The following is a 55,881-nucleotide window of genomic DNA, read 5'->3' as shown; positions in this document are numbered from 1 at the left end:
GCCGGACAGGGGCCGAAGGTCGCGGGGCGTGATTCGGCAGTGAGCCGCATCCGGCGGGACAGGAGCCGGTGTGGCTTGGTGGAGCAATTGTTGCCAGGTGGGATCGGTCGTCGACAAGACCCCCTTGCTACGATCCGCCGTCGTATTCAGGGGGCGTCGGCGTTGATCCGCAGGGTGGGCTGCGCGGCCGCGCTGACGTTGCTGAGCTGCGTAGATGTTGCGGTCGGGGGTCGCGGGAGGCGCTGGGGCCCGGCCACTATCGCCCGTCGTGGACCCGTTTTCCGTGTGAGCGGGCTCACGGTTTATGTCCGCTTTTGTCCCATTTGCCCACTGCTGACCGGATTGCCGCCGTCGCTTTGGGTGCAGGCGATCTGCCCGGGTTGAGACCCGCGTCACACGCGGATACCTGCCCCGCACGCACTGTCGGCGCGATCAGGGCCCGAGACCATCGCCGAGCCGGCGGTTCCACCGGGTGCGGGCGGCGAGCCGCTCCGCCTCCGGCGCCGCCGGCAGCCCGCCGGGGGCCGGCGCCCGGTGACCCGGCCAAGCCGGGCCGCCGACGAGCTGGTCGCCGCCCCGGAGGGCCCGGCCCCGCCGGAGCCCCGATGCCGACGGTCCCCGGCGCGGTCCAAGAGCGCGCGTCGGCGCTGCCTCCGCCGTACACCGGCCCTTACGACCGGCGCCCCGGCGGCAGCCGGCTCGTCAGACGTGTACCTGTCGGCCGCAGGACGGTGGTGCACCGGCTTCCCCCCGGCCCGTGCACCCGCCCGGCGGCCTCCGCTCGGCGCGCCCGCCCGGACGACGACATGCCGGGGCCATGGCACCGACGCCTACCAGAACGCCGCCACCCGCGCCTTCACCCGCCTCACCCACGACCTCGTGCGCACCCGCGGGCGTGGCTCGGCGGCGTCGGCGCTGCCGAACTCGCGCACGCCCCTGCTGTACCCGGTACGCCGGGTGCAGCAGGGGCGTGGCCACCGTCATGCGGCGGTTGACGCTGTGGGTGTGGGCGGTCAGAAGTGAGTTGCCACGAACTCGGCCACCTGAGTGCCGAGTTGCTGGCCCGCGCGGTTGTCGATGGAGGTGTGCTGGCCGGACCAGATCCGGCTGAGCCACGCCTCGGTGGCGGCATCCTGGAAGCCGGCGAAGGTTCGGGTGACGCCCTTCGAGGTCACCGTGAGCTGGTGCTGCGCACCGTAGAATCCGGCGAGCGTCGTTGCCGCCGCCTGGCTGAGAGCGCCGTGAGCGCCGGGGTAGGACGGGTCCGGGGCGGTCGGCAGCAGGGGGGTCCAGTTGGGATCGCCGACGATGCCCGGGTTGTAGTGCGTGTCGCCGAGCCGAATGGCGGTGACGGGCCGCCACACGTGGTAGGCGTACTTGGCGTCGTACATCGCGATCGCGGTGTCGGCGAGGGACAGGTCAAGCCGGGCGAAGACCTTCACCGCCTGCTCCAGGCTGGTGTTCTGGGAGGTGACAAGGTCCTGCGCCACCTGGTTCCAGACGTTCCAGACGGGTGCTGCCGCCCAGAAATTCGCGGCGGCGGTCTGATCGGCGGTGCGGGTGGTACTGGTCTTGCTCCCCAGGCTCTTGACCTCGTTCAAGGCGGCGGCGTACTCGGCGGTGCCCACGGCCGGCGGCGCTGCCGGGCGGAACTGGCTTCCGCTCGTCAGCACGAACGGCTTGACCGAGCCCCAGTTGGTGAACACCGGTGCGGGGAAGTCGGGCGGTGTGGGCCGGTAGTCGCCGGCCGCGGTGCCCGGGCTGAACGGCGGTGGCGTGACCGAAGACCCGTCGTCGGACCGCAGGCTGATCAGTCGGCCGGCGACCGCGGCTCCCACACCGGTGCCCGCCTGTTTGCCGGGGCCGTCGGGGATCGCGGACAGCTGGCCGCTCAGCTGCTGGTCCACGCCGGCGCGCTCGGCCGGGTACAGGGCGACCAGCACATCGTGGGCCGCCTGGTCCGCTGCGGCATCCGCACTGGCGCCTTGCGGCGCCGGCACCGAGAACAGGTAGGCGGGGTCGGTCCGGGTGACCGATGCCACCGCGTCGTACTCGGCGGCCTGGAGGAGCGCGAAGCTGCGCGTGGGGTGGACGGTGGACGGCTGGGCTTTCGGATCGCTCAGGATGGTGATGAGCTCGCGGTTCCACTCCACGACCGACGTCCCGGACCCCGGGGCGGCGGCGACCAGGGCCGGCGAGTGAGCGCCGGTGGCGGCGGTGGACCCGAAGGCCGGGCTGGTGAGTCCGGCCGCCAGGGTGGTCCCGATCAGTACGGTGAGTGTCTTCTGTTTCACACCCATGGTCTGTGGCTCCTTATCGTTGCCGGTGGGCTGTGGTCACCGGTGGTCGTAACCGTTCGACCGCTCGGGCCACTGCGGACCAGACGGTCAACGGACACCACGCATCGAGTGGGGAGTCCGCAGCGCGTGCCACGAGGACGTGCTCCGGACAACCGCTCCGGAGTTCGACGGGGATTGCGAAGCCACTTCCCTTCCACTGCCTTCTCCCTGACTCCTGTGCTGGGGCCGTTCGTTGGAGAATCGCGACTGGACTCGCCAGGACACCGGTCCATGAGGCGGCACGCATCACCCACACCGACATTTCGGAGAGTTGACCGAGTGGGAATGGTCCTGCGACCTGATCACCTCGTTGCGTCATCGAGGCCGCTCACCAGCTACAGCCTGCGGGTGCCCCATCCACGTCGCAACTCCGGCCATGTGGTCATCGGCCTGCCGTCGAATGCGACGGTCGCGGGTGAGAATTGTGCCCCTGCGTACTGGACTTGGCATGTTGTCACCGGGGCCCACGGCGGAGGCGTCCAGGACGAGGTGTTCGGCGCAGGCGTCGGCCGGTGGGTCGAGACGGTCGCGCAGGCCGATGACACGGGGGGCACCGATCGTGAGGAGTCCCGTGATGGTGATGCGGCCCGAGACCGACCGCCGGGTCGCGGCCGCGGGGCAGGCGTACGCTGAAGACACGGCCCAGGCCGGCCCGATCTCCCGCGAGGAGGCACGCCAAGTCGACTACCGTTCGTCGGGCGTTGGTCACCTCACCGTCATCGTCACGCCCTTACGGGCCTCGGCCGCTGTGGTGTCGCCGCCTGTGATCACGTGCCCGCACGCGAGGGAACGGACTGATAAACCCGCCCCAAACCTGGCGTACCAGCCGAGTTCGGGCGATACCTTGCCCAGCTAACGCCCAGCTAACGCCCAGCTAACGCTCAAGTCGCCAGCTGAAGCGCTCGGTCACACTGCCGCCCGAGGCGGCCGGTGTCGGTGGGGCGGCGTCCGTGGCGGCGCCGGGCGTGGGGTGACCGCGCGGCGCTCTCCGCTTTCGCCACCGCGCTGTCGGGGTCAGGAGATGGCACGCAGGCGGGCCGGGGCCGGGTGGGTGAGGCGGTCGAGGTGGGCGGCGGTTTCGGGGTCGGCGGGGAGCAGGACGAGGAGTTGCTGGGCGTCGGCGGTGAGGTCGAGGGTTTCGCGCAGGAGGCGGAGTTCGGGGCCGGCCGGGTGGTGGAGGCGGAGCGGGCCGCGGCGGGGGACGAGATGGTTGCCCAGCCGGCGGGTGAAGTCGGGGCCGGCGACGGGGGCGAGTTCGGTACTGAGCCACTCGGAGTTCTCGACGGAGGGGCCGAGCCAGAGGTCGAAGGCCTGCTCGTCGGCGATGCCGTCCCAGTCGGCGAAGAAGGTGCGGGCGCGGGGGTCGGTGAAGACGTAGCGGGTGAGGTTCGGGGCGGGGTCGTCGAGCAGGCCTGCCGCGCCGAGGACGGCGGCGTAGCCGCTGGTGTGGGCGAGGATGTCGCCGAGGCGGTTGGTGACGGCGGCGATGCCCGGTTCGAGGAGGCACAGGGTCTCGCGGACCGCGGGACGGACATCGCGCGGCGGCGGCGTCGGCCGGGTGTGGTTCGGGCAGGCACCGCCGGTGATCTTCGCGAGGTAGCGCAGGTGGTTGCGCTCGGCGGGGTCGAGGCTGAGGGCGTCGGCGAGTGCGTTGACGACGGCGGTGGAGGGGTTGCGGTCGCGGCCCTGTTCCAGCCGGGTCAGGTACTCGACGCTGATGCCGGCGCGCATGGCCAGGTCGGCGCGGCGCAGGCCGGGGGAGCGGCGGCGGCCATGGTCGGGCAGGCCCAGCGTCTGCGGCTGGATGCTGTCGCGCTTGGCCCGGACGAAGTCCCCCAGTGGTGTGCCCATGGGGGGAGCGTACGGCGCGTGGCCGCCCGGAGGGTGGCCCTGCGGGGGCCAGCCTGGGCACGGTCTGGCTGCGGCCGGCGGGTGGGCCGAGGGTGGTGGGCATGGAGAAGAACACGCACAAGCTGGTGATCGTCGTCGGTAGCGTCCGGGAGGGGCGGTTCGGCCCGGTGGTGTCCTCGTGGGTGGCCGAACAGGCCGCCGCGCACGGCGGGTTCGAGGTGGAGGTGGTCGACCTGGCCGAGGTGGACCTCCCGCTGGCGCTGCCCGCCGCCTCACCGAAGTTCGCGGGCGCCGACTACCCCCGCCCGGCCGGGATGGCGAAGCTGACCGAGGCCCTGGAGGGCGCGGACGCCTTCATCGTCGTCACGCCGGAGTACAACCACAGCTACCCCGCCTCGCTGAAGGCCGCCGTCGACTGGCACTTCACCCAGTGGACGGCCAAGCCGGTCGCCTTCGTGAGCTACGGCGGCGCGGCCGGAGGCCGGCACGCCGTCCTGCACCTGGAGAACGTGCTGACCGAGCTGCACGCGGTGACGGTCCGGGACGGCCTGGCCTTCCCCAACTACTTCACCGCCTGGACGGACGGACGGCCGGACGACCCGCAGGCCCCGGGCTACGCCAAGGTCCTGCTCGACCAACTGTCCTGGTGGGCAGGCGCGTTGAAGGCCGCGCGGACGGCCGCCCCGTACCCGGCGTGAAAGGGGGGGCGATGGAGAAAGGAGGAGCGATGGAGAACGGGGGAACGATGGAGAACGGGGGAACGATGGAGTACGTCACGCTCGGCGGCACCGACCTGGAGGTCAGCCGGATCGCGCTCGGCTGCATGGGCTTCGGCGGTTCGGGCCGCGGGCACAACCCCTGGGCCCTGGACGAGCAGGCCGCGGCGCGGGTCTTCCAACGGGCCGTGGAACTCGGCATCACCTTCTGGGACACCGCCAACGTGTACGGCGCCGGCGCCTCGGAGGAACTGGTCGGCCGCGCCGTGCGGCGCTTCACCCGGCGCGAGGACGTCGTCCTCGCCACCAAGGTGGGTCTGCCGATGCACGACGGCCCGGGCGGCTTCGGGCTGTCCCGGAAGACGATCCTGGAACAGGTCGACGGCTCGCTGACCCGCCTCGGCACGGATTACATTGACCTCTACCAGCTGCACCGCCTCGACCCGGCGACCCCGCTCGAGGAGACCGTGACGGCCCTGCGGGACGTGGTGGCGGCCGGGAAGGTCCGGTACGTCGGCGCCTCCTCGATGTGGGCGTGGCAGTTCGCCAAGCTGCAGCACACCGCGGCCCGGGACGGCGGCCCGGCCTTCGTGTCGATGCAGCACCAGTACAGCCTGGTGCAGCGCGAGGAGGAACGGGAGATGTTCCCGCTGCTCGCCGACCAGGGGGTGGGCAGCCTGGTGTGGTGCCCGCTCGCATCGGGCCGGCTGGCCCGCCCGTACGGGCAGGCGACGGCCCGCTCGGCCGGGGACCCGGTCGCCCGGCGGTTCTTCGCGGACGTCGACCGGCCGATCATCGACGCCGTGCAGGACGTCGCGGACGCCCGCGGCATTCCGATGGCGCAGGTCGCGCTCGCCTGGGTGCTGGGCAACCCCGTCGTCGCTGCCCCCGTCGTCGGCGCGACCCGCCCGGGCCACCTCGACGACGCCGCGGCCGCCCTCCGGGTCCGGCTGACCGACGCCGAGACCGCGGCCCTGCAGCGCCCGTACACACCCCGCTCGCCCACCGGGTTCTGACCCGTCGGGCCCGGTGGGCTCGGTTGAAGCGCACCTCGCCGACGGTGAACGTGGCATCGGTGAAGTCCACGACGCTGCGGGTGAACCCGGCGTCGATGAAGCTGTCGCCGTCGAACACGGCGTTGGCGGCCTACTCTACGAACGGGCATGCCGCGTGCTTGCAATGGCCGTTTGAGAAGGAGTCCTGTGTCATCGTCCTGTGACCCCCAGTACGCTCCCGTCGGTGATGTGAGCACAGCGCTCATGGTGATCGACTCCCGGCTCAAGGCCGTCTACGACGGCAGGACCGAGACGGACCCCGAACAGCAGCAGATGGTCGACCAGTTCGCCGCATCCTTGGGCCCTGCGGAGTTCAATGCGCTGCTGGACGGCACATGCACGCTCATCTACATGTTCATGAACTGGCTGCGGACGGCCTGCGAGGCCCACGACAAGGACGTCATCGAGTACGTGGTGCCCACCCTCGTGGCCACGATGCGCATGATGCCCAGGACCTTCCGCCCCGAAGTCATCCCCACCATGGCCGGCCTGCTCATCGCCGCGGGCAGCGGCCTGAGCCCCAATCTGTGGCGCGCGCAGTACGGACCCTGGACCGATGCCGAGATGAATCCCCTGGAAGCCACGGCTGTCCTCCTCGGGGAGCACATCAACCGGATGTCCGGCAACGACCACAACTTCGCGACTCGCCTGATCACCGAGGCTCTGTCCAGTCTGGACCAGGGCTGATGTGCATCGCCTCGCGCGGGCGCGGGCCAACCGCAGGCCGCCGCCGGCCCGCTGCTATCGCGTGAGCTCCTGGCGGACCGTCGCGACGACCTCGGGGTAGCAGTTGTTGCCGGACTTGACGGTCGGGTCGTTCCGCATGACGGTGAGCCGGCGCCGGAGTGACGGCCTGCCCGGACCCCGCCTCCGGTCAGCCTGCGAGGTGAGCCAGGAGCAGCGGCACGATCCGGTCGGCGTCGGCCTCCGGCAGCCAGTGGGTGGCGCCCTCCAGGGCCACGAACCGGTACGGGGCGCTGACGTGCTTGGCCGTCAGCTCGGCGGCGTCGCGGCCCAGGGCGATGTCGTCGGTGCCCCAGACGAAGAGCGTACGGACGGTGATCTCGCCGGCCGGCACCCGGAGTTCCTCGTTGACCGCCCGGTACCAGTTGATCCCGGCGGTCAGCGCGCCCGGCTCGGCCAGCCGCCGGACGTTGGACTCGACCAGCTCCGCCGCCGGCGCGCCCCGGTAGAGCGCGCGCAGCCTGGCCGCGCCGTCGGCCAGCAGCGCCTGCTCGGCGACCTGGCCCGGCAGCCGGAAGTACCGCACGTACTGAGAGCGTTCCCGCTGGTCGCTGCCGTTGTTCATGGCCTCGTGGAGCGCCTCGGGGTGCGGGGTGGCGAGCACGGCCAGGCTGTGCAGCCGCTCCGGGTGGGCGGTGGCCAGCGCCCAGGCGACCAGGCCGCCCCAGTCGTGGGCGACCAGGTGGAAGCGCGGCGCGCCCAGCGTGTCGGCGAAGCCGAGGACGTCCGCGACCAGCAGCTCGACGGCGTACTCGGTGACGTTCTCGGGGCGGGCGTCGGGGGAGTAGCCGCGCTGGTCCACCGCGACCGCGCGGTAGCCGGCCGCGGCCAGCGCCGTCAGCTCGGCGGTCCAGCAGTCCGCGAACTCGGGGAACCCGTGCAGCAGCAGGACGAGTTCACCGTCGGCCGGCCCGGCGGCCAGCGCGTCGAAGGTGTGCGGGCCGACGGTCAGTCGGACGGCGGTGGGCGTGGGCATGGGGTCAGCTCCTGTTGGTGGTACGTCAACAGCACGATCAGACCACAGGGCTGACCCGGCGACGGCGGCAGGTGACGCTGCTCACTGCTCCGCGGGCAATGCGGCCGGCAGGCGGCTCCCAGCGCCCCCGCAGAGGCCAGGGGCCGCGCGGGTTACCACGCGCTTCATCGGGATGTCATCGACCGCTGCCACTGTCGTCCGGTGACCTTGGCCGACCGCGTACCGCATCGGAGAAGCAGACGCGTAGGCCAACTGCGTGGGGAGAATTGAATGCGAGCACGAAGGATCGCGGCCGCGTCAGCCGGACTCCTGCTGACGGTCGGGCTTACAGCGGCACAGGGGGCCACGGCACAGGGGGCCACCGCACGAGTGGCTGCTCCGTGCGAGGGCACCTACACGATCGTTGTCGGGGGCACCGGCAGCTCATGGAACAACGACGGTTTCTACGGCAACATCCAGCAGCACGTCGGGTACCCCACCCAGATTCCCAACGGTGCGAGCGCGCGGGCAGGCGTCAATGAGCTGAACCGGCTGGTCCGCGACCAGCGCGCCGCGTGCCCGGGCCAGCACGTCAAGATGGCCGGGTACTCCTTGGGAGCCGGGGTGGTGCACACCTGGGTCACCGAGAACTGGCAGACGTTCGACAACGTCAACGCCATCCTGATCGCGGACCCCAAGCGCCAGGGTCCTCCCGGTGCCAATGGCGGAGCCGTGCCGTTCGGCGGCATCGTCGGCGCTCCGCTCGCCGGTGCTGACAGGTTCTTCGGCAACGTGCCCGTCAAGACGATCTGCCACTGGGACTACGTCTGCGACGAGTCCGCCGGTATCTGGACCTACCCGAACAACCACGTCAAGAACTACCCCGAAGACTTCAACATGGATCACCACAACGACAGCGCCAGCGAGCAGTGGTACAACGGCGCCTGGTATCCCTGGTAACCACGGAACGCTCGTCGGCCGAGTCCGTAGCCGGATTCCTTCACGACCTGTCAGTCACCACCTGTCAATGGCCGGGAACATCCAGCCACTGACAGGTGGTGATCTGTTCGTGCCGCTCGGGGATGGCGTGAGAGCGCGTCCCGGACGGACACCCGTCCGGCAGATCGCCAGGCGGCTCCGGCGCCCCGGGGTGCGGCCTCTTCATCGGGATGTCATCGGTCCTCCCTAGTGTGGCCGTGTCCAGACAAACGCCCGGACCACAGGGGAAGGACGGCTCGATGGCACGGAGGAGACTCAAAGCGAGGCTGCCGATGGCGGTCATGGCCGCGGTGGCGTTGATCAGCACGATGGCGGCCACCGGGTCACCGGCCACCGGGTCACCGGCCGCCGGACAGGAGTCGGACAAGCCGACGATCCGTTACACCGAATACGGGATCCCGCACATCATCGCCTCGAACTGGGAGGGGCTGGGAGCGGGTTACGGATACGCCGCGGCCAAGGACAACATCTGCACCCTGGCCGACACCTATCTGATGGTCAATGCCCAGCGGTCCCGTTATCTGGGGGCCGATGGCAAGGCGAGCCCTGGCGAGAACCAGAACACCACCACCAATCTCAACAGCGACCTGTACTTCCAGCGGATCAACGACAACCGGGTGGTGGAGCGGCTGATCGACCAGCCCGCCCCCACCGGGCCGGAGCCGGAGGTCAAAGAGGCCATCCGCGGCTATGTCCAGGGGTACAACAGGTACCTGGCCGAGACCGGCGTGAACAACATCTCCGACCCGGCCTGCCGCGGTGCGGCCTGGGTGCGGCCGATCACGGAGCTGGACGTCTACCGGCACGCGCACGCCGAGATCATCATGGGCAGCGCCGATCCGCTGCTGGACGGCGAGGTGAACGCCGCACCCCCGGGGGCGTCGGCCGCGTCGCCGCCGGCTGCCTCGCCGCCGGCGGTCTCAGCCGAGGAGACCGCGACGAAGATCCGCGACGCGATGGCCGCCAGCCGTCAGCAGGGCAGCATGGGCAGCAACGCGCTGGCGGTCGGTTCGCAGGGCGTGTCCGCGGGCACCGGCACCGGCATGTTGCTGGCCAACCCGCACTTTCCGTGGCAGGGCAAGAACCGGATGTGGCAGAGCCAGCTGACGATCCCGGGAAAGATCAATGTCTCCGGAGCCAGCCTGCTCGGACTCCCCGCGGTGAACATCGGGCACACCGACGACGTCGCCTGGAGCCACACGGTCGCCACGGTGTCCCCGTTCGGGCTGTTCGACGTGCAGGTGGACCCGCTGCACCCGACCAACTACCTGGTTGACGGCACCTGGCAGCAGATGACCTCGCAGCAGGTCGGTGTCGACGTGCTGAACCCGGACGGCTCCATCGGCAAGGTCACCAGGACGTTGTGGTCCACCCGCTACGGCCCGATCACCACATCGATGCAGGGCGTCCCGCTGCCCTGGACGGTGAGCGCGCACGCGGTACGCGACGCGAACATGGACAACCTGCGGGCGCTGAACACCTGGTTCCACCTCGACCGGGCCAAGGACGTCAACGACGTGGTGAACACCCTGGAGACCACGGAGGGTGTCCCCTTCTTCAACACCGTCGCCTCCGACCGCAAGGGCAACGCGCTGTACGCGGACATCCAGGCCACCCCGAACATCACCGACGCGCACGCGCAGTCGTGCCTCACCCTGACCGGCCAACTGCTGTTCAACCAGGGGCTGCGGCTGCCCAACGTGCCGCCGATCTCCATCTTCGACGGCAAGCGCAGCGAGTGCGACTGGCCCGATGACCCGAACGCGGTCGCCCCAGGACTGCTGGACCCGCACAAGCAGCCACGCCTGATCCGGCCCGACTTCGTGGGCAACGCCAACGACAGCGCCTGGCTGGCCAACCCCGAGCAGCCGCTGTCCTACCCCAGGGTGATGGGCGACACGGCGGCGCCCCGGTCGCTGCGCACCCAGGAGCTGATCCTGACCGCGCAGAACCGGATCAACGGCACCGATGGCCTGCCGGGCAAGGGTTTCACACCGGAGAGCATGCAGCAGTTGCTGTTCGCCGACAACAGCAGGGCGGCCGACCTGGCCCTCAACGCCACGGTGAGCATGTGCCAGAGCCTCCCCTTCGGGCTCATCCTGGTGGACGGCAACCTGGTCAACGTGAGCGAGGCATGCCCGATCCTGGCCGCCTGGAAGGACCACAAGTACACAGCGGACAGCCGGGGGTCCTGGCTGTTCGAGAACTACTGGGCCTTCCTGACCGGTGGACAGGCGATCGAGAAACTGCCGTGGCGGGTTCCTTTCGACCCCAAGGACCCGGTGCACACGCCCAACTCGCTGGACTCCGGAAGCTCCGCCGTCCGCGACGCGTTCGGCCGGGCGGTTCTCGCGCTGCGCAACGCGGGCATTGCGCTGAACGCGCCACTGTCGGACATCCAGAAGATCACCCGCAACGGTGAACAGATCCCGATCCACGGCTCGATCCACGAACTGGGCGTGCTGAACGTGGTCACTCCCGGCATGGTCGACGGCAAACCGGACATCGTCTTCGGATCCAGTTTCATCCAGCAGGTGCGGTTCACCGCCGACGGCCCGCCACAGGCCTCCTCGGTGCTGGCCTACTCCCAGTCGGCCAACCCGAACTCGCCGCACTACGCCGATCAGACCAAGCTGTTCTCGGCGGGCCAGTGGGTGACCGAACGGTTCACCGAGGATCAGATCGCTGCCTCACCGGCGTTGGAGGTCAAGGTCCTGGACTGAGGCTGACATGTGGGCACGCCGGAACTCCAACAACGGTCTCCGGCGTGCTCCTTCATCGGAACTCACGGCCTCCCGATGGGTTTCGCGCCGCGCAACGACAAGGCTGACGAGGGGGAACACTGTGACGAGGACATTGAGTCGGTGGCGAATAATGGTGGCCATGGTGGCCATGGTGGCCGCCATCGTGGGAATGGCCACGACAGCGGGTCCGGCACGGGCCGCCGGCGGCACCGGGTCGCCGCCACCGATGGCGGACGGGTTCGGGCTGACCCAGGTCGACACGGCCATGGGTGGTCCCACCAACTTCTACATCACCGTGACCACACCCGAGGTCACGGGCAAGCACCACATCAAGATCATTCTGCCGAGCGGCTACTACGACGACCCGGCCAGGCGCTACCCGGTGCTGTACTTCCTGCACGGCTCACCCGACGACCCCATCCAGCAGACCTACCCGGCACTGACCACCTCGAACTCGATGATCACCGTCATCCCGGACGGCGGCGCTCGGGGCTGGTATGCCAACTGGCTCAACCAGAACACTCAGCTCGGCGCCCAGAACTGGGAGAACTTCCACCTCAAGCAGGTGATCCCGTTCATCGACGCGAACCTGCGGACCATCGCCACCAAGAAGGCCAGGGCCATCGCCGGTGTCTCCATGGGCGGCTTCGGGGCCTTCCACTACGCCCAGGACCATCCCGAACTGTTCAGCCAGACCGCGTCCCTGTCGGGAGACATCGATCTGTCGGCCGACTCCATGGACCTGCGGCTGGCCGTCGTCGCCTCCCTCATCGACGCGCAGGGCGTGATCTGCGGCTCGTCATCCGGTGCCTGCGACCCCACGAACGACCCCTACAAGCCCGGCGTGGACAGTGACGCCCTGTTCGGCACGCCCTACCCGGTGTTCAACGCGGACTGGCGGTGGAACGAGGCCGACCCGTCACAGCACATGGACAAACTCGCCGGAGTCGGGGTCTCCATCTACGTGGGCAACGGACGCGGCGTGGTCACCGACGCGGAGTTCTGGCTCGAAGGCGCGTCCAAACACGTCAAGGACCGCATGGACGCCCTGGGCATGTCCTACTACTACGTCGACTACGGCGATGGTTCCGCCTGGGGCACCCAGTGCAACGGCGGCCACAACGGCGGCTGTTGGGAACAGGACCTCCGGGACCTGATCCCCCGACTGGAAAGGGCCTTCGCCTCCTGACCGTGCGCAACCGTCAGGGGGCGGCGGCGGTTAGTCCCTGCGGACCGTGACACCCGCCGCCGCACGTCGGACCGCCCAGCCACTCAGGGCTCCACCGGGCCGCGCCCCGGTGGAGCCCTGACCCGACGGCACCCGCAGCGGGTGTTCGCGGGCGATGCGCAGCCGCGTCTCGCGGCGGGCGGCTTCGGCCCGGATCAGTTCCAGCCGGTGCGGGACACCGTCGACGAGTACCACCTGGGTCCGTCGGCGATCAGGGTCGCGGATCCGGCCCGGTCGAAGACCCGGGCGATGACGCCGGCCAGGGTACCGACTCCCGGTCGGTCAGCGGGTGACCGAGCGCTCCACCGAGGAGCAGATCGCGGCCTCGCCGCGCATACCCGGCGTCGGGCCGGTCACCGCGTGGCTCCGGTGAGGCCGAGGCCGGCTTCGTCCCCGCGCAGAATCATCTGGTGCGTCCGCCGCAGCATCCGACTCGGAGGAACCCGCAGGTCGTCGGCCAGACGGCGGCGGGCGCGGTCGAACACGGCCAATGCGTCGGCCTGTCGGCCGCTACGGTACAGCGCACGCATCAGCATCGCGGCCACCGGCTCGTTCAAGGGGTGCTCCGCGGACAGGGCGAACAGCTCGGCGATCGCCTCGCAGTACTGGCCCAGCCGCAGCTGCCACTCCAACTTCCGCTGTGCGACGGCGATCCTGCGCTCGGCGAGCCGCAGCCGCTCCAACTCGGCGAGCGGGCCGGGCAGGCCGGCCAGGAGCTCCCCGCGAAACAGGTCCAGCGCCTGAGCACAGAGGCGGACCGCCTCGGCCGGTTCGCCCGCCCGATGGGCCGTCCCGGCGTCGGTGACCAGGTTCTCCATGCGCGCCAGGTCCACCTCGGCCGCGCCGGAGACCAGACGGTAGCCACACCGGTCGTGCTCGATCACCGAGTCCGGGCTGTCCCCGATGCGCAGGGTCTTGCGCAGCCGGTAGATGTGGACCGGCACCACGTTCGTGACCGGCGCCTCCAACCCCCATACTCCGTCGAGCAGTTCCTGCTGGCTGACCGTCCGCCCCCCGCGCAGCGCCAGCGCCGCCAGTACGGCCTGCTGGCGCAGATGCCCCAGATTCAGGGACCGCCCGTCCTGCCATGCCCGCAGGGGTCCGAGCACGGAGATCTGCACCTTCGGTCCGGCCGCTCGGCCGGCGGCGCTCCGCAGCACCGGCCTCACCACCTGCGCGCGGGGGCCGCCGCCAGGGGCGACCAGTCCGCAGTCGAAGGCGTGGACGATGGCGGCGGCCCGGTCGCGCAGCCCGAGTTTCACGAGGATCCGCGCGAGGTGCCCGGCCACGGAGTCCTCGGAGATGGCAAGGGTGGCGGCGATCTCGTCATCCCTGAGGCCGCAGCCGACCGCGTGGAGCACCTTGCGCTCCTGATACCCGAGCACGGCGGCGCTCGGCCGGCTGGCGGTGGCGGTCGTCGGCATCGCTGCTCCCTGGACTCCGGGCCGGCCGGTCTGGCGGACGCCGTCGACAAGCTAGTAGGGGCAGTGCCGGGCAGGGAATCCGGAACGATCCGGAGTAACACGCGCGACGGCCCCCGACGGACCGGCGCCCACCCGGTCGAGCCACGCACCGGACCGCGCCCTCCACACCGGCCGGCGGTGAGGATCGTCCACGGTCAACACGCTGCGGAGCCCTCACCGCACGCACCATGGAACGCCAGCCGAACCTCGACGCCCTGGAGAAGATCACCGCCCGCGCCGCCTGGCGCCCTGACTCGCAGCAGGCACTGCAGATCACGGCCGCCGCCCTCACCGTCCCTCAGGACCGCTTCCACACCGATGAGATCCGGCGCCAGGCCAGCGGTCTGTTGAACGTCGCGTTCCTCGCGGCGGCCGGCAGATTGACGCTGCCGCTGTCGGAGCCCGTCCACGAGGTGAACCCGGTGTTCGACAAGCGCATCCCGGGCTCGTGGCTCGTCGACCTCTCCCACGTCGAGACGGACCCGCTGCTGCCGTCCCCGTTCACCGCGGACGGTTCCCGGCCGACGGGACCTGCCTGGTACTCCACGGTGAAGGTCGCCTACGCGGTCGAGCTGGGCGCCGAGGTCCGCCCGCAGCGGCCCCCGGACGGTTCCTACCGGGCGACGGGCGGGCTCATTCGGACCTCTTGGCCGCAGATGGTGACCTCCGCCGGCTTGCCACTCTGGTCCACCACCGGGACCCGGACTCCGGTGCTGTCGGCCGGCGCGGCCACGTCGGCGGTGCCGGCGGTGACCAGGGGGTTGCAGTTGCCGCTGTCCGGCCCCTTGCCGTTCATCTCGGAGTAGTGCAGGGCGATCACCGCCTTCTTGCCCGCGCCCAGCGTCACCGGAGCGGGGCTGCCCTTCCCGACCCCCTCGGCCTGCGGCCCCTTGCCCAGGTAGAACTCAAGCTTCGGATAACCGGCCAGCGTGCAGCTCTGGGAGCCGGCGTTGACGGCGACGAGTTCGGCGTTCGCCGGGTCCTTCGCGCCGGTGCCCTCGTAGGTGAGACGGGTGAGCGTCCACCTCAGGTCCTCGGTACGGCACTTCGCGGTGTGCGAGCTGCCGGAGCCCGTCGATGCCGCGGTCCCGGCAGCGGACGACGCGGCGGACGACGTGGCGGACGACGTGGCGGACGACGCGGCGGACTGACCTGCGACCGGAGCTGCGGACTGGCCCGCGACCGGCGCGGCGGACACCGGCGCCGGGGACACCGACGCGGCCCCACCGGCCTTCGGCGGGTTGGCCGTGGGGCTGGAACTGCAGGCCGTCAGGCCGAGCCCGGCCAGCAGCGCGGACACGGAAACCGTCAACAGAAAGCGCGAGCGCATGGATCCCCCCGGATCGTCAGGACAGCCGACGGGCCACCCCTGCCCGACCGGACTGTGCATTGTCAAAGGTGAAGACACCGGGGAAGGCCCGTCGGTTGCCTCTGGAGCCCGGAAGCTCGCGGATGCCGTCGGCACCAGGCGCTCCAGTCCGGCACGGTGCCGTTGGCTCGGTCAGATATGCCTTGCCCGCCAACGCCCAACTCGCCAACTTGAACGCTCAATCACAACCCCGGCATGAGCAGCAGGTACCTGCCGGTCGGCGACCCGCCCCCGGACATCCACGACAAGCCCGACCACGCCACCGACGGCTGGCAGTTCGCGGCGGTCTCGGACCTGCCCCCGGCCCGATCGGCATGGTGGCCGTCGCCGTCACCACCGAAGCCGCCGCCGCGGACACCCCGCACATGTGACGCGCGTGCGGGAGTTCCCGGTGTGCATGGCGGACATGCGGCGCAGGGGGGGAGGCGGAAGGCGGCCAGGGCGTCGGCGCTGTCGGCGGGGGTGATGCCGAGGTGGAGGGAGGTGATGGCGGCGCATCCGGTCCCGATGAGCACCGACCGTTTTGGTCGATCATGAGCAATTGCGCTGCGCTTCTCCTGGCCATTGTCACGGAAAGTGAGCGCGTGTCGTATCTGTCGGGGATGTCTCCGATTATCAATCCCAATCAACATGAAGCAGAGTCACGGCACGAGGGCCGTCTCCCAGCCGGCTCCAGTCGGGGGGGCTGACCGGCGGACGCAGAATAGCCGTCGCTACCCTGTCCCGCATGGCTAGAACCCGGCTCTATCGCAATGGCAACCTCGAGCTCGAGGATTTTCCCGTCGAGGACATCTCCGAGTACGTGTCCGACCCCTCGGCGGTGGTGTGGCTGGACCTGTGCGCACCCGGCCCTGCCGACCTCGCGATGATCAGTGAGGAGTTCGGCCTGCACGCGCTCGCCGTGGAGGACGCGCGGAACGAGCATCAGCGCCCGAAGCTGGACCGGTACCGCACCCACTCGTTCCTGAGTGCCTATGCGATCGGCATGGACCAGGAGAGCGGGCTGCTGACGACGAGCGAGGTCTCGGCATTCATCACCGACACCGCCCTGATCACCGTCCGCAAGGACGCCGGCTTTGACATCGAACAGGTGGTCGCCCGCTGGGACGACGCCCCTGACCTGGTCAAGCACGGTGTCGGCTTCCTGGTCTACGGGCTGCTCGACTTCATAGTCGACGGCCACTTCGCCGCCGTGCAGGAGCTCGACGACCGAATAGAGGAAGTCGAGGAGGCGCTCTTCGAGGAGGGCACACGGGAGATCGAGTCGGTCCAGCGCCGCTCCTTCGAACTGCGCAAGAGCCTGGTGAGGCTGCGCCGGGTCGTCCTGCCGATGCGTGAGGTCGTGAACAGCCTGCTCCGCCGCGATCTCCACATCGTCAGCGAGCCGCTGATGCCCTACTTCCAGGACGTCTACGACCACGTCCTGAGGGCCACCGAGTGGACCGAGTCGTTGCGTGACATGGTCACCTCGATCATGGAGACGAACCTCACGGTCCAGGGAAACCGGATGAATCTCATCATGAAGAAGGTGACCAGCTGGGCGTCGATCATCGCCGTCCCCACCGCCATCACCGGCTTTTACGGCCAGAACGTCCCCTACCCCGGGTTCGGGACCGAATGGGGCTTCCTCGTCTCCACGGGGGCCACCGTAGTACTCTCCGCCGTGCTGTACGTCAGTTTCAGGCGGAAGGACTGGATCTGACGGAACTTCGGTAGCGGCCAGGCCTGCGAACAATGGTCCGCGACCACGCCACAGATCGTGCTCCGGAAGGCCACAAGATTCCGGCAACCGACAGCTACTGCCCGTTACCAATGCTTATGATCGCCGGGATTTGCTTGGACAGTGCTCATGATCACGCGGAATTGCTCACGGATTCGCGGTTCCTACAGCTCGGCTGTGCGGTCACGTTCTACGGGCCGTCGATCCCGATCACCGTGCCGAATGGGTCGCGCAGCTGGGCGATGCGCCGTCCGGGCTCGATCTGCAGCGGGCCCCGGTGGTGCTCGCAGCCGGCCGATAGCAGCCACTCCCGTGCCCGGTCCACGTCGCCCACCGACCAGTACACGACCGGGCTGCCGCCCCGCGGGTTGCGCTCGTCGTCCACCGGGTGGAAGCCCAGCTCGACCCCGTCGTGCTCCACCCAGGCGTATCCCGGGGCCACTACGCCAATGTCCGCCACCTCGCTCCCCGGCTCGCACGATCCGGCTGCCGACCCGGCGCCCGCCGCGCAGCCGAGCGCCCGCCAGGCCTGGCTCGCCAGCCCCTCCCGCCTGTGGATGACCGACGGCGCCCCCGCCGTCGTGCCCGTCCCCATCGGTTGGTGACGGCTGGGGCGCAGCCGACCTGCTCGCAGACCTCGGCGACGGCCTGCGGGTGTTCCGCGAGCACTTCGCCGCCTTCCGCCCGCTGGTCGCCGCCACCGCCCTGGGCACCGCCGCCGGCGTCCACGCCCGGGTGACCGGCAGACGGCGCGAGCCGACGATAGAATTGCACCCCGGATTGACGCATCCAACCAGAGAAATAGCGCTTTCTCCCTATGCGGCCGCGGAATCCCCGGGGGTGTGGGCAGCCGGGTGTCGCGAGTCGCGGAGTGGGTGTAACGCATGCACGACTCCACGTTCCACGACGCCCTCAGTGATCCCGTCGAGCCCGGGACCGCCGCGTACGCCACTGTCGACGCGCGCGGTGTGCTGACGAGCTGGAGTCCTGGTGCCCAGCGCCTGCTCGGCTACACCGCGGACGAAGTCCGAGGGCGGCGCGGGACCGACCTGCTGTACACCCACGCCGACGCCGCCCGGCTCGTGGGGCGCTGCCAGGCGGAGGAAGCAACCTCCCTCGGGTCGGCGGTCATGCGCCACCGGGACGGCAGCCGGGTCGAGGTCGGCTTGTGGGCCCATCCCCTGGTCCCCACGGCCGGTGAGCTGCACTGGCTGATCCAGGCTGAGGGCGCCGATGCTGTGCGTCGGCGGGACCTCGGCCGCGCGCTCCTGAGGGGCCTGTTCATCGAATCACCTTTCCATATCGACGTCTTCGACACCCAGCTGCGCTTTGTCGCGCAGAACGCGCGGAGCTTGAGGGGCTTTGCGAACCAGGCCTTCGGGCGCACCATGCGGGAGGTGGCTCCTGCCGGCGCGTTGGACATGACGGCTTTCGAGGCCCGGCAGCGGCAGGTCCTGGCCACTGGTGAGGCGCTGGTGGCCACGGAGGTGCACTCCCGCGATCCCGACGACCCGGATCGCGACCGGGCCTGGTCGGAGACCATCGTGCCGCTGCGAAGCGGCTCCGGGGAGGTGATCGGACTCGCCCACGCGGTGTTCGAGGTGACCGAGCGGGTCCGGGCCCGGGAGCGGTTGGCTCTGGTCAATGACGCGAGCTCGAAGATCGGCAGCACACTTGATGTCCTGCGCACCGCGCAGGAACTGACCGATGTGGCCGTCCCGGTCTTTGCCGACCACGCCTACGTCAATCTGCTGGACCCCGTCTTCGGCGGCGAGGAGCCGGTGGCCGGTCCCGTCGCCGAGTCCATGCCTCTGCGCCGTGCGGCGAGTTCGTCCGTGCCCGGGGGCCCGGGGAACGCGGTGGTCTCCACAGGAGATGTCGACCTCTTCACCTCCGGGGTGGGCTCCCTGTTCACCCGGGCGCTGGCGAGCCGCGAGCCCGTGCTTCTGACGGGTGAAGAGGTGCTCGCCGAGCTCACCGCGGCCGATCCCCGCCGGGCCGCGTTGGTCCGCGAATACGGAGTCCACTCGTGGCTGCTGGTGCCGATGTCCGCGCGAGGCGCCGCGCTGGGTGCGGCGGTCTTCGTGCGCTTCAGGGGTAGGCAACCGTTCGAGGCAGACGACGTGTTGTTGGCCCAGGACTTCGTGGCGCGTGCCGCCGTGTCCATCGACAACGCCAGGCGGTACACCCGGGAGCGCACGACGGCGTTGGCATTGCAACGCAGTCTGCTGCCGCAACACCTGCCGGTGCTCGGGGCCGTGGAGGCGGCGTCGCGCTACCTGCCGGCGACTGGTCACGCGGTGCTGGGTGGCCAGTGGTTCGACGTCATCCCGCTCTCGGGGGCGCGAGTCGCGTTGGTGGTGGGCGACGTGGCGGGGCAAGGCCTGCACTCAGCGGTGACCATGGGGCGTCTGCGTAGCACTGCAGTACGGACACTCGCGGACCTCGATCTGTCACCCGACGAGTTGCTCACTCATCTGGACGGCCAGGTCGACAGGCTTCACGACGGGCAGAGCGAAGGGGCCTCAGGCGGCGCGGCCGGAACAACGTGTGCGTACGCGGCCTTCGATCCGATCTCCCGGCGATGCGTCCTCGCGCGGGCCGGTCATCCGCCGCCCGCGCTGGTGTCGGCGGACGGGAGAGTCGAGTTCCTCGATCTCCCCGGCGGGCCTCCCCTGGGGCTCGGTGGAGCTCCGTTCGAGAGCGGCGAGGTGACGCTGACCGACGGGGACCTGCTCGTGCTGTACACCGACGGTCTGGTGGAGTCACGGGGCCAGAGCACTGAGACGGGCCTCGAACGGCTCCGCGAGGTCCTGTCGGACCCTCAACTCACGTCGCCCTCAGGGCTCGACGACGTCTGCGACGTGGTCACCCGCCGGCTGCTCTCGGACCGCACGCAGGACGACGTGGCACTGCTGGTGGCGCGGGTGCGCGGGCTGGATTCCGACCGCCACGTCACCTGGGAGCTGGCGTCCGAGCCCGAGGTCGTGGGCCAGGCACGTGCGCTCGCAACCGGGAAGCTGGCCGAATGGGGCCTGGAGGATCTGGAGTTCATCACCGAACTGGTGGTCAGCGAGCTGGTCACCAACGCCATCCGCTACGGCAAGCCGCCGATCCACTTGCGGCTGATCCGCGACCGCAGCCTGATCTGCGAAGTCACCGACGCCAGCAGCACCTCCCCGCACATCCGACGCGCGATCGAGACCGACGAAGGAGGGCGCGGCCTGTACATGGTCGCGCAGTTCGTTCAGCTCTGGGGCACCCGCTACCATCCCCGTGGCAAGACCATCTGGGCCGAGCAGCCCCTGCCCGAGGACCTCTTGGCCCCGCCGTCGGACCATTAGTGCCACCAGGCTCCGGGCGTCGTCGAGTTCCTCGATGTGGCGGACGGCGTCCGCCTCGGCCTGGGGCTCGGGCAGGGCGCGGGTGGCAGACGATTCACGAGGTCGTTGGCGGCCTCCGGGCCTTCTGGAATGAAGTACCCGCCCATCACGCCGGAACCCACCTGCGGGGTGAAGAGGTGCCAATGGCTTGGGGACTGCAGGTTGAGTTGCTTGTTGCCGCGGCGTGAGGGGTACTCGCCGCGTATGGAGGATCCGGAGCTACTGGTCAGCGGTGCCAGGCCGGCACAGGCGGCCAGGTGGCCGGCGGTGGGGAAGCTGCTGGCGTCGCCGACGTCGATGAGGATGCGGGCTCCGGTCCTGACCCCGAGCGTCTAGGCCCGACCGGCTAACCAGCGGCCGCGACCTGCCGCAGCCGGTGCTGCAGCTCGAAGATGTCCGGCAGGTCGGTACCGCTCTCGTCCAGCTCGGACAGCGCGCCGGTCGGTGGCGCTGGCTCGCTCGCCACGTGAAGCGCCGAACCGGTTCGGACAACAGCGCCGGCACCGCCGTGAGATCCCGGACCAGCACCCGCTGGCCGAAGGCCGTGCCCCGCACGACGTGCTGGTCACCGAGGCGTGGGACTGGTTCCGTGAGCTCACCGACAAGGAGAGGAAGGCGGCGCTGTACGGGGTCGGCCTGGACGTGAACGTCGCGTTCCTCGCGGCGGCCGGCAGATTGACGCTGCCGCTGTCGGAGCCCGTCCACGAGGTGAACCCGGTGTTCGACAAGCGCATCCCGGGCTCGTGGCTCGTCGACCTCTCCCACGTCGAGACGGACCCGCTGCTCCCGAGCCCGTTCACCACGGACGGTTCCCGGCCGACGGGACCTGCCTGGTACTCCACGGTGAAGGTCGCCTACGCGGTCGAGCTGGGCGCCGAGGTCCGCCCGCTGGAGGGTTGGCTGCGCCGGTGCGCTGGCAGTTCGCGGCGGTCTCGGACCTGCCCCCCGGCCCGATCGGCATGGTGGCCGTCGCCGTCACCACCGAGAACGGCCGCGAGCAGTGCGACGTCAAGCTGTGGACCGACCCCGCCTCCCAAGCGTCGCTGAGCCTGCGCGCCCGCCACCACGTCGCCCACTGGGCCTCGGACGCCGACGAGTGCCCGCAGGTCCAGGCGCGGGACGCCGACATGGAAGGCGCCGCCATGGTCAGGACCAGCGCCTACGGCGACTGGGACGCCGCGGACTGGCCGCCGCACGACGCGAGGCCGCCGCCATGCTCGACGCCGCCGACGGCAGAGCCGACGGAGCATGAAGCACTCGACCGAGGGGCGCTCGCGCTCCCGTGTCGCCGGAAGACGAATCCCGGACGCCATGAAGGCGTCCGGGATTGAACGTCAAGCTCAGTCAGACGTGAGGTGTCGCGGCAGCATCGGCCGCCTCAAGCCGCCATGTCGGTCTTGGGTCACACCCCCGCTTCGGCGCCCATCGTCACATATCCGGGGTCGCCGGCCTGGCCCTTGACGTCGCCGAACGGCTGCCAGCTCCCGTCCGGGTGACGGATCGTGTGGACCATGCCGCCCGTGTCGAGCTCTACGACTACTTGAAGCTCGCCGTTGACCTCGGTGCAGCTCACGTCGGAGACGTGTCCGGGGTCGCCGGCCTGGCCCTTGACGTCGCCGAACGGCTGCCAGCTCCCGTCCGCATGCCGGATCGTGTGCATCAATCCGCCCGTGACAATCGCGGCCACGAGCTGGAGCTCGCCGTTGACCTCGGTGCAGCTCACGTCGGAGACGTGTCCGGGGTCGCCGGCCTGGCTTTTGACGTCGCCGAACGGCTGCCAGCTCCCGTCAGGGTGCCGGATCGTGTGCATCAATCCACCCGTATTGATTGTGGTCGCCAGCTGCAGTTCGCCATCGACTCCTGCGGTTGAAACCGCTTTGACGTGTCCGGGGTCGCCGGCCTGGCTTTTGACGTCGCCGAACGGCTCCCAGCTCCCGTTCGGGTGACGGATCGTGTGCATCAGACCGCCGTCGGCGGTTCCGCCGACGACCTGCAGCTCGCCGTTCACGCAGGCCGAAGCGGCTGCCGTGAAGTACCCGGGGTCGCCGGCCTGGCTTTTGACGTCGCCGAACGGCTGCCAGCTCCCGTCAGGGTGCCGAATGGTATGCACCATGGCCCCGTTGATGGTCTCCGCGATGACGTGCAGCTCGCCGTCCACCGCAGCTGCGGCGGCGGAGATGAGGGACCCGGGGTCGCCGGCCTGGCCCTTGACGTCGCCGAACGGCTGCCAGCTCCCGTCAGGGTGCCGGATCGTGTGAAACATCCCGCCGTCGATGGTCTCCGCAACCAGCTGGAGTTCGAGTGGGAAGGCATTGTCGCTGGTCAGCCCAGCCGGGACCCCGATGGGGAAGCGCGCTGTCACAGTGTTCATGAAGCGTTGCAGGGCATCGTTCCGGCCGGTCAGCTTGGTGTAGGTGTCGGCGAGCGTGGTGTCTCCGGCGGCGATGATCTCGGCCCAGCCGTAGTGGAGTTCGTAGCGCAGCCAGTTGAGGAACAGTGTCGCGCACCCGATGGACAGGTAGTTCCTGTCGGTGGGGTCGGTCTGGGTGACGAAGTCGGGCCGGCCGTTGTCCAGCCAGTACCCCGCGCTCAGGAAGCCCCGAGCCGTGCTGCTGAGCAGGGGGTGACACTCGGCGGCGAGCACCCGGGACAGTCCTTCGCCGGAGCTTGACCCGCAGTCCCAGTTGCCCGCGGTGGCCATGAAGACCTCGTCGGCCTCGGCCACGACCAGCATGCGAAGGAGCTCGGCGTCGGTGCCATCGAAGGCGTCGCAGTTCATGGCGGTGGCGAGGCACGTGGCGTGACTCGCGCCGCCGCTGCCCGGGATGATCGACACGTCGAACGGCAGGCCGTTCGGGGTGAGGCCGCCGAACCAGTGCTGCAGCCTGGCGTAGTCGGCCTCGCACGTCGCCAGCACGGCGTCGGCAAGCGCGGCGCCATTGGCGCCCAGACTGTCGTCGTAGGACACGACGAAGTGAGGTGTGCTGCCGCGCTGTACCTGCACGGCGGCGGAGGGCGGCGGGACGAGCCGGGCGCCAGCAGTGACCGTCACGCGGTGATTCTGCTGCGAGTTGTTGTTCGGATTACTGGCCACGTGTCCGTACTCCTTGCGTGGGGAGGGTTGCCTCGTCTACAGGCGGGGGTCGCCGTCGGCGGGTATGGCGATCGGGATGCCCGGCGTGGCGATTGATCGGATGCGATCGAATTTCCCGCCCGGGCGGTTTCACGTTGGCAGGCCCGTGGTGAGCTCACCACTGCTGCGTGAGGAGTGATGGCGCTGTGGTGACTGGTGAGTTGGTGCGAGCGGTGTCGGGGCGTTGAGGTTCACCTGTTCAGCCGCAGCATGGATGGCCGAACAGACGCATGTGGCCGAGGTGGCCTGGCAACGTCTGCTCCAGGACGAGTGCTCCAGGACGAGTGCGTGGACAGCAGGCTGGTGGAACCGTATACGCCGAGCGTTGGCTCGGGCAGCTGTTCCCGTTCAGCAGCCTCGTCGTGGGACTGGCCGTTCATCAAGCATCTGCCGGGAGTCAGCCGGCAGATCGAACCCGAGTACGCAATGCACTACACCCCCGCCGGCGCCCGCACCCTGAAGCGCCTGGAACGCGGCCGCCACGCCAAGCGCTTGCCTCGACCAGGCAGGCCCACCGTTCGTCGGACTATTCCGGATACCACCGCACGCCCTGCCCGAGCGCCCTGGCTAGGCGGTGGCGGGCTTCGCCGCCAGGACGTCCACCGTGGTGAGGGGCTGTTCGGCCCAGATGGTCTTTCCGGAGCGGCCGTAGCGGCAGCCCCAGCGCGCGGCGAGCTGGGCCACGAGGAACAGCCCGCGGCCGCCCTCGTCGGTGGTACGGGCCCGGCGCAGGCGGGGCTGGGTGTTGCTTGGATCCGAGACCTCGCAGACCAGTGCCTTGTCGCGGATCAGCCGTAGTTCGACCGGGCCGCCGCCGTACCGGATGGCGTTGGTGACCAGTTCGCTGACCACGAGTTCCGTGGTGAACGCGACCTCCTCCAGCCCCCATGTGGCGAGCTGGCGGGTGACCGCTTCGCGGGCGTCGGCCACGATGGCGGGGTCGGCGGGGAACTCCCAGCTCGCGGTGTTGTCCGCCGGGACTACGCGGGTGCGGGCGAGGAGCAGGGCGATGTCGTCGCGGGGCGGGGCGGGGCGTTGCCGGTGTCGGCGAGCAGAGCGCGGCCGATGTCGTCCAGGGGCCGGTCGCGGCGGCACAGCACGCCGAGGTTCTCCGTCAGCCGCCGGATGCCGGCGCCGAGGTCGGCATGGTCGCGTTCGACCAACCCATCGGTGTACAGAGCGAGAACGCTGCCCGGGGGCAGAACGGTCTCCGTGACCTCGAACGGCATGCCCCCGACCCCGAGGGGAGGGCCGGGGGAGACCTCGAGGACGTGGGCGGCCGCGTCGGGCCGGACCACGACAGGCGGCAGGTGCCCGGCGCTCGCGAGGGCGCAGTGACGGGTGACCGGGTCGTAGACGGCGTAAAGGCAGGTGGCGCCGATCACCTCCTGGTGCCCGTGGGGCGCCTCGCCGGCCAGTTGCTGCACGAGGTCGTCGAGGTGGGTGAGGAGTTCGTCGGGCTCCATCTCCAGATCGGCGAGGGTCTGGATGGCGGTACGGAGCCGGCCCATGGTGGCGGCGGCGTGCAGCCCGTGGCCGACCACGTCGCCGATGACGAAGGCGACCCGCAGCGAAGGCAGCGGGATGACGTCGAACCAGTCTCCGCCGATGTCCGCCCCGCCGCCGGCCGGCCGGTACAGGCCCGCGGTCTCGGCGGCCGGATCGTCCGTCGTGGCGCGCGGGAGCAGGCGTTGCTGCAGGGCCACGACCGCGCGGTGCTCGCGGGTGTAGCGGCGGGCGTTGTCCACGCTCAGCGCGGCGCGGGAGACGATCTCCGTGAGGAGGTCCGCGTCCGCCTGGTCGAATGCCTCTGCGTGCTCGGTGCGCCAGACCGCGACCGCACCGAGCACGAGGCCGCGGGCGAACAGGGGCGCGGAGACGGCCGAGTGCCCGTGCTCGGGGATGAGGAGCGGGATGAGTTCCGGGTGGCCCTCGGCCATGGCGAGCGCGCTCGCCCGGTCGGGCACGAGGACGGTCTCACCGCGCTGGACCCTGCGCAGGACGGGTAGGTCCGGCATCGGCGGATCCGCGACGCCCGGCGGCCCGAATCCGGCGGGCCAGGGGCCCACCGAGGCTGCGGCAACCCTGCGCATGTGCCATGCCCCCGCGCCGGCCAGCTTCGGGGGTTCGTCACCGTCGAGCACGGGGTCGGCGAGGCTCGCCCAGGCCAGGTCTCCGAAGGCCGGGACGAGAACGTCCACCAGGTCCTGGGCTGTGCGCAGGACGTCGAGGGAGTCGCCGATCCGTGCCGATGCCTCGTGGCGCAGGTCCCGGCGGCGCCCGCGCTCGGCGGCGTCGGTGAAGAGCGCAGCGGCACCTGCCGTGCCCTGTGCCCAGTCGCCGGCGTACTGGACGGGTGTCGCCAGGAGCAGGACGTCGTAGGAGCCGTCGAGCCGTAGCGCGTGGTAGGCGACCTCGACCGGCCGGCCGGAGCGGTGTCGCAACACTGCCCGACCGGCCGTCGGAGTCCGGCCCCCGCCGGAGGTGTCAGGGTCCCGGTGCTCTGTTTCGATCAGCTGGGCGAGCGGCTGACCGCACACCTCTGCCGCCGTACGGTCGAGCAACTGCGCGGCCGTACGCGACCACTGCAGCACGACCCCGTCTCCGTCGACCACGGCGGCCGCCACGTCGCTGAACGGCAACGATCCGCCACCGACAAGACCGCTGGAGGCGTTCATCTCGCTCCTCGCTGGTGTTGGAGCCACCGCGCACCATTCACGCCCATTATCGGGCGATATGCGAAGTCGGGGTCTAGCGCCGGCCCTGATGGCGGCCACGCGCGCCGTTCAGGACCAGGTCGACCAGGCGCGGCACCAAGGTCTCTTCCAGCGGCTCGCCGGTGAGCAGGACCCGTGCCAGCAGGGGGCCCGTGATGGCCTCCACCAGCAGGTGCGGGTCGGTGTCGGCGGCCAGTTCCCCTCGGTCGATGCCCCGCCGGACCAGGGCTTCCGCGCGCTCGAGACGGGCGCTCCAGTAGGAGCGCCGGCCCTCTTCCAGGTCGTCCTCGCCGCGCACCGTGCCGAGGTGCAGCAGCGCGGCACCCGTCGGTGTCGCGAGGTATCGGGCCAGTGCCGTGAACAGCGCGGTCAGGTCCGCGTGCACGTCGCCCGTGTCGGGCGCCGGGAGCGCCGTGTCCGAGTGGGTGGCCAGCGCGTCGAAGATGAGGTTCTCGCGGGTCTTCCAGCGCCGGTAGACGGACGTTTCGTGGACGCCGGCCGCGCGGGCGACGGCGGCCACGGTGGTCGCGGCCAAGCCCTCGGAGGTGAGCAGGTCGGCGGTGGCGGCCAGGACGGCCTGCCGCATTCGTTCACCGCGGCGCCTGAGCGGCGGCGCTTCTCTGTCACCCGTCACGACACCGAGCCTAACGCAAGTGTTCTTGCGATATGAAACCGGCGGACATGCGTTGGAACGCAAGATGACTTGCGATAGGCGGCAGGCCGCCGACCGGAACGGATGAACCCGCCATGGACCTCATGCGTGTCGCGCGGCTGCACATCCTCGCTCCCAAGGGACGCCTGGTCCTGGTCGGACTGACCGACAAACCGCTGACCGTCACCGACGGCACCCGATTCAGCTATCTCCAGCACCAGATCCTCGGCCACTACGGCTCTGCCGAGGACGCCGTCCCACAGCTGGTCGCCCTGGCCGAAGGCGGCCGGCTGGACTTCTCACGCTCCATCACCGACGTGCTGCCACTCGCCGACACCGCCCGCGCTCGTCCAGCGCCTGCACGGCTGACTCAGGTCGAGATTGGTGACTCGGAAGGCTACTGGCCGGCGCGGTGGCTCGTTGAGGCCCTGGACGATGACGGCGCGTCGCGACTGGACAGCTGGTCTTGCGGAACAGCGGCCCCATGGTTCATCCGCGTCGGCGGGTGATGAGGGATGTCTTCGGGGGCACGCGTATGAGGACGTCTGCGTGCCCTGCGCCGTGCTCAGGCGCGCGGGTGACGGTCCGGGGTCAGTGGCCGGCGCTCTGGCCGCCGTCGACGTGAAGGATCTCACCGGTGACGAACGGAGCGTTCTCGAGGTAGATCACCGCGTCGACGATGTCGCGGACCTCGCCCATCCGGCCGATCGGATGCAGGGCGGCGAGCGTCTTGTGGTACTCCTCCGGGTTCAGCGGTGTCTTGATGATGCCGAGCGAGACGGCGTTGCTGCGGATTCCGCGGGAGGCGTACTCGATGGCCAGGGCCTTGGTGGCCGACTGCAGGCCGCCCTTGGTGAGGGAGGCCAGGACCGAGGTCACGGCGGACATGGCGTGGTCGACCAGGCTGGTGGTGAGCTGGACGACGTGGCCGCTGCCCTGGCGGAGCATCTGCTCGACGGCGAGCTGGGTGATGCGGAAGAAGCCGGTCAGGTTGACACCGGTCACCGCGTCGTAGTCGGCCTGGGTGTAGTCGGTAAACGGCTTGGCGATGAAAACGCCGGCGTTGTTGACCAGGGTGTCGATGCGGCCGAAGCGCTCAATGGCGGCGCCGGCCACGCGTTCGGCGGTGGCGGGGTCGGCGATGTCGCCCTGGATGGTGAGGACGTTCGAGTCCTGGGACGGGGCGATGCTGCGCGAGGTCGCGACCACGGCGTGGCCGAGCTTGCGGTAGGCGTCGACCAGGCCGGCGCCGATGCCCTGCGACGCACCCGTGATGACGGCGACCTTCGGACCGGGAGTGCTCATGGTGACCTTCTCCAGTGGTTGTGCGGGCCGGCTCCCGTAGCGGGATGCTCAGTGGGACCGGACGACCGGTCGGCAATCTTCCAGGGGGTGCAGGCGGGCCGGCTCGAGCACCCGCCCGCTACTGCGGTGGGAGTCTCCGCCTTCCGGGAGGGAGGAAGCCGGGCGCAGGACCGTGCTCCGGGCTCCGCGCCGCTGGTGCCCCGAGTCGGGGAGCCGGCGCCCCGGAACCGGCCTCGGTTGGCTGTGCGCGGGGCGGGCCGGGGCGGGGAACTCGCCGAAGAGGTCGTCGTGGGGTGCGAGAGCGCCGGTGGTGACCTCTCCGCCCTGGCGTGGTCGGGCTTGGTGAGCAGGTTGGTCGTCGCCCCGGGACCATGGTCGCGTTCAGTGCCGGGGCACCGCATCTGTGGGAGGCCTTTTGGCTGGTGCGACTGTTCGACCGCGGCCGCCGCTCGGTGGCCCTCACGCCGGCCGACTGGGAGAGACGGCGGGGGAGGAAGACACGGCGTTCATCCGGTGGTGGCGATCGTCCAAGGTGAAGGACCTGCACCTGGAGGGCGTCCGGCTCCTCGACCAGGGGCATTCGGAGGGGCTTCCGGCCGCCTTGGTGTGCCGCGCCCGGCTGACGGTCGCCCGGGTCTGCCTGCGGACGGGGCGGGGCGATGAGGCGCCGGCGGAGGCGGCAGCGGCCCTGGAGCTCGTCAGCCCGCAGCGGAACAGCAGTGAGCACCACATGGCCGGAGACTTCCACGCGTACGCGCTCAACGTGCTCGGCCGTCACGCCGAGTCGGCCGCAGCGCGGGAGGCGCTCGGCGAGGCCGCGCACTCGCACGGCGGCGGGTACAACGTCCGCACGCGCAAGGCCTGTTCCGAGCATTGCGCGTTCAGTGCGCGGGCCAGGCCCAGCCGGTTCAGCCGCTGCCGACAATGCCGGATGTATCGCGGGAATCCTTATGGATTCTCCCGCGTTAGTGCAGTTCAGGCCCGTGTCCAGGGGCCGGGAGGACGGCTGCCGGGGGGGCGTTTCGGCTGCTTGGGCATGCCAAGTCGCCTGCGCTGGGCGAAGCTGGTCGTACCTCCGCCTTGAATACCGACAACGCAGGAGGTGCTCGATGAGGCGCACATACTTCGCTGGGGTCGCTCTCGCCGCCGCCGTTGTGTTCACCGGAACCGGAGCGACATACGCGACCGGAACCCCCGCCCAGCACAGTGCGGTAACGGGTACCCTTCAGCCGCCCACCAAGGAGCAGATCGCAGCCTTGTTCGACCAGTGGAACGCGGCCCTGGCCACCGGCGACGCGAACCGTGTCGCGGACCTCTACGCCCCCGATGCCGTGCTGCTGCCAACCGTCTCCGCCGAAATCCGTACCGACCGGGCCGGGATAGTCGACTACTTCAAGCACTTCCTGGAAAGCAAGCCCGTCGGCAGGATCCAGGAGCGGTTCATCGACATCCTGGACCGCACCAATGCCGTCGACACGGGCCTCTACCAGTTCACGTTGACCAACCAGGACGGCAGCAAAACCAAGGTCAACGCTCGCTACACCTTCGTTTACGAGCTGCGCGGAGGCACCTGGCTCATCATCAACCACCATTCCTCGGAGTTGCCCGCAGGCTGAGGTCCGTCCGGCCCAGCCACTCCCCGCTCCGCCAGGCCCTGCGGACTGACCGTCCGCTCGACCTCCGGCTCGGCGGGGAACGGCCGGGCCGGAACCTCCAACAGGGCTTCCCCGGCACCGAGTTCGGCGACGGTCGCCGACGCTCCGTCGATCCGGCGGCGCCGCCCGTCCATCCGCAGGGCGAGCTTGTCGACGGCCGTGGTGACGTGGTTCATCGACTGTGGCGAGTGGACCGTGCACTGGTGGCGCCGGGCGTACCCGGGGCACACCAGGGAGGGTTACCCGCCCGTCCCCCTGGCCGTTCGCCGATGGACCGGCCGGGCAGGGAGCTGACGAAGAATTACTTGCTGCTCCTGGCAGGCTCGTCGGGGGCCGGGGTGTGGCCTGCGATGGCGGCAAGCTGGTCGGCTGTGGTCACGGTGATCGCGCCGCGGGGGATGGAGTGCGCGAGGGCGTCGAGGATCCGGCTCGCTTCGCGGACTGCGTCGGTGATCAGCGCCTGCGAGGTGCCGAGCAGTGCCGCGAGCGGCGGGTTGTGGATCTTCCAGCGCGCCTTGAGGATGCCGACCAGCAGCCGGTCGGAGGCTGACAGGTAGCGACTGCCGGTGCCCGGCCCGGCGCGAACGGGCCCGCACGGTTCCGCCATGCCTCAGCCGGGATCCGTCGGCTCGCGAATCCACGGGTGAGATCCCCCTGCGAGCGCCCCGGGCACCCCCGAGGGGCAAAACGCGGCCCGAATCGCGAGACCACCCGACGGCGTACCCTCGCCTAGCGAGGGCACACCGACCCGTCCTACGCGATCGTGCGGGCTGCCCCACGCGACGGTGCCCTTGTCGGCGGAGCCCGCGCAGAAAGCGAGCGCTCCCAATGAAATCCGTCCTCGAGCAGCTGCGCGGCCCTCCGGAACCCGCAACCACCCGCGCGCAGCCATCGGTGTCAGCCGCGGACGTCGGTCTGCTGCTGATCAGACTCGCTGTCGGCCTGGTGATGGCAGGCCACGGTGCCCAGAAGCTCTTCGGTCTGTTCGGCGGCCATGGTCTGGTCGTCACCGGGAAGGGATTCGCCGCCCTCGGCTACCACCCCGGCTGGCTCTACGCCATCATCGGTGGCGGCTCCGAGTTCCTCGGCGGTCTGGGCCTGGCCCTCGGCCTGCTCACGCCGCTGGCGGCCGCCGCCCTGGTCGGCGTGATGCTCAACGCCATCGTGACCGTCACCTCCGCCCACGGCCTGTGGGAGACCCACGGCGGGATGGAGTACAACCTCTGCATCATGGCCGTCGCGGTCGGCATCGCCGCCATCGGACCCGGCCGCCTCGCCCTGGACAGACCGTTCCGCTGGGGACGCGGAGGCTGGGGAGCGGCCGCAGTCGCGCTGGCCCTCGGCGGCCTCGGCGCCAGCGTGGTGCTGATCCTCTAATACTCCAGCCGGACCTCTCCATTCCCACTGGTCAACGGCCTGGGAGTGGAGAGTGTGGCGGGGTGGTGGCGGGTGTTTCGACGGGGATCGCCAGGCCGCCGGTGATGACGTTGGCCGGCCCGTGATACCTGCTCACGTTCTCGGGCTACTGTGGCCACCCGGCGTGCCCTTCGGGGCTCCCCTGGCCGTCTGGCTCCCAGACATCGGCGACAACACGCACGGCGCGCTTCGTCCCCTCGTTGTGCTCGGCCTGCTCCACAGCCCTCTTGGTCAGGAATTCGGCGTACTCCTGAGCGGACCCGTCGAAATGGTCTGTGTACGGCAGGGCTGGCTGTGTGACTGTTTCGTTGCCTTCTGCCGAGAGCACCCGCACTCTCCACCTGTATCTCGCCACCGCGACCTCCGTGGGATCGTGTCCATCTCGACCGTACGTCTATCGCGCTGAGGCTGCTCGGCCGATCGAATGTGTGCAGCCCAGGCAGCAGTGAGCCCCCGTGGTGGGCAAGGACCAGCCAGTACAGCCGCGCCGAGGTCGAGGTGCTGATCGCTATGACCGCTGTGAGTTCTCGGGTGTTCTCCGGGGGAGCGGGATGGCGATGACCTGCGGTACCGGGGTTGGAATGAGAAGGGCGAGACCAGACGCTTCGCTGGGTGGCCTGCCACAGTTCCGCAGGCCGGAGGTGTTGAGAATCCCGGAGGTATCTGGAGAATCCCTATGGCTTTGCGTACGGGACGGGATGGCAGGTGTGTGTGCTGTTCGGGGGCCGGTACGCCCAGAACTGCTGGCCGGTGAGGTCGAGGGTCAGCCGGTTTCTCCAGTCGTTGGTGAAGACGGCGGTCACCCCTTCGTAGTGCACCTCCACGAACGGGTTGGAGTGGTACATGACGGCGACCCAGCGCAGGGAGCGGTGGGCGTCGAGACGGGCGAGGTAGCCGATGTTGCCCATCCCACCGCCGCCGCCGGACATCCATCCCGATCCGTCCGGCAGCGGGCTCTCGAAGTAGGTGTTCACCTCCTCGATGCCGTCCTCCTCGATGGCCTGGGCCACGTCGAACGGTCCGCCGAGACGGAAGGGGATCGGCTGCCCGGCATCCGGATGGAAGGCCCCGGGGCCCTCCACATGCACCTCCAGGCCCGTGTCGTCCGGCCGGTACAGCCCGTCACTGAGCGGCATCTCCCCGGCCGTCCACAGCCGCTCGATCATTCCCACAACCCCACCTCGCCGACCCAGAAGTCCTGTACTTGACCGGCAGCCTGTCGAGGCCCCTCCACGGCGCATCGAACAGCCGACACGGTGTCACCTTTCGATACCCACCGCTCGTTCACCGCGTGTTCCGGATAGTAGCCCGCTGCCCGAGGACGCAGCACTGTCCCGACTCCGCCCCACGACTCGGCAAGTCCCTGCCCAAGGACAGGGCAAGCTCGTCCCGTTCGTCGGCGGCACCTCGTGCAACAAGCCGGCCTGCTTCGGCGCCGGCCTGATGTCCGCTCCGCTGCCGGGCGGCGCCGTGCTGTGGGGCAAGACCGGCCATGACGACGGCTACGCCAACGGCATGTTCGCCACCCGCGACCTGTCCATCTGCGCCGTGTACTCGGTCTGCCGCCACCCCGTCGCGGAAGCCCCGCTCGTGAAGCCGCTTTCGACGGCATTCTGGTGCTTCAATGCCGGCCGAGCGAGGCCGCCCCGGGGCCGGTGCGTCATTCGGCTCGCGTCCCCGCACCTCACCCAGCTCCGGTGATCGACGCCGCTCCCGGGGCCTCAACGGCCCGCCGAACGCGCCGGCAACCACCGGTCCACTTCGGGGATACCCAGGTCCGGCAAAGCCGCATAATCTACTCTCACCACCATGACCCAGGCCTTCGCGATCTTTCCGACCAAGTAGGCTCCCCGGTCATGCGCGTACTGGTCCTTGAGGACGACCCAGAGCTTGGCCCGGCGATCACCAGAGGGCTGCGCGAAGCCGGCTTCGCCGTCGACTTCGCCGGCGATCTCGCCGAGGCCGACTTCAAACTCGCCGTCAACGACTACGACTGCCTGATCGCCGACCGGACTCTGCCCGACGGGGACGCGCTCACCCTCCTCGCCGCCCAGCGCAAGGCGGGCTCCACCCTCCCGATCATTCTGCTCACCGCGCTTGACGCGGTCACCGACCGCGTGGCCGGCTTCGAGCACGGCGCCGACGACTACCTCGTCAAGCCGTTCGCGTTCGCCGAACTCAACGCCCGGGTGCGCACCCTGTGCCGCCGCGGCCAGCCCGCACGGCTGCCCGAGCTGCGAGTCGGCGATCTGGAACTCGACCTTCCACGCCGCCGGGTGCGGCGAGGCGGCGTGCTGCTCACGCTGACCGCGAAGGAGTTCGCGGTCCTGGAGGTCCTGATGCTGCGTGCCGGCGAGGTCGTCACCCGTAGTGAACTCATCGAACGTTGCTGGGACGAGCAGGCCGAACCGCTCTCCAACGTCGTCGACGTCCTCATAGGCCAGTTGCGCCGCCGGCTGGGACCGCCCGAACTCATCCTGACGGTACGCGGCGCCGGGTACCGCCTCGCCGATCCGGCCTCGGGCCTGTGACGTCGCGTACTCCCGCCGCCGCGCGCCTGCACCGCGCCCGGTGGGTGATGACCCTGCTCTTCGCCGCGACGACCGCCGTCTGCCTGCTGGTGCTCGCCACCATCGCCGTCCGCACCGACAGCCACTCCCGCACGAACGATCTCGACAACGCCGCCAGCCACCGCGCCGACGGTCTCGCCCGCACCCTCTACTACGACGCGGGCGGCACCCTGCGCCTCGACTCGCTGCAGGAGGACGAACTCGCCCGCAGCGCCGAGGTACTCGGCGTTCTCCAGGCACTCCCGAACGCCGGACCGCAGGTCCGCTACGCCTACGCCTCCCAGGCCGCCCTGCCGGACCAGGCAGAACTCGAAACGATCTGGCAGGAAGTCCAACACGACCAGGAGACCACCCTGGTCACCACCACCGCTGCCAACGGGCGCGAGTACCACTGGGCCGCGGCCCCGGTCTGGGACAACGACAGGATCGGCGCCACCGTGCTGGTCGGAGCCGATCCGGCACACAGCCAGGCGGATCACACACGGCTGATCCAGTGGCTGGCCCTGGGCTGCGCGACACTCGTGCTGGCGGCCGCCGCAGTGGGCCACCTGCTGACCGGGCGCTCCATGCGCCCAGCCCTACAAGGACTTGAGCAGCAAGAGCAGTTCCTCGCCGAAGCCGCCCACGAACTGCGCACGCCACTGGCCACCCTGCGCCTGGTGGTGGAGAACGGCAGCGCCTCACCCCACCGGGCCCCCGCAGCCCTGGACGAGGCAGTCCGGCTGATCGACCGGCTGGGCCGACTCGTCACCGGGCTGCTGGCCCGAGCCCGCGTGGAAGCCGGCACCCAGGAACTCGAACTCACCCCGCTACGCCTCGACCAGCTGGTCGAACAGACCATCGAGGAACTGCCGGACCCCGCCGGCGTCACCGTCACCACTGAGGCCGTCATCGTCGAGGGGGATCCCGAGCTGCTGGCCCAAGCGGTCCGCAACCTCGTGGAGAACGCCCTACGACACGGCGGCGGCACCCCGGTCGAAGTGTCGGTCGCCGCCGGCCGGGTCGCTGTACGGGACCACGGCCCCGGCGTGCCGCCCGAGGACCGTACCCGGGTCTTCGAGCGACGCGTCACCGGGGCCGCCAGCACCGGCACCGGCACCGGCCTCGCCATCGTCCGCTGGGTGGCCGAGCTTCACGGCGGCACCGCCCAGCTCTCCCAGGCCCCCGGCGGCGGGACACTGGCAGAGCTGCTGCTGCCCGAGCGCAAGGGCGGCTGACGCGGCCGGCGAGGCCAAGCCGCCCTCGCCAGGCAATCTCATCCTCATCTCATGCAGCACCGGGCAGGGTGGAGCCATGTTCACCTTCCGATCTGGCCCCAAGTGGAGCCTGCGCTCCACCGCACTCCTTGCAACCACCGCGCTCGGCGTCGGAGCGGTCTATTACGCCCTGCCCGCGGACGGAACCACTCTCGACCGGGACCCGGCCCAGGCCGGCCCGGCCGCGATCCGGGTCGACCAGGTCGGCTACGCCATCGGGGAGTCCAAGCAGGCGTTCGTGATGGGGTCGGAAGAACTGAGCCGGGCCGGCTACCGGCTGGTGGACGAACACGGCGCCACCGTGGCCACCGGCCAGGTCGGCAGCCGCACCGGAACCTGGAACAGCAAGTACCCGGACGTCCACACCGTGGACCTGTCGGCCGTCAACACCCCGGGCAGCTACCGCCTCGAACTCACCGGCACGGCCGGCGGCAGCTCCCCGACGTTCCGCATCGCGCCCGCCAAGGACCTCCTCACCCCACTCATCGAGGACAACGTCCGCTTCTTCCAGGCCCAGCGCGACGGCGCCGGCGTCCTGCCCGATGTCATGCACCGCCAGCCCTCACACCTGACAGACCGCAAGGCAACGGTCTACGCCACCCCTCACTACAACGAGGACGGCACCCAGCTGCTCGACGAGAAGCTGACCCCGGTGCGCGGCCCCATCGATGTCTCGGGCGGCTGGACCGACGCAGGTGACTTCCTCAAGTTCACGCACACCACCGCCTACAGCACCGCCGACCTGCTGCTGGCCCTGCGCACCGCACCGCACGCCGCAGGCCTCGCCGACGAGGCCAAGCAAGGCCTGGCCTGGCTGGACAAGATGTGGGACGGCAAGACCGGCACCCTCTACGCCCAGGTCGGCATCGGTGCGGGCAACGACAACGTCCGTACCGACCACGACGTCTGGCGACTGCCCGAGGCCGACGACAAACTGAACGTGGAACCGGGCGACCCCGACTACCTGATCAAAAACCGGCCGGTCTTCCGGGCCAACGAGCCCGGCGCACCGATCAGTCCCAACCTCGCCGGCCGCGTGGCTGCGGTCTTCGCGCTCGCCGCACAGAACAGCGCCCAGAGCGATCCAGCCACCGCCAAATCCTGGCTGGACAAGGCGGCCGCCGTCTACACCCAGGCAAACACCAAGCCCGGCGACGTACTGGTCACCGCGTTCCCGCACAACTTCTACCCCGAAGACTCCTGGCAGGACGACATGGAGTTCGGCGCCACCGAAATGAGCCTGGCAGCCAAGACACTGGGCGACGACCGGGCCACCCGCTGGCAGCAGCAGGCGGGGCACTGGGCGAAGCAGTACATCGACTCCGACACCAAGGGCACCCTCGGCGTCGGCGACGTCAGCGCCCTCGCCCACGCCGATCTGCTCACCGCCCTGAAGGCGGAGAGCGAGAGCGGCACCGAGGTGACCCCTGCCGACCTGCAGGGCGACCTGCGCCGCCAGTTGGACGACGGTGTGAGCCGGGCCGCCAAGGACCCGTTCAGGGCAGGCGCGGTGTACACCGACTTCGACTCGGTGCCGCACACCTTCGGCCTGGTCGCCACCGCGCAGATCTACTCGAAGGCCACCGGCGACCACCGCTACGACGCCTTCGGCGCACAACAGCGCGGCTGGGCCCTGGGCGCCAACTCCTGGGGCAGCACCTTCATGATCGGCGCAGGCGAGGTCTACCCCCACTGCCCGGAACACCAACTGGCCAACCTTGGCGGCAGCCTCGACGGCAAGGGTGAGATCCTGCGAGGCGCCGTGGTCAACGGGCCGAACGCCGCAGAAAAGCTCGCCGAACTCAACACCTTCCCGACCATGAAGCGCTGCTCCTCGAATCCCGGCACGGCCTGGACCGACTTCGACGGGGGCAAGGCACGCTTCCTCGACGACGTGGGTGCCTGGCAGACCGTGGAACCCTCCATCGACTTCACCTCTACCGCAATGTTGGCTTTCGCCCTGTCCCAGAGCTGAAGGGCTGAGCAGCGCCCAGTCGGAGCGGACGGCGGGCTCCCCGGCATAGCCGCGCACCGGACCGGTGGCCGGGCTCCTGTGAGGAGCCCGGCCCAGCGCGCCGCCCCCGCAGGCGAGCGGTCGTCGGCTGATGCTTCTGGCTTCAGGGCCGGTAGATGCACTCCGCCGGCGTCGCGTGCTTCTTCCAGGCGCCATGGAAGGTTGCTTCGAAGAACGTGGCGCCTTTGGAGGCCGCCCCCCGGTGCCCTGAGGTGACCCGCCCCAGGGCACCGGCGCGTCACACGTGCGCCGTGCCGCCGTCGGCGGCCATGGCGGCGGCGATCACCCGGTTGTTGGCCTGCCAGTCGGCAACCGGGAGCGGCGGCAGGATGTCGTCCCAGATCGGCAGGAAGCCGCCCCGCAGCTGGAGTACGCCCTCCGGCCGGGCGAGGAACCAGAAGTGCAGATGCGCTGCCCCGTCACCCACCTTGTCGATGTGCACCCGGGCTATCCCGCCAAGCGCGAACAGCGCGCGCTCCACCCGTTGGTACATTGGGCCCAACGCGGCGGTCAGTTCGGGCGGCAGATCCGTCAGATCGTGGTGCACCCGGGGCATCAACATCACCACGGCAGGCAGGCCGCTCGGTTCCCGCAGTGCCGTCAGTCGCCAATGCTCGTCGGTCCACAGGTAGCTCTCGTCCGGGCGGGCACACTCATCGCAGCTCTCCGCCCCCTCCTCGCCGTGGCGGGGCGGCTCAGGCAGCACGGGCCGCTCCAGCGGGCGGATGTGCAGGTCCCCGCCGAACGGGAAGGTGTCCCACCCGGCGATCGCCGGCAGCGGCAGCTGCTCGCCGTAGGGCAGACCGGCGACGTACGGGCTCGGAGTGCGCTCAAGATCGCTCATGCCCCCAGAGGCTGCCAGATGACATCACGTCACCTCCCACCGGGGTAGGTCTCCCCTTGCCGTGATCCCTCCATGGCCAGCAGCGAACCGGCACCCGCCCTGCGCCGCGAACTCATCCACGAACCGAGGGCGCCGAACCCCAACTCCCTCGCCTGGACGGCACCCGGGCGATCACCCTGACCCACTGCCACCAGCACGCCGACCCGGATCGGCTGGAGTGCCCGGCCTGCGAGGACAAGCGCGGGCGGAAGGATCTCGGGCCGCTGGTCTTGCCGAAGCCGACCAAGCGCGAGCTGGTGGCCGCGCTGGTGTCGGTGCCCTCCGACCCGTGGTGGGAGGTCCGGCAGCAGCACGCCCGCGACTACCCCGACCGCAAGGCGTAGGACCGGCAGCGCTGCCAGGTGTGACCTGCACGGTGTCGAGGTTGAACTACTTGCCCGCAGTGGCTGGCGGCTGAGAGAGCGATACGCGAGCTGATGTCCGGTTCGCGATTGGGGCTGGGTGATGGGTGGCGGTCGGGGGATGTCCGTGTGCCGTCCTCGCGTCGCCAGGCCGACCCGGTGTCGTACGTGTTCACGCCCGCGGCGTGGGACTCCCCGCTGGTGGAACTGGGCCGTTGCACCGGCTTCCTGGACTGTTTCATGCACGCCGGAAGCCGGCAGGCCCGCTCACTGGAGCTGAGGCGGATCCTGCCGGCCGTGCTGATCGCGAGCGCTGCTCTGCTGGTGGGAGACCTGTGCCTGGCTTGGGCGGGCCAGCGCCTGTGTCGCATGAGCCGGCCGGCCGGTGAACGGGAGTGAAGCTCGCAGGGTACGGGCGGGGTGTTACGGCAGATGCTGACGGGTGATGGCCGAGCGCAGCGCCTGGGCATAGTGCCCCTGGGCTGCGGCGACGATTTGGGTCGAAATATTCTGGTTCATCGCCGCAAAGAAGCTGTCCTGGCGGGCTTTGTTGAGGTCGAGCTTGCCGCTGGTGACTGAACTCGTCAGCGTGACGGAGTGGACGGTGATGCCCATCAGGTTCGGGGCGTGGCCGCGCTTCCCCTGGAATTCGAGGAGGGCGAGGGTGTTGCGCGGGACGATGCTCGATGTGGTGATGTCATGGTGGTTGCCCGTGATGGAGTCTCCCTTGACGTCCGCGTTCATGAGGACGCGCAGCGCCTGCAGGCTGACGTAGCAGTCAAGGCGCATATCCGCGCCAGACGTCTCGTAGGTGCAGTCGCCCTGGCGATGGATTCCTGCCAGGCCGTACAGGCTGCCGCGTGTGAAGTTTGCCTTCAGGTCCCTGTTGGTGATGCCAGTCTTTTTGACCTTGAAGTTGAACGGTGCCATGACCATCGGATCGAGCCCATGCTGGGACACAGCGAGGCGCATGTCATTGAGGACGGTGTCCATCCACACGTTGGCTTGGCTGTCCGTGGGCGCTGCTGGTGAGGCGCTGGCCGTGCCCGGTACGGCCAGGCAGATCAGAACGGCGGCTACGACAATGCTCTTCCGCATGGAACGCTCCTTTGTTGTGTGTCGGTCATACAAGATGTCCAACGATGTCAGGTGTCCTGAGTAACGGTCAGGCGCCGTGATCAGAGGGGCGACTGCCGGCATTCGTCGGTGCCGTGGCCGGACCTGAGAGGTCCGGCTGGTGACGCGCGCGCCGAGGTCCCCGCGGCAGGTGCTGGTGTTCGTCCCGCGGCCCGGCGTCGTGCTGCCGCCGCTGCCCGTCTCCTGGCCGCTGTCCCGGCCGCAGGCGCGGGCGCGCGCGCTGACCAAGCGGTACGGCAGTCCGATCGTGGTGGAGCCGCTCTTGATGCGGACCACGGTGGAGCGGCTGACCGTTCCGGAGCTTGCAGCGATCAAGTCTGGCGGGCCGAGCTCGACCCCGTCACCGGATACCACCGCATCCCACCCTGCCGGCCGCCGGCCGCCTCCTCTCCCGGGCGAGACGCCCCGCACGGCTTCCTGAGCGCACGTCACCGGTCCGGTGAAGGCTCCGAGCGACCGCGCGGTCAGACGCGCGGTCGCTCCGTCAGGGCCCAGGGCCCTGGGCGGGTGCTGTTCCGTGATTTCCGGGCAAACCATGGCCCGGATGTGCGATACCTGGGCCGGGCCACGCACCGGGTGAGGCCGGGCCGAGAAGGCAGTGGACCCGGGCAGGGTGCCGGAGGTACCCACGGCAAGGGGGCTTACGGGCCCCAGGGCGCGAGCGTGGTCCTCCGGCCGGTCTGTGCCGCCGCTCGGATCTGTTCCAGCATGCGGTGGCGCCGGACGGCGTGCCGGAAGTCGGGAACGCCGTCGGTGTCCGGCGCGAGACTCCCGGTGATCTGGTCGCGCAGCAGCGCGTACTCGTGGGCGACGTTGTAGGCGGGTTCGGCGGCTCGCTCGGTCCAGTGTGTCAGCGACCGCTGGTAGCGGGCGGGGACCGGAAGTTCGGTCAAGCCGCCGTCGTCGCCTCGGGCGCCGTACAGCCGCAGCCGCCCCATCCACCACAGGTCGTGGTCGGCCTTCACGACGAGGTCGCCCTGGGTGCCGTTGATCTCCCAGTGGAAGCCGGTGGCGCGGGATGTACCGCCGCGGAAGTGCATCGCGGCCACGGCCCCCGATTCGAGCAGACCGGTCACGGCGATCTGGTCCTCGGTGCTCTTGGCCGCGACCGCCCCGCTGGTCACGTGGGTGACCTCGGGACGCAGGTTCTCGATGTGCGCCGATACCTCGCGGAACTCGCCGAGCACCATGGTCAGTGCGTCGACCGAGTGCCCGAAGGGGATCGACAGCAGGGTGGCGCCGCTCGTGACGTCCAGCACGTACGCGTGGTCGTCGTCGTAGGTGGCGCCCCAGGGCCCGCCCCAGCCGAGCATGCTGGTCGACAGCACCCGCCCCGCGTAGCCCTCGGCGACCAGGTCGCGCAGATACCGAAGCGGCGGAGCCGACCGGGCCTGCAGGCCGACGGCCGTCAGCAGCCCCTTGCGGTGCGCGAGGTCGGCCAGTTCCTCGGCCTGCGCGAGGTCGGCACCGAGCGGCCACTCGCTGAACACCGTCTTTCCCGCCTCGAGCGCGGGTCGGATGAGCTCGAGGTGGTGCGGAACTTTCACCGTCACGACCACGAGGTCGACTTCCTCGCTGCGGGCCAGCTCTTCCGCGCTGCCGAAGGTCAGCGGTACCGCGTGCTTCTCGCCGGCCGCGCGCGCCGATTCGGCGCTGCTGGCGCTGAGGGCCCGCAGCTCGTATCCGTCGAGCCCGTTCAGTGCCGGCACATGGGCGGTGGCCGCCCACCCGCCGCGCGCGCTCAGACCTACGACACCGACGCGAATCGGTTGCTGACGAGGGGAAGCGGATGTCATGAGTACACCCCAAGTGTTCGAGGTCGGATGCTCTCCCAGCAACGATCACCAGCGAGTGGAGGACACGGCCCGGCGTCCGTGACAGTGGTCCAGAGCGCGCGCTCGACGACCAGTCGGCGCAGCGTGCGCAGTTCGCGGGGGTTGTTCCAGCCGAGCACGCCGGCCACCACTCCCTGGTGGCCGTAGGCGGCGGTGAAGCGGCCGTTGGACGGGTCGCCGGAGATGACGCGTAGGTCCGCGTCGGGTGGGAAGATGCCGTACGCCTGGATCCTGGTGTCGTACTGGTCGGTCCAGAAGTAGGGCACGGGGGCGAACGGGGTGGCGTCGCCGAGCAGGTTGCCGGCTGCGGCGATGGCCTGTTCGGTGGCGTTCGTCCGGTGCTCGAGCCGCATGCGGGTGCCGAAGTGGGGGTTGTGCCAGGAGGCGACGTCGCCGGCGGCGTAGATGCCGGGTGCGGCCCGGCACCACGCGTCGCACACCACCCCGTCCGCGAGGCTCAGGCCCGAGCCGGTCAGCCAGCCGGTCGCGGGTACGGAGCCGACGGCCATGACGACGACATCGGCCGGTAGCGTGGTGCCGTCGCCGAGTTCCACTCCAGTCACCTGGCCGCCTGTGCTGCGCAGCCGGCGCACCGGGGTCCCGCAGCGCAGGCGGGTGCCATGGGCGCGGTGCAGGTCGGCGACGAGTGCGCCGATGCGGTCGCCGAAGGGGCGGCGCACCGGGACCGGTTCCGGTTCGACCAGGGTCACCTGCAGGCCCATGGTCCGGGCTGCCGCGGCGACTTCGGTGCCGAGGAAGCCGGCACCGACCACGACCACCCGGGGCCCGGCGAGCAGTGCGGCTCGCAGGGCGAGGGCGTCGTCGAGGGTGCGTAGGACGTGGACTCCTGCCAGGTCGCTGTCGGGCAGGCGGCGGGGGGTCACGCCGGTGGCGATGATCAGGGCGTCGAAGCGGATGGTCTCGCCGGCGCCCAGGTGCACCCGGCGGTGCGCGACGTCGAGGGCGGTGGCGGGTTGTCCGAGGCGCAGGTCGGCCTCCAGGCGCGCGAGATCGTGCGGGGAGCGCAGGAAGGCTCGCTCGGCGGGCCGGTCACCCGTCAGGATCTGCTTGGACAGCGGTGGCCGGTCGTAGGGCGGACGGGGCTCGTCGCCGATCAGGGTGAGGTGGCCGTCCCAGCCGCGGCCGCGGAGGGTCTCGGCGGCGGTCAGGCCCGCGGCTGAGGCTCCGACGATGGCGATCCGCTTCATTCCTTGTCCTCCTGCTTCTCCTGTTCTGCCAGCCAGATCGCCTGGGCGGGGCAGAGGGTGGCGGCCTGCCGGACGTCGTCCATCAGGTGCTCGGGCGGGGTCTCGGTGAGCAGGACGACGATGCCGTCCTCCTCACGCTGGTCGAACACCTCGGGTGCGGTCAGTACGCACTGGCCGGAGGCGACGCACTTGTGCTGGTCGACGATGACCTTCATCGGAACTCTCCTTTTCTACGCGGCACTTGGCCTCTGCTTGGCATGTGGCCGCGGTCACCAGGTGACGGGCAGCTCGTAGACGCCGTAGACGGTCCCGTCGTGCTTGAACGGGATCCGGTCGAGGCCCACCGCCAGCCGCAGGGTGGGGATGCGGCGGTAGAGGGTGCTGTAGACGACCTGCAGTTCGACCCGGGCCAGCGGCTGGCCCAGGCACTGGTGGACGCCGAAGCCGAAGGCCACGTGGTGGCGGGGGTTGCGGTCGACGTCGAGCCGGCCGGGGTCGGGGAAGGCGGCGGGGTCGCGGTTGCCGATGTCGTTGGCGAGGACGACGCCCTCGCCGGCGCGAATGGTGACCCCGCCGATCTCGATGTCCTCCCGGGCCACTCGGCGCCGTCCGCTGTGCACGATGGTCAGGTAGCGCAGGAGTTCCTCGACCGCCGAGGCGATCAGCTTCGGATCGTCGCTCGCGCTCACCCGGGCCAGCTGGTCCGGGTGCTGCAGCAGGGCCAGGGTGCCCAGCGCGATCATGTTCGCCGTCGTCTCGTGCCCGGCGATCAGCAGCAGCATTCCCATGCCGGCCGCCTCGCGCCGGGAGAGCTCACCGGCGCGGACCCGCTCGGCCACCGTGGAGAGCAGGTCGTCGGTCGGGTGGGTGAGCTTCTCACCGATCAGCCGGTCCAGGTAGTCGAGCAGCAGTTGAGTGGCTGCCCGCGCCTGCTCCGGGGTGGTGGTGCTCCTGACCAGGATCCTGCTGTTGGTCTGAAAGAAGTCGTGGTCGGCGTACGGGACGCCGAGCAGCGCGCAGATCACCAGTGACGGCACGGGCAGCGCGAACGCCTGGACGAGGTCCACCGGCCCGGGGCCGGCGAGCACGGCGTCGATCAGATCGTCGACGATCTTCTGGATGGCCGGCCGCAGCGCCTCGACGTGCTTGATGGAGAAGGCTGCGGTGACCATCCGGCGCAGCCGGGCGTGTTCCGGATCGTCCACGGTGATGAAGGTCCGCGACTGCCTCCGGCGCTCCTTCGCGGCCGGGCTCTCGTGGGGGTAGTGCGGGTGGGTGCCGTCCGAGCCGATCCGCGGATCGGCCAGCAGGGCCCGCACGTCCTCGTAGCGGGTGACCAGCCACGGGGTGGTGCCGTCCCACAGTCGCACCCGGCTGATCGGGGCTTCGGCCTGCAGGGTGTGCAGGGCCGGTGGCGGGTCGAACGGGCAGCCGGCTGCCCGGGTCATGGGGTAGTCCGGTACCTCCGCCGGCGGGACGTCGGTGCCGGGTGCCGAGATGGTGCTCATGGTTCTCCGCCCTTTCGGAAGTCCGATAGGAGGGCAGGTGCCAGGATCGGGGCCCGGCGCGCGCGGGGCGCGACGGGGCAGCGGAGCAGGTCCTGCCGTCTGCGGGAGGAGACGCCGAGGAGCGTGTCCCCGGGGTCAGGAAGCCGATTCGCCGCGGAGCATGCGCCGGACGATGGGCAGGGCCGTGTGCATGGCCTCGCTCAGCGCTTGCACGTCCTGCTCGGGCAGCGCGGCCAGCAAACCGGCCACCCGGGCTCGCTGCGCGCGGTGGCGCTCGGCCAGCAGCTCACGCCCGGCATCCGTGATGGCGACAAGGCAGACCCGCCCATCGGCGGGATCCGTCGACCGCGACGCCAGGCCCTGGCGTTCCAGTCGCTGGACCAGTGCGGTCATCGACGGCTGGGCGATGCCTTCCGCCGCGGCCAGCGCGGTCAGCCGGATCGGACCTTCCTGTTCCAGCCGGCCGAGCGCCGCGACGGTGGTCAGACTCATGCCCTGCCGGTCCGACAGAAGATGCCTGACCAGCCCGGTGGCCAGCTCGTTCAGCTCCGCCGCCACGTCCTGGAGACCCTCTTCGGGTGTCTCATCCATACCTCCATCTATATCACTCATCTATATTGACTGTCTATATAGCTGGGTGATATAGATGGGAAGTGGATCGTTAAGGGCTCTGGTCACAGCCAAGGCGCCACCACGGTGCCGGAAGAAGGTGATGACCGTGATCTCCACCTATGCCCCGAACATCTCCCCGCGGCAGGCCGCCGTCCGGCGCACGCGGGCATCGGGCCACGCCTGGCCCCTGGCACACCGCCCGGAAGCCGCCAAAGCAGCCCGCAAGATCACCCAAGCGGTCCTCGCACAGTGGCGGGTCGCCGACGAGGTGGCCGACTCGGTGCTGCTGACCGTCTCCGAACTCGTCACCAACGCCGTCGAGCACGCTCAGCCCCCACTGCACCTCGAACTGAGCCGCAACCCGGGCACCCGGCGGGTGCACATCGAAGTCTGCGACGGAGGCCCTGCCGCCACGGAGGGCGACTGGGCAGCCAGCTGTACCCGCGGCGAGCACGGCCGCGGGCTGCAGATCATCGACCAGCTCACCGCCGCGCACGGCGACCACGCGGAGCCCGGACGCGCCGTCCACTGGGCCGACGTCGCCATCGCGGCCTGACCCGACCGACGTTAGGAGCGGTCATGAGCGCCGCACGGGCCGGCAACGCCACCGCACGCGTCATCGGTGAACGGTACAAGTGGGTCGCGCTGTCGAACACGACGATGGGTGTGCTGATCGCGTCCGTCGACGCCTCGATCGTGATCATCTCGCTGCCCGCGATCTTCCGCGGCATCGGTCTGGACCCGCTCGCCCCGGGCAACATCGGCTACCTGCTGTGGATGATCCTGGGCTATCTCCTGGTCACCGCGGTGCTCGTGGTCGCCTTCGGCCGGCTCGGCGACATGTTCGGCCGGGTTCGGATGTACAACAGTGGCTTCGCGGTCTTCGCGTGCGCCTCGCTCGCCCTCTCACTCGACCCGCTGCGCGGCGGCCCCGGCGCCCTGTGGCTCATCGGCTTCCGCATCGTGCAGGCGGTCGGCGGGTCCATGCTGATGGCGAACTCGGCGGCGATCCTCACCGATGCCTTCCCCGCCCGTCAACGAGGGATGGCCCTGGGGGTCAACCAGATCACCGCGCTCGCCGGCCAGTTCCTGGGGCTGCTCGCCGGTGGTCTGCTGGCCACCATCGACTGGCGTGCGGTCTTCTGGGTGAGCGTCCCGATCGGTGTGGCCGGCACCCTCTGGTCGTACCGCAGTCTGCGCGAGATCGGCTGCCGCCAACCAGGGCGCATCGACTGGCTCGGCAACCTCACCTTCACCGCGGGGGCCGGTGCCCTCCTCGCCTCGATCACCTACGGGATCCAGCCCTACGGCGGCCACTCGACCGGCTGGACCAGCCCCTACGTGCTCGGCGGCCTGGCAACGGGCGCCGCGCTGCTCGTCGCGTTCTGCGTCGCGGAGACGAAGGTCGCCGACCCGATGTTCCGGCTCGGCCTGTTCAGGATCCGCGCGTTCGCCGCCGGAAACCTCGCGGCACTGCTCATCGCGATCGCCCGCGGTGGCATGCAGTTCATGCTCATCATCTGGCTGCAGGGCATCTGGCTGCCGCTGCACGGCTACGCCTTCGACCGCACCCCGCTGTGGGCCGGCATCTTCATGCTGCCGCTGACCATCGGGTTCCTACTCGGCGGCCCGGCCTCCGGCTTCCTCTCCGACCGCTACGGCCCCAGGCTGTTCGCCACCACCGGGCTGGTCCTGGTGGCCACTGCCTTCGTCGGCCTGCTGGCCCTGCCGGTGGAATTCCCGTACCCGGCGTTCGCGGGCCTGCTCCTGCTCAGCGGGCTCGGCCAGGGCATGTTCTCGGCGCCGAACACCTCGGCGATCATGGGCAGCGTGCCGCCCGAGCAGCGCGGCGTGGCCTCCGGCATGCGCTCGACGTTCCAGAACTCGGGCATCGCCCTGTCGATCGGCCTGTTCTTCTCACTGATGATCACCGGCCTGGCCACGACGCTTCCGCGCACACTCGACAGCGGCCTGCGGGCACAGGGAGTGCCGGCCGAGGCAGCCGGCCACCTGGCCGGGCTGCCGCCGACGAGCACGCTGTTCGCCACCTTCCTCGGCAACAACCCGATCGGCCACCTGCTGGGGCCCAGCGGTGTCCTGAGCACGCTTCCCGCCCACAACGCCCAGACCCTGACCGGGACGCGGTTCTTCCCCGAACTCATCTCCGGCCCCTTCCACCACGGACTCGTCATCGTCTTCAGCGTGGCCGCGGTGATGGCCCTGGTGGCCGCCTGCGCCTCCGCGCTGCGCGGCCGCCGGAGCAGCACCGCAACAGACCGACCAACCAGCCCAACGAAGGACTCGACGAAGGAACAGGCGAGACCTGCTCCGGCGCCCGGCCGCGCCCCGCGCGCGTCCGGCCGCAGTCCCGGGCCTGCCCCCACCGGGCAACGGGCTTCCGAAAGGCGGAGAACCATGAGCACCATCCCGGCATCCGGCATCGGTGCACCGCAGGCCGTGGCACCGCACCTCCCCGTGCCCCGGGCGGGCGGCCGCCCGTTCAACCCGCCGCCGGCTCAACCACCGGTCGAGCGGATCGCGGCGGCCGTCGCCGAACGCGCGGGAGTCGGCCGCGTGCTGGTGACCCTCGACGGCCGGGCCGGGGCGGGGAAGTCGACGCTCGCAGCCGCGGTGGCCGCGTACCTGGGCGGGCCGGGGCACGCGGTCGTGGTGCACGGTGACGACTTCCTCCATCCGATGCCCTACCAGGAACGCCTGTCCATGGAACCGGAAGAGGGCTACCACCGGCTCTTCGAGTGGCAGCGGCTGCGCGACCAGGTCCTCGTACCGCTTTCCGGCGGCCGGCCGGCTCGCTACGAGCAGTTCGACCGGGACACGAACGCTCTTCGGGCCGGCGAGCCGCGCAGCGTGCTGCCGGCGGGCGTGGTGATCGTCGAAGGGGTGCTGACCGCCCGGCCGGAGCTGGCCGGCTTCTACGACCTGATCGTCTTCGTCGACACCCCGAGCGAGCTGTGTCTGCGCCGGGTGTATGCCCGCGATGGCCGCGCCCGGGGGCCGCAGCGCGAGGCATGGCTCACACGCTGGCGCGCTGTCGAGGAGCACTACCTGACCGCCACGGACATGCCGGCGCGTGCCGATCTCACCATCCCCGGAGACTGACAGCGGCGCCATGCACGTCGACCCCGGCACGAAGGATCCTCCATCGGCACATCACCCGCCCACCCCACGGCGTCCCCTGCGAGCAGCAGCAGTTCGACGCCTTGGCCTTCAACAACGGCGTCTTCGCCCACACCGAACCGAGTGCGCCGCCTTCACCGCGGGCCTGGACCCGGCCTCCCCGGTCCAACTGGCCGGGGGCCACTCCGCCCACAGCACCACCAGCGCCTCGCTCACCCCCGGTGAACACGCCGCACGCCGAGCCCTGGACCTGCGCCCCGCGGTGTGAAGCGACTCGAAGCAGGGGCGACCGGCCGGTGGAGGCCGCTCTCCGGGCCTGCGTGAGATCGGTGAAATACCTTTGCTTGTAAGGTGGTTGAGGGTATATCAGCGCTGTTCCTCCGGGCGGCCCTCGACCTCCCAGCGGGTGTGGAAGGTCCCGTCCCGGTCGACCCGGCGGTAGGTGTGCGCGCCGAAGAAGTCCCGCTGTCCCTGCACCAGTGCGGCCGGAAGACGCTCCGCCCGCAGGCCGTCGTAGTAGGCGAGCGCGGTTGCGAAGCCGGGGGCGGGCACCCCCAGTTGGGCCGCCGTCGAGACGACCCGTCGCCAAGCCGACTGCGCGGAGCCGAGCGCCTCCCGGAAGTGCGCGTCGGTCAGCAGCGTGGGACGCTCCCGGTCCGCCTCGTACGCGGCCCGGATCCGGTCCAGGAACCGGGCCCTGATGATGCAGCCGCCGCGCCAGATCGCGGCCATCTCGCCGGGGTCGATCTGCCAGGAGTACTCCGCGCTGCCGGCCTGGATCTGGTTGAAGCCCTGGGCGTAGGCCACCATCTTGGAGGCGTACAGCGCCTGCTCGACGTCGTCCGCGAACCGGTCCGCCGCCGCGCTGTCGAGCCAGGTCTCGGTGGGGCCGGGCAGCCCCCGTCCGGCCTGCCGGAGCGGCACACTGCCGGACAGCGCCCGGGCGAAGACCGCCTCGGCGATCCCGCTCACGGGCACGCCGAGCTCCAGCGCGCTCTGGACCGTCCAGCGGCCGGTGCCCTTCTGCTCGGCCTGGTCCAGCACGACGTCGACGAAGGGCTTCCCGGTCGCCGCATCGATGTGGGCGAGGATCTCGGCGGTGATCTCGATCAGGTAGGACTCCAGGCGCCCGGCGTTCCAGGTCCGGAAGACTTCGGCGATTGCGTCGGGCTGCAGTCCCGCTCCGTGCCGCAGCAGGTCGTACGCCTCGGCGATGAGCTGCATGTCGGCGTACTCGATCCCGTTGTGGACCATCTTGACGAAGTGACCGGCGCCGTCCGGTCCGACATGGGTGCAGCAGGGCTTGCCGTCGACCTTGGCCGCGATGTCCTCCAGCAACGGCCCCAGGACCCGGTAGGCCTCCGGTGTACCGCCGGGCATGATGCTCGGCCCCTCCAGCGCGCCCTGCTCACCACCGGAGATCCCGCTGCCCACGAAGTGCAGCCCGCGTTCCCGCAGGGCCGCCTCCCGCCTCCTGGTGTCGAGGAAGTGCGCGTTCCCGCCGTCCACCACCACGTCGCCCTCGTCGAGCAGCGGCACCAGCTCGTCGATGACCGCGTCGGTCGGCGCCCCGGCCTTGACCATGATCACGATCAGACGGGGGCGTTCCAGGGCCGCGACGAACTCCTCCGTGGTCCCAGCGGCCACGAACTCGCCCTCATGCCCGAACTCCTCCAGCAGCGCCGTGGTCCGCGCCTGCGTGCGGTTGTGCACAGCCACGCGGTATCCGTGGCGGGCGAAGTTCCTGGCCAGGTTGCGGCCCATCACGGCCAGTCCGGTGACGCCGATCCGGGCAGGTGACTGCTCGGTCATGGCAGGAATCTCCAAAGGTCTCAGGGGCCTGGGGCTGGCGGGATCGAAGACGTCGGATGCCGGGTACGCCCGTCGCCCTGTCCCTACTCCGCGGAGAGCGCGAGGACCTCGTCCTCGGGAAGCTCGACGTACTCCTGCCCCTCCACCTCGATCTCCGATCCGGAGAGCCTGTTGAAGAGGATCTTCTCGCCGACCTTGACGTCCACCGGGTGCGGCTTGCCGCTCTCCAGCTGTCGGCCGGGCCCTACCGCCACCACCTCGCCCTTCCACCTCTCCGGGTCCTGCGGGGTCGAGCCCCCGATCGGCTTGACGATCAGGTGATCGTGCTTCGGGTGGAACTCGGGCATGGCACGGTCCTCTCACGTAGGCACCCGCGGCGCAGCCGGGGCCGTCCCCCACACATCGATTCTGCCGAGGTTCGAGGTTCCCGCACCCGGACGGAAGGACGGAAGCGGGGCACGGGGGAACGGGACCCGTCACGAGCCGCGGGCCAGGACGAGCGGGTCCAGCGTGTCGCTGCCGATCCGCGTCCGCGTCACCGGTCGCTCGGAGTCCACGCGGCGTGGCGGCCCCGTCGCCCGTCCGCCATCGCGGTCCCGTGCTCCTCGCTCGGCCGCTGCCGGTGGCAGGGCGGTGGAGTCGCCGGGCGAGGTGTGCTCCGTTCGGGTAGCAGGACGGCTGGCACCCCTTGGCCGCCGCGGGCTACGGCCCGCACCTCGGCCGCCTGGCCGCGGCGGCGGTGTCCCATACGTGCCTGTTGGAACCGGCTTCGAAGGCGGCAGGCAGGTACCGATTCCCAAGAGCCCCGATCGGCTCAGGAGTCCTGGACGAGCAGCCTGCCCTGGGCGCCGTCCTCGGACACGAAGGCGAGCACCCTCGGCGACGAGCCGAGGTTGAGGTGGAACGGCACCCAGTTCGGGTCCAGCTGTAGCAGCAGCCGCCAAGGGCCGCCGTCCGGCCACTCGTCGCCCTGGAAGAACAGCGGCGTTCCGCCGATCTTGTCGCCGTCAATCAGCTCGATGTAGCGGTCCCGGTCGGCGGAGGGCAGGGCTTCGAGTTCCTCATCCGTCATGGAACCGGGCTCGTCGGCGGGGCGGAGGTCGACGGTGAACTCCACCTCCGTGGCCGCGACCGGTTCCGGCAAGACCCTGATGGCCGCCGCCTCCGCTCGCCGTCTCGCCGCGAAGAGCTCGGTGCTGGTCTTCGTGCCCACCATCGAGCTGCTGGAGCAGACCGCGGAGTCCTGGTCGCTGCGGGGCGGCCGTCGCGGAAGGGCGGTGGCGGCGTGCTCGCGGGAGGAGGCGCTGGAGAGCGCGGCGGCCGGCGGCCGGATCGACGCCCGGGTGACCACGCAGGCCGCGCGCATCGCCGACCCGGTCACCACCGTGAAGCCGGGCGAGCCGGTCACCGTGTACGCGACCTACGCGAGCATGGAGCGCATCGTCCGGGCCCACCGGCTCCACAGCCTGCCCGCCTGGGACCTGGTGATCGCCGACGAGGCGCACCGCACCGCCGGAGCCGAGGGCAAGGCGCGGGCGGCCGTCCACGACGACACGAAGATCCCGGCGAAGCGCCGGCTGTACTTCACCGCCACCCCGCGGATCGCCGACGACTCCAAGGCCGAGGCCGGCCCGGAAGTCCTGCGCTGAGGAGACGTTGGGTCCCCAGCAGCTCGGCACCCCCGCTCACTTCCTGCCGGACTTCGCCGTCCTGGCCGGGGCCAACTGCCGGGCATCACCGCCGCCTCCGCTCTCCTCGGCCGCCTCGCCCGCCGAGGGCCGGCCTCGTCCCTCCGGCCCCGGTGCGTCCGCCGGCCCTCGGGGGGGCGGACGCACCGGGACGACCCGCGTCCGGCGGCGGAGCCCTACACCGGGACCGTCACGAAGGTCTGCCCGGACTCGTTCACAACCGACACGGAGGCCACGTCCTCCGGCGCGACGATGGCCGAACCATCCAGCGTGGTACCGGACTTGGCGCCGATGGCGGAGACCAGCCAGCTGCCCGCGTCCACCGTGGCCCCGCCCCTGCCGTTGACCACCAGGTGGCAGCGCTGGCCGGCCGGGATGCCGGTGACCGCCGCGTTCACCCGCACCCAGCCCATCGCCGGGGTCACCGTCAGCGTCATCCGGGCGCCGGTGCCCGGATCCGTCACGGAGGCGGTCCTGGTCCCGGCGGGGGGCGGGGTGGCGGCGGCGGTGTTCGGGGCCGGGCCGGCGGCCACCGGCGGTGCGGCGTCGGTGCCGCGGCCCAGCGCGATCCCGAGGACCAGCGCCGCGGCCGCCGCGACGGCCGCGGCCGCGCCGATCCGGCCCCGGCGCCGGCGCAGCGCCGAGCCGCGTTCCGTCCGGGCCTGCCGCAAGGTGCGCTGCAGTAGCAGGTCGCCGCCCCCGGGCGGACCGTCCAGGAGCAGTTCGGGCGGCACCTCGCCCAGGGCGGTCTCCAGCTCCCGCAACTCGGTCACCTCCTGACGGCAGGTCGGGCAGTCGGCCAGGTGCCGCTCGACCGACGCCGCCTCGGCCGGATCGAGCGCGCCCAGTACGTAGGCGCCGACGAGCTCCGCGCTCCGGTCGTGCGGCGCTGTGCTCCCGCCGTCCGTGGTCTCCCTGGTGGCGCGCTCCGGGGACGTACCGTTCGCGCTCGTGCCGTTCGTGTCCATGCCGTCCGTGTTCGCGTCGTCCGTGTTCGCGTCGTCCGTGGTCACACCGACACCTCCTGCCACGTCCCCGTCCTGCCGGTGTACGAGCGTTTGAGCGCCCGGAGCGCGTAGTGCGCGCGGGACTTGACCGTTCCGGCCGGCACTCCCAGCTGCTCCGCGGCCTCGGTGACCGACAGCCGCTGGAAGTAGATCGAGCGCAGCACCTCGCGGTGCTCGGGCGAGAGCCGCTCCAGCGCCTGCGACATCACCAGCGTTTCCACCACGCCCTCGGCGTGGTCGTGCTCGACCGGCACGGTGGCCGTCTCCTCGGAGACCTCCGCCACCTCGGCCGGGCGGGCGGCCCGGGCCCGGAACCGGTCGGTGATCAGGTTGCGCTCCACGGTCAGCAGCCAGCCGCGCACCGACCCGCGGGCCTCGGTCAGCGCCTGCGGGTTGCGCCAGGCCCGGATCAGGGTCTCCTGGACGGCGTCCTCGGCCGCCGCGCGGTCGCCGGTGAGCCGGACGGCGTAGGCGAGCAGCGCGCCGCCGTGCTGCTCGTAGAGCGTCCGGATCAGTGCCTCGTCGGCGGCGTCCTGCCGCGCGCCTGGTCGTGTCCTCGCCATCCGCCATTCCTCCGTCGTCGGGTGCCACGTCCAGCACGTAGGCGGGGGCCGTCCGGTTCAACCGGATTCCCGGCAGCTGCGGTTCTCGTTCAGACAGGCCACCACGTCGGCCATCTGCCGGTCGGTCATCAGGCCGATGAACACCGCGTGGTCGGTGAGCGGGCTGTGGTGCTGCTCGGGGAAGGCGTCCAGGGCGAAGGCCCGGGGCGGCGGCGGGCGGTAGCCGACGGTCACCCGCAGGTGCGGGATGGGGAAGGTGTCGTGCGGGCAGACGCCGGTGGCGGACGGGAACCGCACGTGGGAGCGGTGGCCGGGACTGTCCGTGCCGCGCCCGTCCCAGCAGCTGGGGAAGTCCAGGGTGCGGGTGAGGAGGCGCCCGGCGGGGCAGAGCGGGTAGCGGTCGGTGGTCGTGCGGTCGGCGAAGCCCGTGCAGCCCCAGCGGGCGCCGGCGTCCGCGCCGCCGTCGGTGGAGGCGGTCGGGTCGCCCTCCAGGAGCCGCAGGAAGCGCGGCATCGGCACGACCTTGCTCCACGGGTTGCCGAGGTACTCGATGGTGACCGTCTCGGGGACGAGGACCTCGCCGGTGTTGCCGTGCGGGTCCTCGGACGCCCCGGCGGCGGTGTGCGGCGCCGCGCCGTCGTGGTCGGTGCGGCGAAGCACCGGCCAGTAGTACGTCGAGCGGTCGCCGTCGGTGCAGGTGGTCGCGGCGGCGGCGAGGCTGTCGTCGGTGGAGTCCGCGTCCGTGGAGAGGTTGCCGACGTAGTCGTGCACGTGGTGGGCGCCGCCCGCCGTCCCGGGTGTGACCACCACGTTGTCCGCGTTGCGGTGCCCCTCCTGGTTGCGCCCGCAGTCCTGCGCGTACGAGCCGGTGGAGGCGTCCGGGCCGGCGGCCGGCGGGGCGGGTGCGGCGACGGCCACCGTGGTGATGTCGACGAATCCGGCCGCCGGTGCTGGCCCGCCCGGCCGGAACCGGACCACCAGCAGCGACAGCCCCAGGGCGAGGCAGAGCAGGACGCCGACCGGGAGCGCGGCGCCCCCCATCCGGTGGTGATCGCGGTCCTGGTGCACCGCGACAGTCTGGGCGACGGGCCGCCGCGCGGGCAAGGCAGCCCCGGCCGCCCCGCCGCCGCGCGGGGCAGGGTGTCAGTAGCCCCCGGAGTAGCCGCTGCCCTGCGAGGGGGCCGGCGACGGGGCCTGAGAGGGCGTCTGGGCGGGTGCCTGTCCGGGCGTGCCCGGCGCCTTCTTCCCCTCGGGCGTGCTCGCGAACCAGGTGCCGCCGACGCCCTGCCCGTTGGTCTGCCCCGCCGCGGTGTCCCCGGCGAAGCGGTAGAGCGGCCAGCCGTTGAGGGTGACCTGCTTCGTCCCGTCCGGCCGGGTCACGCTGCCGACCAGGGCGGAGTCGACCCCAGTGACATGCACCGCGTCCTGGGCGGTGAGCGGCGGCCACTTCGCGGCGCAGGCGTCGGTGCAGGTGCTCGCGGACGGCTTGGCGGTGTCCTTGTCGAAGCGGTACAGGGTCCGGCCGGCGGAGTCGGTGACGATCGGTCCGAGCGTGGCCGACTTCACGGCGACGATCCGGACCCCGGCGGAGTCGCCGGCCGCCGGGGCGGACGCCGTGGCGGCCGTGGCGGCGGCGGTGGCCGGGGTGTTCCCGCCGTACCCGCCGGAGCTATCGGGCCCGCAGGCGGTGGCGGCGAGCGCGAGCACGGCGAGGCCGGAGACGGCGAGCAGGCGGCGCGCGGCGAAGGCGGGAACGGCGAACGTGGGCATGGCGAACTCCCCCTGGGGAACTGGCGGTTGACGATTCGGGCGGTGATGGCCCGTGCACCCTCCACACGGATCCGCGGCGGGAACGGTTCAACGCCGCCGGAAATGCTTTTCGACGAGCACCTGCGGGACGCCGCCAACACCGCGGTGTACGGCCCCGGCGCCTGGCACTTCCTCACCCGCGGGACCTGGCTGGCGCACGCCGCCGAGGCCGGGCTGCAGCCGGCCGCCGAGCGCCGGATCGCCGGGCTGGTCACCGCCTTCGCCTTCCGCAATCCCGTACGGTGCGCAGGATGAGCGAACTGTTCACCCTGGCAGGGAAGTTGCGGCTGGTCGGGGCGGTACTGGTCGGGATGGGCCTGTTCCACGCGGTACTGCCGCGCTTCGTCGACCGGCCCGCCGACCTGGCCGGCACCACCCTGCTGACCCGTCAGGTCTCCTACGCCCACCTCTTCTTCATCGGCCTGGCCTGCGCCCTGCTCGGCCTGCTGCCGCTCTGCCTGGCCCGCGACCTGCTGTCCGGCACCCGGCTGGGCACCGCCCTGCTGGCTGGGCAGACCCTGTTCTGGGGCCTGCGCCGGCTGTTCGAGTTCGCAGTCTTCTCGCCGAAGCTGTGGCGCGGCGACACCTTCCGCACCGCCGCGCACATCGCGCTCTCCCTGCTCTGGACATGGGTGACGGCGGTGTTCGCGGCCGCGCTGTGGCAGGTGCTCTGACCTTCCTGACGCACAGCTGCCACCGGGGCGGTGCCGCTCGATGAACGCCCGCGGCCGGTGCCGCTCGTCGCGGTGCCGGCACCTCGAACTGCCGACGCCGTGACGAAATGCCGACCCGGCGGACTCACCACAGACGACACGAACCCACCTGGCGCGGGGCGGCTTCAGCCGTCGCGCCCGGCACCGCGGTCGGGTGCGCTCATGTCCCCCGTCCCGGGCGTGCCGTCGGCGAGCCCGTAGCGCAGGTACACGGTGCCCGTGGGGCCGGCTACCGGCGGTTCGAGGAGTGTGAGGTTCGTGGGCACCGCGCCGCCGTCGAACACCTTCTTGCCGATGCCGAGCACGATCGGGTGCACCCAGA

Annotated in this window: 52 protein-coding genes and 4 pseudogenes; 26 read left to right on the top strand and 30 right to left on the bottom strand. The window is 70.7% G+C overall.

What is annotated here, in order from left to right; translation table 11 throughout:
- Positions 1-1,013 precede the first annotated feature (1,013 nt).
- Together KV557_RS32290 and KV557_RS32285 are read right to left on the bottom strand one after the other, a co-directional pair.
- Positions 1,014-2,300: a vanadium-dependent haloperoxidase gene (locus KV557_RS32290; protein ID WP_218205101.1), complete on the bottom strand. Its 1,287-nt coding sequence runs from the start codon at positions 2,298-2,300 to the stop codon at positions 1,014-1,016.
- A gap of 1,053 nt (positions 2,301-3,353) precedes the next feature.
- Positions 3,354-4,190, bottom strand: coding sequence for a helix-turn-helix domain-containing protein (locus KV557_RS32285; RefSeq protein ID WP_218205100.1), 837 nt, complete (start codon positions 4,188-4,190; stop codon positions 3,354-3,356).
- 101 nt (positions 4,191-4,291) lie between these two features.
- On the opposite strand from KV557_RS32285, the gene KV557_RS32280 reads away from it, so the two are divergent.
- The 4 genes from KV557_RS32280 to KV557_RS32265 all read left to right on the top strand — a co-directional run bounded on the left by KV557_RS32280 (position 4,292) and on the right by KV557_RS32265 (position 6,648).
- On the top strand, positions 4,292-4,888 hold the full coding sequence (locus tag KV557_RS32280; RefSeq protein ID WP_218205099.1) for an NADPH-dependent FMN reductase: 597 nt from the start codon (positions 4,292-4,294) through the stop codon (positions 4,886-4,888).
- Positions 4,889-4,953: 65 nt separating this feature from the next.
- Positions 4,954-5,922 carry an aldo/keto reductase gene (locus tag KV557_RS32275; RefSeq protein WP_218205106.1) on the top strand — a complete coding sequence of 323 codons (969 nt, stop codon included), beginning with the start codon at positions 4,954-4,956 and terminating at the stop codon, positions 5,920-5,922.
- 23 nt (positions 5,923-5,945) lie between these two features.
- Positions 5,946-6,125 (top strand): hypothetical protein, encoded by a 180-nt coding sequence (locus tag KV557_RS32270; RefSeq protein ID WP_218205098.1) that lies wholly within the window; start codon positions 5,946-5,948, stop codon positions 6,123-6,125.
- Positions 6,109-6,648 (top strand): hypothetical protein, encoded by a 540-nt coding sequence (locus tag KV557_RS32265; protein ID WP_218205097.1) that lies wholly within the window; start codon positions 6,109-6,111, stop codon positions 6,646-6,648. The genes KV557_RS32270 and KV557_RS32265 overlap by 17 nt, the downstream gene beginning before the upstream one ends.
- Before the next feature lie 187 nt (positions 6,649-6,835).
- Here the strand turns inward: KV557_RS32265 and KV557_RS32260 are convergent, their stop codons facing one another.
- A complete protein-coding gene (locus KV557_RS32260; RefSeq protein WP_218205096.1) occupies positions 6,836-7,681 on the bottom strand; it encodes an alpha/beta fold hydrolase in 846 nt (281 codons plus the stop codon).
- Between the two features lie 270 nt (positions 7,682-7,951).
- On the opposite strand from KV557_RS32260, the gene KV557_RS32255 reads away from it, so the two are divergent.
- The 3 genes from KV557_RS32255 to KV557_RS32245 all read left to right on the top strand — a co-directional run bounded on the left by KV557_RS32255 (position 7,952) and on the right by KV557_RS32245 (position 12,592).
- Positions 7,952-8,620, top strand: a complete 669-nt coding sequence (locus KV557_RS32255; protein ID WP_218205095.1) for a cutinase family protein — start codon at positions 7,952-7,954, stop codon at positions 8,618-8,620.
- 278 nt (positions 8,621-8,898) lie between these two features.
- On the top strand, positions 8,899-11,382 hold the full coding sequence (locus KV557_RS32250) for a penicillin acylase family protein (protein WP_218205094.1): 2,484 nt from the start codon (positions 8,899-8,901) through the stop codon (positions 11,380-11,382).
- A 169-nt stretch (positions 11,383-11,551) separates the two neighbouring features.
- On the top strand, positions 11,552-12,592 hold the full coding sequence (locus KV557_RS32245) for an alpha/beta hydrolase (protein ID WP_218205105.1): 1,041 nt from the start codon (positions 11,552-11,554) through the stop codon (positions 12,590-12,592).
- 30 nt (positions 12,593-12,622) lie between these two features.
- Here the strand turns inward: KV557_RS32245 and KV557_RS32240 are convergent, their stop codons facing one another.
- The 3 genes from KV557_RS32240 to KV557_RS45000 all read right to left on the bottom strand — a co-directional run bounded on the left by KV557_RS32240 (position 12,623) and on the right by KV557_RS45000 (position 15,124).
- On the bottom strand, positions 12,623-12,826 hold the full coding sequence (locus tag KV557_RS32240) for a hypothetical protein (RefSeq protein ID WP_218205093.1): 204 nt from the start codon (positions 12,824-12,826) through the stop codon (positions 12,623-12,625).
- A gap of 158 nt (positions 12,827-12,984) precedes the next feature.
- Positions 12,985-14,055, bottom strand: a complete 1,071-nt coding sequence (locus KV557_RS32235; RefSeq protein WP_218205092.1) for a BTAD domain-containing putative transcriptional regulator — start codon at positions 14,053-14,055, stop codon at positions 12,985-12,987.
- A 652-nt stretch (positions 14,056-14,707) separates the two neighbouring features.
- Positions 14,708-15,124: a DUF4232 domain-containing protein gene (locus KV557_RS45000; RefSeq protein ID WP_374106703.1), complete on the bottom strand. Its 417-nt coding sequence runs from the start codon at positions 15,122-15,124 to the stop codon at positions 14,708-14,710.
- Between KV557_RS45000 and KV557_RS43305 the strand changes: the two genes are divergently transcribed.
- Together KV557_RS43305 and KV557_RS32225 are read left to right on the top strand one after the other, a co-directional pair.
- Positions 15,108-15,245: a hypothetical protein gene (locus KV557_RS43305; RefSeq protein ID WP_256178279.1), complete on the top strand. Its 138-nt coding sequence runs from the start codon at positions 15,108-15,110 to the stop codon at positions 15,243-15,245. The genes KV557_RS45000 and KV557_RS43305 overlap by 17 nt on opposite strands.
- A gap of 945 nt (positions 15,246-16,190) precedes the next feature.
- A complete protein-coding gene (locus tag KV557_RS32225) occupies positions 16,191-17,165 on the top strand; it encodes a magnesium transporter CorA family protein (protein WP_218205090.1) in 975 nt (324 codons plus the stop codon).
- 208 nt (positions 17,166-17,373) lie between these two features.
- Here KV557_RS32225 and KV557_RS32220 read toward each other — a convergent pair whose 3' ends face one another.
- A complete protein-coding gene (locus KV557_RS32220) occupies positions 17,374-17,625 on the bottom strand; it encodes a VOC family protein (RefSeq protein ID WP_256178278.1) in 252 nt (83 codons plus the stop codon).
- 7 nt (positions 17,626-17,632) lie between these two features.
- On the opposite strand from KV557_RS32220, the gene KV557_RS32215 reads away from it, so the two are divergent.
- On the top strand, positions 17,633-17,788 hold the full coding sequence (locus tag KV557_RS32215) for a hypothetical protein (protein WP_218205089.1): 156 nt from the start codon (positions 17,633-17,635) through the stop codon (positions 17,786-17,788).
- Between the two features lie 279 nt (positions 17,789-18,067).
- Positions 18,068-20,527: a SpoIIE family protein phosphatase gene (locus KV557_RS32210; protein WP_218205088.1), complete on the top strand. Its 2,460-nt coding sequence runs from the start codon at positions 18,068-18,070 to the stop codon at positions 20,525-20,527.
- 203 nt (positions 20,528-20,730) lie between these two features.
- Here KV557_RS32210 and KV557_RS32205 read toward each other — a convergent pair.
- Positions 20,731-20,895: pseudogene (locus KV557_RS32205) on the bottom strand (transposase); the annotation flags it as partial.
- Positions 20,896-21,474: 579 nt separating this feature from the next.
- Here KV557_RS32205 and KV557_RS32200 point away from each other — a divergent pair.
- The gene (locus KV557_RS32200; RefSeq protein WP_218205087.1) at positions 21,475-21,897 is read left to right on the top strand and encodes a hypothetical protein; all 423 of its coding nucleotides are present in this window, start codon (positions 21,475-21,477) and stop codon (positions 21,895-21,897) included.
- Positions 21,898-21,968: 71 nt separating this feature from the next.
- Here KV557_RS32200 and KV557_RS32195 read toward each other — a convergent pair whose 3' ends face one another.
- The 3 genes and pseudogenes from KV557_RS32195 to KV557_RS32185 form a co-directional block, all read right to left on the bottom strand.
- Positions 21,969-23,618 (bottom strand): hypothetical protein, encoded by a 1,650-nt coding sequence (locus KV557_RS32195; RefSeq protein ID WP_218205086.1) that lies wholly within the window; start codon positions 23,616-23,618, stop codon positions 21,969-21,971.
- 648 nt (positions 23,619-24,266) lie between these two features.
- Positions 24,267-26,377: pseudogene (locus tag KV557_RS32190) on the bottom strand (SpoIIE family protein phosphatase).
- Positions 26,378-26,450: 73 nt separating this feature from the next.
- On the bottom strand, positions 26,451-27,002 hold the full coding sequence (locus KV557_RS32185; protein ID WP_218205085.1) for a TetR-like C-terminal domain-containing protein: 552 nt from the start codon (positions 27,000-27,002) through the stop codon (positions 26,451-26,453).
- A gap of 185 nt (positions 27,003-27,187) precedes the next feature.
- Here KV557_RS32185 and KV557_RS32180 point away from each other — a divergent pair.
- A pseudogene (locus KV557_RS32180) lies at positions 27,188-27,415 on the top strand (zinc-binding dehydrogenase); the annotation flags it as partial.
- A 244-nt stretch (positions 27,416-27,659) separates the two neighbouring features.
- Here the strand turns inward: KV557_RS32180 and KV557_RS32175 are convergent.
- Positions 27,660-28,373, bottom strand: a complete 714-nt coding sequence (locus KV557_RS32175) for an SDR family NAD(P)-dependent oxidoreductase (protein ID WP_218205084.1) — start codon at positions 28,371-28,373, stop codon at positions 27,660-27,662.
- Positions 28,374-29,482: 1,109 nt separating this feature from the next.
- On the opposite strand from KV557_RS32175, the gene KV557_RS32170 reads away from it, so the two are divergent.
- On the top strand, positions 29,483-29,989 hold the full coding sequence (locus KV557_RS32170) for an SgcJ/EcaC family oxidoreductase (protein ID WP_218205083.1): 507 nt from the start codon (positions 29,483-29,485) through the stop codon (positions 29,987-29,989).
- Here the strand turns inward: KV557_RS32170 and KV557_RS32165 are convergent.
- On the bottom strand, positions 29,923-30,204 hold the full coding sequence (locus KV557_RS32165) for a hypothetical protein (RefSeq protein WP_218205082.1): 282 nt from the start codon (positions 30,202-30,204) through the stop codon (positions 29,923-29,925). The two genes, KV557_RS32170 and KV557_RS32165, sit on opposite strands and share 67 nt — an antisense overlap.
- 125 nt (positions 30,205-30,329) lie before the next feature.
- The gene (locus tag KV557_RS32160; protein WP_218205081.1) at positions 30,330-30,635 is read right to left on the bottom strand and encodes a hypothetical protein; all 306 of its coding nucleotides are present in this window, start codon (positions 30,633-30,635) and stop codon (positions 30,330-30,332) included.
- 221 nt (positions 30,636-30,856) lie between these two features.
- Here KV557_RS32160 and KV557_RS32155 point away from each other — a divergent pair, with 221 nt between their 5' ends.
- Positions 30,857-31,405 carry a DoxX family protein gene (locus tag KV557_RS32155; protein ID WP_218205080.1) on the top strand — a complete coding sequence of 183 codons (549 nt, stop codon included), beginning with the start codon at positions 30,857-30,859 and terminating at the stop codon, positions 31,403-31,405.
- Positions 31,406-32,118: 713 nt separating this feature from the next.
- Here the strand turns inward: KV557_RS32155 and KV557_RS32150 are convergent.
- Positions 32,119-32,610 carry a hypothetical protein gene (locus KV557_RS32150; RefSeq protein WP_256178277.1) on the bottom strand — a complete coding sequence of 164 codons (492 nt, stop codon included), beginning with the start codon at positions 32,608-32,610 and terminating at the stop codon, positions 32,119-32,121.
- Between the two features lie 277 nt (positions 32,611-32,887).
- Between KV557_RS32150 and KV557_RS32145 the strand changes: the two genes are divergently transcribed.
- The 4 genes from KV557_RS32145 to KV557_RS32130 all read left to right on the top strand — a co-directional run bounded on the left by KV557_RS32145 (position 32,888) and on the right by KV557_RS32130 (position 37,245).
- Complete coding sequence (locus KV557_RS32145) at positions 32,888-33,145, top strand: hypothetical protein (RefSeq protein WP_218205079.1); 258 nt, start codon at positions 32,888-32,890, stop codon at positions 33,143-33,145.
- A 155-nt stretch (positions 33,146-33,300) separates the two neighbouring features.
- Positions 33,301-33,975 (top strand): winged helix-turn-helix domain-containing protein, encoded by a 675-nt coding sequence (locus tag KV557_RS32140; protein ID WP_218205078.1) that lies wholly within the window; start codon positions 33,301-33,303, stop codon positions 33,973-33,975.
- A complete protein-coding gene (locus KV557_RS32135) occupies positions 33,972-35,231 on the top strand; it encodes a sensor histidine kinase (RefSeq protein ID WP_308130181.1) in 1,260 nt (419 codons plus the stop codon). The genes KV557_RS32140 and KV557_RS32135 overlap by 4 nt, the downstream gene beginning before the upstream one ends.
- A gap of 76 nt (positions 35,232-35,307) precedes the next feature.
- Positions 35,308-37,245 (top strand): glycoside hydrolase family 9 protein, encoded by a 1,938-nt coding sequence (locus KV557_RS32130; protein ID WP_218205077.1) that lies wholly within the window; start codon positions 35,308-35,310, stop codon positions 37,243-37,245.
- Positions 37,246-37,522: 277 nt separating this feature from the next.
- Here KV557_RS32130 and KV557_RS32125 read toward each other — a convergent pair whose 3' ends face one another.
- A complete protein-coding gene (locus KV557_RS32125; RefSeq protein WP_218205076.1) occupies positions 37,523-38,128 on the bottom strand; it encodes a hypothetical protein in 606 nt (201 codons plus the stop codon).
- 530 nt (positions 38,129-38,658) lie between these two features.
- Here KV557_RS32125 and KV557_RS32120 point away from each other — a divergent pair.
- Positions 38,659-38,928, top strand: a complete 270-nt coding sequence (locus tag KV557_RS32120; RefSeq protein WP_218205075.1) for a hypothetical protein — start codon at positions 38,659-38,661, stop codon at positions 38,926-38,928.
- Positions 38,929-38,952: 24 nt separating this feature from the next.
- Here the strand turns inward: KV557_RS32120 and KV557_RS32115 are convergent, their stop codons facing one another.
- Complete coding sequence (locus KV557_RS32115; RefSeq protein WP_218205074.1) at positions 38,953-39,627, bottom strand: hypothetical protein; 675 nt, start codon at positions 39,625-39,627, stop codon at positions 38,953-38,955.
- A gap of 169 nt (positions 39,628-39,796) precedes the next feature.
- Here KV557_RS32115 and KV557_RS32110 point away from each other — a divergent pair, with 169 nt between their 5' ends.
- A complete protein-coding gene (locus KV557_RS32110) occupies positions 39,797-40,087 on the top strand; it encodes a hypothetical protein (protein ID WP_218205073.1) in 291 nt (96 codons plus the stop codon).
- A gap of 220 nt (positions 40,088-40,307) precedes the next feature.
- On the opposite strand, the gene KV557_RS32105 is transcribed toward KV557_RS32110, so the two are convergent.
- The 5 genes from KV557_RS32105 to KV557_RS32085 form a co-directional block, all read right to left on the bottom strand.
- Positions 40,308-41,462, bottom strand: coding sequence for a Gfo/Idh/MocA family protein (locus tag KV557_RS32105; RefSeq protein WP_218205072.1), 1,155 nt, complete (start codon positions 41,460-41,462; stop codon positions 40,308-40,310).
- Complete coding sequence (locus KV557_RS32100; protein ID WP_218205071.1) at positions 41,459-42,709, bottom strand: NAD(P)/FAD-dependent oxidoreductase; 1,251 nt, start codon at positions 42,707-42,709, stop codon at positions 41,459-41,461. The genes KV557_RS32105 and KV557_RS32100 overlap by 4 nt, the downstream gene beginning before the upstream one ends.
- Positions 42,706-42,924, bottom strand: coding sequence for a ferredoxin (locus tag KV557_RS32095; protein ID WP_218205070.1), 219 nt, complete (start codon positions 42,922-42,924; stop codon positions 42,706-42,708). Before KV557_RS32095 ends, KV557_RS32100 begins: the two co-directional genes overlap by 4 nt.
- A gap of 54 nt (positions 42,925-42,978) precedes the next feature.
- The gene (locus KV557_RS32090) at positions 42,979-44,217 is read right to left on the bottom strand and encodes a cytochrome P450 (RefSeq protein WP_218205069.1); all 1,239 of its coding nucleotides are present in this window, start codon (positions 44,215-44,217) and stop codon (positions 42,979-42,981) included.
- 135 nt (positions 44,218-44,352) lie between these two features.
- Positions 44,353-44,808 carry a MarR family winged helix-turn-helix transcriptional regulator gene (locus KV557_RS32085; RefSeq protein ID WP_218205068.1) on the bottom strand — a complete coding sequence of 152 codons (456 nt, stop codon included), beginning with the start codon at positions 44,806-44,808 and terminating at the stop codon, positions 44,353-44,355.
- 127 nt (positions 44,809-44,935) lie between these two features.
- Here KV557_RS32085 and KV557_RS32080 point away from each other — a divergent pair, with 127 nt between their 5' ends.
- Positions 44,936-45,385 carry an ATP-binding protein gene (locus KV557_RS32080; RefSeq protein WP_308130180.1) on the top strand — a complete coding sequence of 150 codons (450 nt, stop codon included), beginning with the start codon at positions 44,936-44,938 and terminating at the stop codon, positions 45,383-45,385.
- Positions 45,386-45,408: 23 nt separating this feature from the next.
- Positions 45,409-47,949 (top strand): MFS transporter, encoded by a 2,541-nt coding sequence (locus tag KV557_RS32075; protein ID WP_218205066.1) that lies wholly within the window; start codon positions 45,409-45,411, stop codon positions 47,947-47,949.
- A gap of 384 nt (positions 47,950-48,333) precedes the next feature.
- Here the strand turns inward: KV557_RS32075 and gndA are convergent, their stop codons facing one another.
- The 3 genes from gndA to KV557_RS32060 all read right to left on the bottom strand — a co-directional run bounded on the left by gndA (position 48,334) and on the right by KV557_RS32060 (position 50,896).
- On the bottom strand, positions 48,334-49,779 hold the full coding sequence (gene gndA / locus KV557_RS32070; protein ID WP_218205065.1) for an NADP-dependent phosphogluconate dehydrogenase: 1,446 nt from the start codon (positions 49,777-49,779) through the stop codon (positions 48,334-48,336).
- Positions 49,780-49,862: 83 nt separating this feature from the next.
- Positions 49,863-50,126 (bottom strand): co-chaperone GroES, encoded by a 264-nt coding sequence (locus tag KV557_RS32065; protein ID WP_218205064.1) that lies wholly within the window; start codon positions 50,124-50,126, stop codon positions 49,863-49,865.
- A 467-nt stretch (positions 50,127-50,593) separates the two neighbouring features.
- Positions 50,594-50,896 carry a hypothetical protein gene (locus KV557_RS32060; protein ID WP_218205063.1) on the bottom strand — a complete coding sequence of 101 codons (303 nt, stop codon included), beginning with the start codon at positions 50,894-50,896 and terminating at the stop codon, positions 50,594-50,596.
- Between KV557_RS32060 and KV557_RS32055 the strand changes: the two genes are divergently transcribed.
- Complete coding sequence (locus KV557_RS32055) at positions 50,886-51,428, top strand: DEAD/DEAH box helicase family protein (RefSeq protein WP_218205062.1); 543 nt, start codon at positions 50,886-50,888, stop codon at positions 51,426-51,428. The genes KV557_RS32060 and KV557_RS32055 overlap by 11 nt on opposite strands.
- A 215-nt stretch (positions 51,429-51,643) precedes the next feature.
- Here KV557_RS32055 and KV557_RS32050 read toward each other — a convergent pair whose 3' ends face one another.
- The 4 genes from KV557_RS32050 to KV557_RS32035 all read right to left on the bottom strand — a co-directional run bounded on the left by KV557_RS32050 (position 51,644) and on the right by KV557_RS32035 (position 54,807).
- The gene (locus KV557_RS32050) at positions 51,644-52,480 is read right to left on the bottom strand and encodes an anti-sigma factor family protein (RefSeq protein WP_308130179.1); all 837 of its coding nucleotides are present in this window, start codon (positions 52,478-52,480) and stop codon (positions 51,644-51,646) included.
- Positions 52,477-53,037: a sigma-70 family RNA polymerase sigma factor gene (locus KV557_RS32045; RefSeq protein ID WP_218205061.1), complete on the bottom strand. Its 561-nt coding sequence runs from the start codon at positions 53,035-53,037 to the stop codon at positions 52,477-52,479. The genes KV557_RS32050 and KV557_RS32045 overlap by 4 nt, the downstream gene beginning before the upstream one ends.
- Positions 53,038-53,094: 57 nt before the next feature.
- A complete protein-coding gene (locus tag KV557_RS32040) occupies positions 53,095-54,105 on the bottom strand; it encodes a DUF1996 domain-containing protein (protein ID WP_308130178.1) in 1,011 nt (336 codons plus the stop codon).
- A gap of 75 nt (positions 54,106-54,180) precedes the next feature.
- Positions 54,181-54,807, bottom strand: coding sequence for a hypothetical protein (locus KV557_RS32035; RefSeq protein ID WP_218205060.1), 627 nt, complete (start codon positions 54,805-54,807; stop codon positions 54,181-54,183).
- 102 nt (positions 54,808-54,909) lie between these two features.
- On the opposite strand from KV557_RS32035, the gene KV557_RS32030 reads away from it, so the two are divergent.
- Together KV557_RS32030 and KV557_RS32025 are read left to right on the top strand one after the other, a co-directional pair.
- Positions 54,910-55,101 (top strand): hypothetical protein, encoded by a 192-nt coding sequence (locus tag KV557_RS32030; protein ID WP_218205059.1) that lies wholly within the window; start codon positions 54,910-54,912, stop codon positions 55,099-55,101.
- Positions 55,098-55,520: a hypothetical protein gene (locus tag KV557_RS32025; RefSeq protein ID WP_218205058.1), complete on the top strand. Its 423-nt coding sequence runs from the start codon at positions 55,098-55,100 to the stop codon at positions 55,518-55,520. Before KV557_RS32030 ends, KV557_RS32025 begins: the two co-directional genes overlap by 4 nt.
- Before the next feature lie 164 nt (positions 55,521-55,684).
- On the opposite strand, the pseudogene KV557_RS32020 reads toward KV557_RS32025, so the two are convergent.
- Positions 55,685-55,881, bottom strand: a pseudogene (locus KV557_RS32020) (dihydrofolate reductase family protein); the annotation flags it as partial.

The sequence above is a fragment of the Kitasatospora aureofaciens genome (assembly GCF_019192735.1).
Lineage (GTDB): Bacteria > Actinomycetota > Actinomycetes > Streptomycetales > Streptomycetaceae > Kitasatospora > Kitasatospora aureofaciens_A.
Note: the sequence above shows the minus strand (reverse complement) of the source record. Positions and strands in the feature narration are given on the sequence as shown.

Excerpts from the sequence above, each read along its gene's own strand:
- KV557_RS32290 (WP_218205101.1), bottom strand. The coding sequence starts at position 2,300 with ATGGGTGTGAAACAGAAGACACTCACCGTACTGATCGGGACCACCCTG.
- KV557_RS32285 (WP_218205100.1), bottom strand. The coding sequence starts at position 4,190 with ATGGGCACACCACTGGGGGACTTCGTCCGGGCCAAGCGCGACAGCATC.
- KV557_RS32280 (WP_218205099.1), top strand. The coding sequence starts at position 4,292 with ATGGAGAAGAACACGCACAAGCTGGTGATCGTCGTCGGTAGCGTCCGG.
- KV557_RS32275 (WP_218205106.1), top strand. The coding sequence starts at position 4,954 with ATGGAGTACGTCACGCTCGGCGGCACCGACCTGGAGGTCAGCCGGATC.
- KV557_RS32260 (WP_218205096.1), bottom strand. The coding sequence starts at position 7,681 with ATGCCCACGCCCACCGCCGTCCGACTGACCGTCGGCCCGCACACCTTC.
- KV557_RS32255 (WP_218205095.1), top strand. The coding sequence starts at position 7,952 with ATGCGAGCACGAAGGATCGCGGCCGCGTCAGCCGGACTCCTGCTGACG.
- KV557_RS32250 (WP_218205094.1), top strand. The coding sequence starts at position 8,899 with ATGGCACGGAGGAGACTCAAAGCGAGGCTGCCGATGGCGGTCATGGCC.
- KV557_RS32245 (WP_218205105.1), top strand. The coding sequence starts at position 11,552 with ATGGTGGCCGCCATCGTGGGAATGGCCACGACAGCGGGTCCGGCACGG.
- KV557_RS32235 (WP_218205092.1), bottom strand. The coding sequence starts at position 14,055 with ATGCCGACGACCGCCACCGCCAGCCGGCCGAGCGCCGCCGTGCTCGGG.
- KV557_RS32225 (WP_218205090.1), top strand. The coding sequence starts at position 16,191 with ATGGCTAGAACCCGGCTCTATCGCAATGGCAACCTCGAGCTCGAGGAT.
- KV557_RS32215 (WP_218205089.1), top strand. The coding sequence starts at position 17,633 with ATGTCCGCCACCTCGCTCCCCGGCTCGCACGATCCGGCTGCCGACCCG.
- KV557_RS32210 (WP_218205088.1), top strand. The coding sequence starts at position 18,068 with ATGCACGACTCCACGTTCCACGACGCCCTCAGTGATCCCGTCGAGCCC.
- KV557_RS32185 (WP_218205085.1), bottom strand. The coding sequence starts at position 27,002 with ATGCGGCAGGCCGTCCTGGCCGCCACCGCCGACCTGCTCACCTCCGAG.
- KV557_RS32175 (WP_218205084.1), bottom strand. The coding sequence starts at position 28,373 with ATGAGCACTCCCGGTCCGAAGGTCGCCGTCATCACGGGTGCGTCGCAG.
- KV557_RS32170 (WP_218205083.1), top strand. The coding sequence starts at position 29,483 with ATGAGGCGCACATACTTCGCTGGGGTCGCTCTCGCCGCCGCCGTTGTG.
- KV557_RS32165 (WP_218205082.1), bottom strand. The coding sequence starts at position 30,204 with ATGAACCACGTCACCACGGCCGTCGACAAGCTCGCCCTGCGGATGGAC.
- KV557_RS32160 (WP_218205081.1), bottom strand. The coding sequence starts at position 30,635 with ATGGCGGAACCGTGCGGGCCCGTTCGCGCCGGGCCGGGCACCGGCAGT.
- KV557_RS32155 (WP_218205080.1), top strand. The coding sequence starts at position 30,857 with ATGAAATCCGTCCTCGAGCAGCTGCGCGGCCCTCCGGAACCCGCAACC.
- KV557_RS32150 (WP_256178277.1), bottom strand. The coding sequence starts at position 32,610 with ATGATCGAGCGGCTGTGGACGGCCGGGGAGATGCCGCTCAGTGACGGG.
- KV557_RS32145 (WP_218205079.1), top strand. The coding sequence starts at position 32,888 with ATGTCCGCTCCGCTGCCGGGCGGCGCCGTGCTGTGGGGCAAGACCGGC.
- KV557_RS32140 (WP_218205078.1), top strand. The coding sequence starts at position 33,301 with ATGCGCGTACTGGTCCTTGAGGACGACCCAGAGCTTGGCCCGGCGATC.
- KV557_RS32130 (WP_218205077.1), top strand. The coding sequence starts at position 35,308 with ATGTTCACCTTCCGATCTGGCCCCAAGTGGAGCCTGCGCTCCACCGCA.
- KV557_RS32125 (WP_218205076.1), bottom strand. The coding sequence starts at position 38,128 with ATGAGCGATCTTGAGCGCACTCCGAGCCCGTACGTCGCCGGTCTGCCC.
- KV557_RS32115 (WP_218205074.1), bottom strand. The coding sequence starts at position 39,627 with ATGCGGAAGAGCATTGTCGTAGCCGCCGTTCTGATCTGCCTGGCCGTA.
- KV557_RS32105 (WP_218205072.1), bottom strand. The coding sequence starts at position 41,462 with ATGACATCCGCTTCCCCTCGTCAGCAACCGATTCGCGTCGGTGTCGTA.
- KV557_RS32100 (WP_218205071.1), bottom strand. The coding sequence starts at position 42,709 with ATGAAGCGGATCGCCATCGTCGGAGCCTCAGCCGCGGGCCTGACCGCC.
- KV557_RS32095 (WP_218205070.1), bottom strand. The coding sequence starts at position 42,924 with ATGAAGGTCATCGTCGACCAGCACAAGTGCGTCGCCTCCGGCCAGTGC.
- KV557_RS32090 (WP_218205069.1), bottom strand. The coding sequence starts at position 44,217 with ATGAGCACCATCTCGGCACCCGGCACCGACGTCCCGCCGGCGGAGGTA.
- KV557_RS32085 (WP_218205068.1), bottom strand. The coding sequence starts at position 44,808 with ATGGATGAGACACCCGAAGAGGGTCTCCAGGACGTGGCGGCGGAGCTG.
- KV557_RS32075 (WP_218205066.1), top strand. The coding sequence starts at position 45,409 with ATGAGCGCCGCACGGGCCGGCAACGCCACCGCACGCGTCATCGGTGAA.
- gndA (WP_218205065.1), bottom strand. The coding sequence starts at position 49,779 with ATGACCGAGCAGTCACCTGCCCGGATCGGCGTCACCGGACTGGCCGTG.
- KV557_RS32065 (WP_218205064.1), bottom strand. The coding sequence starts at position 50,126 with ATGCCCGAGTTCCACCCGAAGCACGATCACCTGATCGTCAAGCCGATC.
- KV557_RS32045 (WP_218205061.1), bottom strand. The coding sequence starts at position 53,037 with ATGGCGAGGACACGACCAGGCGCGCGGCAGGACGCCGCCGACGAGGCA.
- KV557_RS32035 (WP_218205060.1), bottom strand. The coding sequence starts at position 54,807 with ATGCCCACGTTCGCCGTTCCCGCCTTCGCCGCGCGCCGCCTGCTCGCC.
- KV557_RS32030 (WP_218205059.1), top strand. The coding sequence starts at position 54,910 with ATGCTTTTCGACGAGCACCTGCGGGACGCCGCCAACACCGCGGTGTAC.
- KV557_RS32025 (WP_218205058.1), top strand. The coding sequence starts at position 55,098 with ATGAGCGAACTGTTCACCCTGGCAGGGAAGTTGCGGCTGGTCGGGGCG.